Here is a 54905-nt window from a genome sequence, read left to right on the forward strand (position 1 = left end):
GCCGCGCGCTGCGCCGAGGCCGCGTCGGTAAAGAACACCTTGACCCGCGAGGTCGCCACCACCGGTGCGCCGTCGCTGGAGACAGCCGCAGCGAACTTGCTGGCACCGGCATCCACGCGTGCCGCCGCACCGGCACTGCCGGCATCGGTGGAACGCTTGCTGCGCGTGCTGGTGGCCGCCGCACCGGCATCAGCCGCGGGAGTGATCTTGAACTGGCCGCCGCTGGCCGGCTGCACGGTCGCTGACGGTGCCAGCTGGAAGCGCGAACCGCCTACATCGAACGAACGGCCGGTAGCCGCCGCCTTCAACGCCTGTGCATCCACAGTCGACAGGGTCCTCGTGGCAGGGGCCTGGCCGGAACTCTGGGCCCAGGCGGTGGTGGTCATCGCCGCAAGGGCGAGGGTGCTCAACAGAATGGTCTTCTTCATCATCAGTGCCCCAGAACGCGGATCTTGAAGGATTCGAGGTTGCCACGCGATGCAGCATTCGCGGCCTGCCCCAGGTCGGTCACTTCCAGCGTCCAGGTGCCCGTGGCGTTCTCATCCAGGAAGGCATTGCTGGACAGCAGGTCCCAGTTGGTGAAGTTGCGCTGCACGCCGCCGGTGCCCGAACCGATCGCGGTGAACGCCGGCTGCACTACGCTGCGGGTGCCACTGGGCGAGACCAGCACGAACTGCAGCTGGCGGGTGTTGCTGTGGTTGACCCGGAAACCCAGCTGCACGCTCTCGATGTTGCGTGCACCGTTGGCCACCTGGAAGGTCAGGCGTGCTGCGGCCGTTGGCGTGTTGCCGATGGCCACGGTGCGCGTGGTGGTACGCCAGCCGCTGTCGACCAGCGCGCCCAGCGACTGGAAGTTCTCCGCCACCTGCACGGCGCGTGCGGCATTGACCACACCGAAGCCGTACCAGTTGCTGTACGCGCGGCCGGCGGCGTTCACCGTCCAGCCCGGTACCAGCACGCGGCCGTCAGCCAGTGTCACCGCCGCACGGTTCGGGTCGTTGCGGGTGGCGGTGGTGGCCAGGATGTACTTCACATCGCGGTAGGACAGGTTCGGATTGGCTTCCAGCACCAGCGCCGCGACACCCGAGACCATCGGCGTGGCGGCCGAGGTGCCGTTCATCTTGCCGGTGTAGTTGCAGGTGCTGTCGATGGCGGACTGCGCGCCGTCCAGCGTGTTGCGCAGGCTGGCGTTCTTGTTGCTGCCCTGCAGGCAGCCGGTGACGTCGGTGGTGAGGATGGCCGGATCGTAGCGGATCGCCAGCTGCCCGGGCACGACCTGCCGCTGCCAGCCGTTCTCGCCGCCGAAGCCGGACACCCACAGTGCCGAGCCGGTGGACGAGTACGAGGAGCGCACACCATCGGCACGCACCGCGCCCACGGTGATCACGGTGAACAGGTTGTTGCGCGGGTCACGGCCGGCCGGAACGCAACCGGTGTTGCGGTTCTTGGTGTCAGCCGAGCAGATATCGCTGCCGTCCGGTCGGTAGCCGTTGTCGTGGTTGTTGCCGGCCGCTTTCACATAGATGCCGCCGCGACCGCCGCGGGTGCCGGACATCGCCTGCTCATAGGCGGCGATTTCGTTCTGGCTGTAGGCCGGCGGCAGGTTCGGATTGCCGGGAATGGAGCCCCAGCTGTTGTTGAACACCTGCACGTCGGCCACTTCGGCACCGTCCCACCAGGAGTACTCGATGTTGGACGTTGAATTGCCCTGCGCGTTGGACGCCAGGAAGTTGAAGCCCTTGAGGGTGGCCGCCGAGGCCACGCCGCGTACGCCCAGATTGTTGGCGCCCACCGCACCGGCGATGCCGCCGACCATCGTGCCGTGGTTGTCGACGTCGGGATTGGACGGCGTGGGATTGTTGGAGCCGTTGGCGAAGTTCTTGCCCGCCACCGCCGCCACATTGGCCGCCAGGTCCGGGTGGGCGATCTGCAGGCCATCATCGACGATGGCGATGGTGACGCCCTGGCCACGGATGCCATTGCGGAACAGGCCATCCACGTTGAGATCGTTGCCGGCCACCGGCAGGGTATCGCCCAGTACGGCCTGCCCGGTATTGAGCAGGTGCCACTGCCGCCCGGCCAACGGATCGGCCTGCTGGGCCTGGGCGGTGGCCGTCAGGCTGCCCAGCACCAGGGCAGTGGCAAGGGCCAGGCGCGCGGAGCGCGGTGGTGCGGAGCGTTGCGTGTGTCGCTTCATACACGAATCCTTCTGTTGTGAATCGGCATGGCAGACGGCGGGGCGGGACTGCCCCATCGCAACGAGCCAAACGCGACACAACGAAGAACCCCCTACCTCTTCACAGCAGCAATCTGCGGATGTGCCAATTCCGTCACAAACACTTATGCCGTGGGGTAATGACGACGGCGTTGGCTCGCATCTGGGGGATGCCAACCTTGGCCGGCACCCGCATCCACGCATGGCGTGGATCTACTGCCCGCATCCGGCAGATGCCAACCTTGGTTGGATCCTGCGTCATCGCGCGCCCTCACATCCGCCTGTGCTACTACGGCCCTCGCACACTTCCGTACCGGAGCACCCAGATGGTCAACCCCCTGGCCCAGGCCCATCGCGGCCCAGGCACTACGCTGTTCAGCCTGTTGAACCCGATACCGTTCGGCTTCTTCGTCGGCGCGCTGATCTTCGACGCGATCTACCTCAACAGCGCCGAGGTGATGTGGGGCAAGGCCGCGGCCTGGCTGATCACCTTCGGCCTGCTGATCGCCATCATTCCGCGCCTGATCAACCTGTTCGCGGTCTGGCGCCGCAACGGCACAGCCACCCGCATCGACCGCATCGACTTCTTCCTCAACCTGGTGGCCGTGCTGCTGGCCATCTGGAACGCCTTCGTGCACAGCCGTGATGCCTATGCCGTTGCGGTGCCGGGCACGATCCTGTCGGCGCTGACCGTGGCCCTGATCGCACTGGGCCTGATCCTGCTGTCATTGCAGCCGCCGGTGCTGCAGGGAGGCCGTCATGGCTAAGCACATCCTGCCCACCATGGCTGCCCTGGCGCTGGCGGTGACCCTGTCGGCCTGTGCGGGCAAGGCCGAGTACCACCCCGCCGACCAGTCCGGCGCGAAGCCGCCGCTGCCGGCGCCGAAGAACTTCCTGATGCCGCCGATGCAGGTGCCCAAGGGCGTCGGCTGGGCTGACGGCCAGACACCGACGGTGGCCGACGGCCTGAAGATCGAGCGCATCGCCGCCAACCTGATGCACCCGCGGCGCCTGTTGACCCTGCCCAATGGCGACGTGCTGGTGGTGGAAGGCAACGGCCCCGGCGAAGAGCCGGTCACTACGCCCAAGCAGTGGATCGCCGGCAAGGTGAAGGCCCGTTCGGGCAAGGCCGGCAAGGGCGGCAACCGGGTCACCCTGCTGCGGCGCACGCCGGGAACGAATACCTGGACCCAGCATGTCTACATCGAGGGCCTGCACTCGCCGTTCGGCATCCAGCTGATCGGTGACACGCTGTACGTGGCCAACACCGGCAACATCATGCAGTACCACTACGTGCCGGGCGAAACCCGCATGTCCGACAAGGGCCGCGAGTTCACCGACCTGCCCAGCACCATCAACCACCACTGGACCAAGGAACTGCTGGCCAGCCGCGATGGCAGCAAGCTGTACGTGGGCGTGGGCTCCAACAGCAACATCACCGAAAATGGCCTGGCCGTCGAATACCGCCGCGCCGTGGTGCTGGAAGTGGACGTGGCCACCCGTGGCAGCCGCATCTTTGCATCGGGCATCCGCAATCCGACCGGCCTGGACTGGGAGCCGAGCACCGGCAAGCTGTGGGCGGTGGCCAACGAGCGCGACGAGATCGGTGCCGACCTGGTGCCCGATTACCTGACCTCGGTGAAGGAAGATGGCTTCTACGGCTGGCCCTACAGCTACTACGGCCAGCATGTGGATGAGCGCGTGCAACCGCAGCGGCCGGACCTGGTGGCGAAGGCGATCGTGCCCGACTACGCCATCGGCTCGCACGTGGCACCGCTGGGGTTGCTGTTCTACACCGGGCAGGCGCTGCCGGCGCAGTACCACGGTGGCGCCTTCATCGGCGAGCACGGCAGCTGGGATCGTTCACCACTGAGCGGCTATGAAGTGGTGTACGTGCCGTTCAAGGACGGCAAGCCGACCGGGCGGCCGCAGACCGTGGTCAGCGGTTTCGCCTCGAAGGACGAGAAGACCTTGATGGGCGCACCGGTAGGCATGGCGATGGACGCCGAGGGTGCGCTGCTGGTGGCCGACGACGTGGGCGACGTGGTGTGGCGGGTGTCGGCCAAGTAGCCTTGTAGAGTCGAGCTTGCTCGACTGCTTTGGATCTGGCCTTTGTAGAGTCGAGCCATGCTCGACTGCTTTTGCCAGGAGCAGTCGAGCATGGCTCGACTCTACAAAAAGCCGGAATCAGCCGAGCATCGCCTCGGCGCTACACATCCGACGGCGCCGCACGCAACCCACTAAACACCGACTCGGCGGCAAACCCCACGCCGCCCAGCAGCACACCGAAGTACACCACCGTGACCACCACGAAGCCGTAGCCCGCCGCCACCGCAGCGCCATCACGCTGGATGAAGCCGATCGCAAAGGACATCAGCGCCAGCGCCGGCAGCGTGTTGCTGAAGGGAATCGGCCCGGCCGGCGCCATCAGCAGCAGGGTCGCGAACACCAGCATCAGGTTGTTCAGGCGCATCATCTTCTTCGAGCGCACCATCACCGCCAGCCGCATCGGCCGCGACAACCGCTCCATGCGGTGCACCCACTTCAGCGCACGGCCCAGGTTGGCCTTCAGCTTGTCGGTGGCGATCTCGCGGCGCGCCAGCTTCTGCGGCACCCACAACGGGCGGTTGCGCACCCGGCTCAGGCCGATCAGCAGGATCGAGGCGCCGAACACCGTACTCAGCCCGGGAATCGACACCGGAATGATGAAGATGGCCGAGAGCAGGATCACGATCAGCAGCAGGCCCTCATCGCCCAGCGCGCTGAGCAGGGTGCCGACGCTGACCTGTTCGCCGGGCAGCTCGTCGATCATCTGCTCGATCTGCTGGGCCAGGGGGGCGCTGTCGTTGGTTTCGGGGGCACGGTAGGTCATGCGTCGCAAGGTTCTCCAAGGAAGGGCGGTCAGCGGGCCGTCCTGCGGTGGGGGACGCACAGGCTCCCGCAGTATCCCGGCCAACGCCGGCAAAGAGGTGAACCGGGCATGAGGGGGTAAAATGGAGGGCCCGCATGAAGGTAAGACGCTGATGGACATGGGCCGCAGGCAATCGACCATCGAACTGGTCGCCATCGACATGGATGGCACCCTGCTGGACCCCACCCACTCGCTTACCGCGCGGGCCAGGCAGGCCATCGCGCAGGCGCGCGCGCTGGGCGTGCACATCGTGCTGACCAGCGGCCGCCCGGTGCCCGGCCTGGCGCCGTTCCTGCACGAACTGGGCATCAACGGTGACGACGACTACTGCATCGCCTGCAACGGTGGCCTGGTGCAGCGCATCGGCACCCGCGAAACGGTGGTCGAGTACCCGCTCAGCTTCGATGACTTCCTGTTCTGCGAGCAGGTGGCCCGCGACCTGGGCGTGCACTTCCAGGCGCTGGATGCGCAGCGCATGTACACGCCCAACCAGGACATCAGCTACTACACCGTGGCCGACTCGCATCTTTCGCGGATGCCGCTGTCGTATCGCCGCGTGGCCGACATGGACCCGTCGATGTCCTTCATCAAGCTGATGATGATCGACGCGCCCGAGGTGCTGGATGCCGCCATCGCGCGCCTGCCCGCCGAACTGACCGAGCGCTTCGCGGTGCTGAAGAGCGCACCGTTCTTCCTGGAGGTGTTCGACCACCGCGCCGGCAAGGGGCCAAGCCTGCAGAAGCTGGCCGAGCACCTGGGCATCGACCGCGCCAACGTGATGGCCATCGGTGACCAGGAAAACGACCTGACCATGCTGCAGTACGCCGGCACCAGCGTCGCGATGGGCAACGCCATCGATGCGGTGAAGGCGGTGGCGCGGTTTGAAACCACCAGCAATGCCGATGACGGCGTGGCGCGCGCGATCGAGCGCTTCGTGCTGCAGTAACCGCACGGCCATCGGCCCTGGTAGGTGCCAACCTTGGTTGGCACGCGCAGACAGCAGGCGCCGACCAAGGTCGGCCTCCACCAAGTCCCATCCGCCCTGGTGGGTGCCAACCTTGGTTGGCACACGCAGACGGCAAGTGCCGACCAAGGTCGCCTCCACCAAGTTCTATCCGCCCTGGTGGGTGCCAACCTTGGTTGGCACACGCAGGCGGCAAGCGCCGACCCAGGTCGGCCTCCACCAGGTCTCATCCAGGTGCCAACCTTGGTTGGCACACGCAATCGGCACGCGCCGGCCTATACCCACGTATAACCCACCCATCCCCATCGCCATTGCCGCTGTACCACGGTGCAATGGCGGATGCGGCAGTGCGATGCAAGAATTTCGCACGTCGAAATCACCCCACCGAATCCCACGGCAGATGATCGCTTTCGTCTGCTGACCGGCGCGCACCGCGCGGTCATCCCCTCAACGCAATCGCATCGCCAGCCAGAGCGCCGACACCGGTGCTGCGTCGCGCTGGGCGTGCGCCTGCGCCGCTCTCTCCCTGCACCTGGATCTGCCCATGAACACCCCACCCACGACGCGCCTCGCCCTGGCCATCATCACCGCCATCGCCGCACCTGCGTATGCCGCCGAGACCCACGACACCGCGCACGACACGCCCACCACCTTGAACGCCTTGCAGGTCATCGCCACGCCGCGCGGCGCGGCCGTCGCACCCACCCAGGTGGTCGGCCCGAACCGCTACATCATCAAGGCCGAAGACCTCGACGCCATGGTGACCGGCAACAACGGCCTGGCCATGCTGAAGCAGGTGCCCGGCGCCAGCTACACCGCCACCGACGGCCTGGGCCTGGATATCTCGGCCACCAGCCTGTTCGTGCGCGGCTTCCGCATGAATGAAATGGGCATCACCTTCGAAGGCGTGCCGCTGAACGACAACGGCTTCCTCTCGCTCACCGGCAGCAGCGTGGTGAATGTGGGCGTGCCCGATGGCATCGGCGCGATCACGGTCAGCCCTGGTGGTGCGCCGGTCAGCGTGTTCTCCAGCAGCGTCAACGGCGGCAGCCTGGAATACCGCCTGCGCGAGCTGCAGGACACGCCCAGCCTGCGTGTGAAGCAGGGCGTGGGCAGCAACAGCACGCTGGTCACCACCGTGTCCGGGCAGAGCGGCCAGCTCGGCGAGCACGGCCCGAAGGTGCTGGTCGACCTGCAGCGCGTGTCGGCCGACAAGTACCAGGGCGAGGGCACCCAGAACTTCCTGCGCGGCGATCTGAAGCTGCAGCAGGACGTGGCCTGGGGTGACTTCACCGTGTTCCTGTCCGACAGCAAGGCCAAGGTCTGGGGCTACAACAACATCTCCTTCGACATGATCCGCAAGCTGGGCTGGAAGGCCGACATCTTCTATCCGGACTACGCGTGGGCCTGGTACGTGGCCTCGCCGGAAAACGCGGACAAATCTTGTGGCGCCTACACCTGCGGTGAGCTGTCCGAACTGATTCCGTACGACACCGGCCAGACCACCCGCGATCGCGTGTCCTCGATCAACCACCGCTTCCAGATCAGCCCGGCGCTGAGCGGCAACGTGCAGCTGTACAACGCCAACAGCCACACCCAGGCCACGCTCACCGACCCGACCGTGCCATCGCCCAACGGTGCACCGTTCTCCGAACAGGTGCAGACGCCGCGCGTGAACCGGCTGGGTGGCATGTTCAACCTGCAGTTCGAGACCGGCGCGCACACCTTCACCGCCGGCGTCTGGCAGGAGAAGAGCAAGGCCGCGGCGAAGACCGAGTGGTACCAGCAGCCGCTGCTGGGCGAGGGCCCGCCGCTGAAGGCCACCGGTCCGTTCGACGTGTACGGCCCCGCGTTCAAGACCGACAATGCATCGAGCTGGGTGACCCGCTCGCGCCAGTTCTACCTGCAGGACGACATCGTGTTGAACGACACGCTGAAGCTGGGTGTCGGCTTCAAGGCCGTGGACTTCCGCACCAGCGGTGGCGGGCTGGGTGATGCCAAGGACCGGCCGGTGAACGGCACGCTGCGCGCGAAGAGCAACTTCCTGCCGCACGTCTCGCTGTTCTGGAGCCCTACTGAATCCACCGATGCCTTCATCGATCTGGCCAACACCATGAACGGCTACCGCGTGGCCCAGCGCGGCAACATCGGCTACACCGCCTCGGCGTGGACCATCACCGACCAGGAAGAGTTCGACCGCGTGGCCGGCACGCTGCGCCCGGAGAAGAACTGGAACCTGACCCTCGGTGCCTCGCATCGTTTCGACCGGCTGACGATTACCGGCGATGTGTTCTACAACGACATCCGCAATCGACTGCTGTCGGCCGCCATCGGTACCCAGTTCGCGCAGATCAATACGGTGCGGCTGATGCCGAAGATGCACGTGATCGGCGCTGACCTCGGCATCACCGCCGACCTGACCGACCACCTGCAGTTCTACCAGGGCGTGGCCGTGGCGCGTTCGTACTACGACAGCGATTTCGTGGTGGGCGACACGGTGTACCCGATCAAGGGCAATGCGCAACCGGGCTATCCGCAGATTTCGCTGGTGAGTGATCTTTCCGCGCACTTCGGCGACTGGCGCTTCGGTGCCACCAGCACTTCGTACCTGCGCCAGCCCTTCACCTACGAGAACGACATCCGCGTGCCGACCTTCTGGCAGGTCAACACCTATGCCGCCTACCGCTTCGGTGCGGACAGCGCGTTGCCGGGGCTGGAGCTGCGGCTGGACGTGAGCAACCTGTTCAACCGCCACAACATCGGCACCGCCACCATCGCCGGCTCGTCGTTCTCGGGGGATTACCAGACCCTGCAGCGCAGCGCGCCCCGGCAGCTGATGTTCAGTACCTCGATGACGTTCTGAGGCAACCAGGAGTTTCGGGGTCAGATCCCTTTGCACCGCAAAGGGCTCTGACCCCCCAAACCCGCCGGACTGTCATGCCCCTCTGGCGCCATCGGGCCTTTCGCTGCATGACCCGCTCTGGCATTGACCTTTCCGCTGCCATGACCTGCTCTTGGTAGAGTCGACTGCTAGTCGACTGCTCTGCGCATTCACCTGACAGAAAACCGCGGGTCGACTAACAGTCGACTCTACCAATGCCCGATCCCAACGGAGTTTCTAGGGCTTTCCCCGATCCAACTGCCGGTACCCGATCGCTTCAGACAGATGCGCGGTCTGGATCGTTTCACAACCCGCCAGGTCGGCAATCGTGCGCGCCACCCGCAGGATTCGATGCATCGCCCGTGCCGAAAGCTGCAGGCGCTCGATAGCCTGCTCCAGCAGATCCTGATCAATCTCGCTCAGTTTCGTGCAGGCGCGCAGCGCCGCCGGTGGCAGATGGGCATTCAGCCCGCCACGCGCCTGTTGCCGGGCATGCGCAGCTTCCACCCGCTCACGCACCGATGCACTGGGCTCCCCCAGCGGCGTACTCTCCCGCAACTCCACTGCATCCATCCTGGCCACGCTGATATGCAGGTCGATGCGGTCCAGCAGCGGCCCTGACACCCGCGCGCGATAGCGGGTGATGCGCTCATCCGTGCACAGGCAGCGGTTGCTGCGGTCACCGGCCCAGCCGCACGGGCAGGGGTTCATCGCGGCCACCAGTTGAAAGCGCGCCGGATACTGCACGCTACGCGCCGCGCGCGCGATACGGATATGCCCGGATTCCAACGGCTCACGCAGAGTCTCCAGTGCGCTGCGGTTCCATTCCGGCAGCTCGTCCAGGAACAGCACCCCGTGGTGCGCCAGTGAAATCTCGCCGGGGCAGGGTGGGTTACCGCCACCCACCAGCGCCGCTGCACTCGCACTGTGGTGCGGCGCCCGAAACGGCCGCTGCCGCCAGCGACGCGGGTCCAGCCCTTCACCGCTTACCGAGGCAATCGCGGCCAGCTGCAGCGCTTCAGTCTCTTCGGTGTCCGGCAACAGACTGGGCAGGCGCGAGGCCAACAGCGTCTTGCCGCAGCCCGGACTGCCAATCAGCAGCAGATGATGCCCACCTGCTGCGGCCACCTCCAACGCACGCCGCGCATGCGCCTGCCCGCGCACGTCGCCCAGATCGGGTAGCGGCAGGGGTGTGGTGTCCACGCGCTCCACAGCGGGCAACAGGCGTGGATTGCCCAGCCCGGCGCAGCATTCCAACAGCGTGCGGGCCACCCGCACATCGGCATGCTCGGCCAACGCAGCCTCGGCGGCATTGCCCGGCGGCACCACCAGGATGCGTCCGGCTTCGGCGGCCGCAATCGCCGCGGGCAGCGCACCGGCCACCGGCCGCAGCTCGCCGGTCAGCCCCAGCTCGCCCAGGAACTCGTACTGAAGCAGCGACTGCGGATCGACCTGGCCGCTGGCCGCAAGAATGCCCAGCGCAATCGCCAGATCGTAGCGGCCACCCTCCTTGGGCAGATCGGCAGGCGCAAGGTTCAAGGTGATGCGCCGTTGTGGAAAATCGAAGCGCGCACAGAGCAGGGCGGCACGCACGCGCTCGCGTGATTCGCGCACGCTGGTTTCGGCCAGGCCGACAATCTGGGTGGCGGGCAGGCCACCAGAGAGATGCACTTCCACCCGCACCAGCGGGGCGTCGACCCCGGCGCGGGCGCGGCTGTAGACCAGCGCCAGGCTCATGTGTGGTTTCCTGCGGAGGGGACGTTCGATGGTGCGGCAGGCACTTCGCAGGCAGCTATCGGGGAATGCTGGCGAAGCGGCTAGGAGGATTCCGGAGCAACTATCAGCGCATGCGCCCACCCACAGCCATGGCACAATCGGCAACGGTGACACCCCAGCGCCTCCAGCGCCCTCGGGCAGACTCACCACGCGATGCATTGCCTCCACCGCCAGTGCCAGGGGATCCCGTGCGATATTCGATACGATTCATTGCGGCGTGCATCATTGCCGCAATGGTCTCTGCTCACGCGGGCGCCAGCGATGCAGCCGCACAGGAACCCTACTGGCCGACGCAGGGATGGCGCCATTCCTCCCCGGAGGCCCAAGGGATGGATTCGGAAGTGCTGGCCAATGCGTTCGACTACGTGCGCGAGCATCAGACACCGATCCATAGCCTGACCATCATTCGCAATGGTTATGTCGTGGTGGACGCCTATTTCTGGCCATTCCAGAGAGGGCAGTACCACGATGTCGCGTCGGTGACGAAGAGTGTCACAACCACCCTGGCAGGCATCGCCATCGGCAAGCACGCGCTGAAACTGCACCAGCCCCTGACGTCGGTCTTTGCCGCTCAGGACATCGCGAATCTGGACGAGCGAAAGAAGCGCTTGACCGTCGAGCATCTGATGACGATGACCTCCGGGCTGGACTGCGACGCCAGCCAGGGCGAAATCACTCTCTCGCGGATGAGGCAGAGCAGTGATTGGGGCCGCTTCATGCTGGATCTGCCGATGCGCGATGAACCCGGGAGCCGCTTCGAGTACTGCTCCGGCGGCATGCACCTGCTGTCTGCAGCGATCACGAAGGCGACGGGCCAGAGTGCGTTCGACTTCGCCCGTCGCGAGCTGTTTGGCCCGCTTGGCATCAATCATGCGGCCTGGCCGATGGACAACCATGGGGTTTCGTATGGTTGGGGCGATCTGCACCTTGAACCCCTGGACATGGCGAAGCTGGGCTACCTGTGGTTGAACGATGGCCGATGGGAAGACCGGCAACTCGTGCCGACCGCCTGGATGCGTGCTGCCGTTCGGCCGCAGGCGCGGCCGGAAGGTGGCGACGAAAAGTACGGGTATGGCCTGTGGCTGCAGCCGGACAGAAAGCCGTCGCTGTTCGAGGCGAATGGTCGCGGTGGCCAACGCATCAGCGTGAGCCCGGAGAAGAATGTCGTGGTCGTGTTTACCGGCGGAGAGTTTGAACCCGGCGACATCGGCACCTTCATTCTTGCTGCGCTCAAGTCGGATCGGCCCTTGCCGGAGAATCCGGCGGCCGCGGCCGCACTGTCTGCTGCGGTGAACGATGCGGCACGCCCATTACCGTCGCTGTCATTGATGCCGCCGCTGGCGAAAGCGGTCTCGGGCAAGCGGTACGCGCTCGCGGAAAATCCGCTTGGCTTGAATGCGCTCACGCTTACGTTCTCGGGAGCCGAAGCTGCACAGCTCCAGTTCGAACTGAAGAGCCGCAACGAACCCTCCAGGCCGATCGGGTTGGATGGAACACCGCGCGTGTCGCCCGATGGCAATTTTGGTTTGCCGGTAGCAGTAAGCGGCCGCTGGGAGAGCAACAGCACCTTTGTCTTCGACTACAACGAGATCGGAAACATCAACGCGTACCGGTTCCGGCTGACGTTCTCGGGCGATGACGTTGATGTGGGCGTGAGCGAGCGATCGCGGGTGATACAAGGTGTGCGAATCCACGGAACCACGGCGGGCCGGGCAGTCTCTGGACAGGTGCACTGACACCCGGCTCGCCGGCAGCGCGGTGATGCGCGCCGGGAACTGTTGGCGAGGCGATCAGGAAGAGCCCGGCCAGCGGTGGCGTGGGCTCTCGAACGCACACCGTTGCTCATCAGGCACCACCCCACCCAAGCGCCCAAAGCGCGCCTCTACCCACGGCGGCCCAGCACGCTCCATCAGCAACCGCCCTTCGATCTGCTGGACAAGCAGCCAGCGCTCGAAGCTCATGCGTAGCCGCTCGATATCCGGCGCCCGCAACTGTGCATCGCCGGGCATGCGGATCAACACGCGCGTCGGTGCGTTCTCAACGTCCATCACCAGCACGCCCTTGCATCGGATCTCGAACGAGGTCGCGCTGGCAGGGCGCGCGTGCAGCTCGAAGCCCTCATCCGCTTTCGCGGTCACGAAGCCGAGCGCGTCGCTGTACAGCAGCCGGTAGTCAGCCGGCCGCAGCTTCTGGTAAGCCCAGACCTGATCGCCCGCAGGCTCAGGCCAGCCGGCCCATACCGCGCCGATCACCGCGATGCACATCGTTGCAGCGGCAAGGCCGTGCTTCTTCATGGGTCACCCCGCACACAAGCAGGAAGTAGGCGCCACGCGCGCGCGGTCAGCCCTGTGGTCGCATCCGCTCGTGGATGAAGGCCGTGAGTGCCATATCAGCCATCACCAGCCCCTCCATCACCCGGTCGCCCACGTACTGCTCGGGCTCGCCGTTCTGGCGCGTGCGTTCGGCCGCCAACAGGATCTCCTGCACGATGCGTTGGCCGGTCGCCGCGCAGTCGGCGTCGGACAGCGCGATCTGCCGGCTGCGCAGCTGGTGGCGCTCGGGCCAGGGCTGGCCGTCGGCCGCAGCGCCCGCGCCAATGGCGTGCAGGACGGCGATGAGGCTGGTGGGGTCCAGGGCCGGGCCGGGTGATGGCGGCTGCTGGATGGGGCGAGGGGGAGGGGAGTGCGGCTTGGTCATGGCAGGCTCCGTGCAGACAGACAGAAGCCGCCACCGATAAAGGTGGCGGACAGGGCGTGGCTCGAAAACCGGTGTGTGATGATCGCCGGCGGGCACAAGGCCCCCACGCCCCGCCCGCCATAGCCGGCAGACGGATTGCCAGCCGGCACCACGCAGGGTGATGCCGGCTGGCAAGCGCAAACTTCATCACAACGACGGGTTTTCGAGTCCCGACCACCGATGCACGGTGGCGGGGTAACGATTACCTGCTGTTGTGAGGATTGCCAAGGGGTGGGGGGCAATGCCGCCAAAACCCGAGACGTTTTTGGCATTGTCGCATAGGGGCGGTGCTTCCACAGGCCTTGGGGCGAAAGGCTTCCGGTGCCTACACCGTCGCGTCACCCGTTTCTCCGGAAGGAGGATTCAGGGCGTGGCATATGCGACATGACTGGTCTGGTTGCGGGTTGGCTTGTTGGCCGAACCCGGCCGTCCTAGTATCGCGCTGTATCAACCGGGCAGGCCCGCGATGCGGTGCCGTTCAGAGAGGCGTAGGGTCATTCCATCAGGGAGGTTTCATGAGAAGCATCTCAATGCTCCTGCTCGCGCTTGCGCTTGCCAGCCCGACGGCAGTGGCCGCGGATGGAGCCTCGGCACAGGCTCTGCTCAAGCGCATCGCCAGCGATGGGGGACGCAAGGTTCTCTGGGACCTCTGGGAGCACCAGCGGCAGTTTGATCAGGTCGTCTCTGGCATCGAGTCAGGCGATCCCTCGTGGCTCAAGGTTGCGGCTGCATTGAAGCCGTTCTCCGATGCGGGTGCCTCGCTCTCCATCAACTACGCGGTTGCCCGTGCACTGCCCAACGCGCCTGAGCGGGTTCTGGCACTGACCACGCATGGATTCAATGTCGAAGAGGTCTGCACATCGCCCTTCATCGAGCCGGACCCGGGCGTTGCCGAGGCTTACGAGCGACGTGCTCTAGCAGCGCTTGCAAGGATGAAGGGGACCGCGCTCGCGCCGGTCGCGGCAGCGTGCGCGGTGCAGGTCCGACTTCCGGATGGCGCCTGATCATCTAAACGGAGGGTGTGATTTGGGGCCATGCAGGGAATGAAGATTCTCCGCCGTCAGTTGATCTACGTCCAAGTGCATCGGGACCACTTCGTTGCACGAGTCGTCGGTGGGGACAGAACCCTTCGACGTCAGTGTCACGCCCTTGGGAATGGCACAGGGCCGGTCAGGGACTACTCGACCCTCCAGCCGCAGCTCAAGGCGATCTTCTCGGAACTCACGCCCGGGTTCTCATTTATCAGACCGTGGGCGCTTCTGCACTTTGATCCGGTCGAGTATCCGGTCACCAAGGAGGAACTGGCTGGGTTCCAGAAGGCCGCCATGCAAAGCGGCGTGAGCTTCTGCATTCTCTCCACGTGGGAACAGCGGCATGAAGACAAGGATTTGCTCGCGATGTTCAGATAGGATCCGGATAACGGATCGCTTCAATCGCTATTGGGATTCGGATTGAATGGAAGCCATCGCAAAAGCACGAGGAGACTGGATGAAGGACAACGCGCGATGAAAATGCCGGCCCGTTTCTGGTTGAGTATTTTCTGCAATCTCGGCGTCGTGGCGATCCTGGCCGGAATGCTGGCGAGTTGGGTTGGGCCATTCTTCGAAGCCCTTGCCAGTCATTCTGATACCGCAATCAACGCTGCCCGGGTGGGCGACGTTGGAATGGTATTTGGCTTCTGCATGCTTGCTCTGCTGCTGCTGGGAGCGCTGGCCGTCCCCTGCGAGCTGTTCGGGCTGAACAGGCCCTATAGCCGCAACGTGGCCTACTGGCGGGAGGCGCAGGCAATGCACCGGAAGGTGTTGCTGATGGTCATGGCAGGACTGTCCTGGGCGGCCCTGGCGTCGGCGGTTGTCATCGGCTCGATGATGCGCTCCGGTTAGGCAGCGGTTCGGTTGCTCCTGGACGTGACGCGTTTCATGAAAAGGCACTTTGATCGGAAGACGCCGCCGTGTTCCGTCGGCGTCTTCCTCCATCAATTGATGATCTCCCCACTCCCCGACGCAACAAACGCCTTCAGCTGCCGAACGAACTCCGCGTCGTAGAGCTCCCATTCCGTAATCTCCCCAACAATCCGCAATGGCTGTGCACTCCGATACGACCGCGTCGGATTCCCGGGAAACTTCTTGTTGGTCACGTTCGGGTCGTCCTCGAACGGCCCGGTCGGCTCCACCACATATACGCGCGGTCGCCCTTCACCCTTGCCCATCTCCGCAGCCAGCCCGGCGCCCTTGGCGACCGTAGTGAAGTAGATGTGGTTCATCACCACACTGTCGCGATAGTTGGAGCGGAAGCCCGCACTCAGCAACTCGCCCACCGCCAGATCAGCGCGGGTGCCGTGATAGAACGGCCCGGCGACCTGGCCGCAGGTGTCATGCGAAACGGGTGTCCATTCGGTGTCCTGTGCCATCAGCACTGCCCCTGCGTGTCCTGCCGGATCGACAGGCCGGCGAGTCTAGGGCGCCCGGTGGGCCTTGCTGCAAGGCCCCATCCGCGAAATACTCTGTAGTGGGAGGCGCGGTGCGCCTCCTTTTTTCATTCTGCGGTGCCGCGCCCTTCCAGTTCGCGCACGGCCGTTTCCAGCGCGTCCAGTTTCTCGCGGGTCTTCAGGAGCACGGCGCGCTGCACTTCGAACTCCTCGCGGGTGACCAGGTCGAGCTTGGCCAGGCCGGCCTGCAGCGCGCTCTTGAAGGTGGCCTGCAGTTCCTCGCGCGATTCGCGCAGGCCCGGCGGCACCAGGTCGCTGAGGCGACGGGCGAGGTCATCGATGTGGTTCAGGTCGATCATGGGGTGCTCCGTGGGGGTGGGCCCGTGCATCCGGCGCGGGCAGGCCAATCGGCACAAGGATACTGCCGGCACCCACTGCCCGGACAGGCCGCAGCGGCTTCGCACGGGCCACGTTCAGGCGCTATCCTCCACGCCGGAAGACAGGAGATAGACGATGAAGATGGTCATGGCGGTGATCAAGCCGTTCAAGCTCGACGACGTGCGCGAAGCGCTGGCCGAGCGTGGGGTTACCGGGATCACGGTGACGGAAGTGAAGGGCTTTGGGCGCCAGAAGGGCCATACCGAGCTGTACCGTGGTGCGGAGTACGTGGTCGATTTCCTGCCGAAGGTGAAGCTGGAAGTGGCGGTGACCGATGACCAGGTGGAAGCGGTGGTTGAGGCCATCGTGAAAGCTGCGGGCACCGGCAAGATTGGTGACGGCAAGGTGTTTGTGTACGACCTGGGCAGCGTGGTGCGTATTCGTACCGGTGAGTTGGACGCGGACGCGTTGTAACCTGGTTTTGTGCGTATTCGGGCTGTAAAGCGGCTTTTGTAGAGTCGAGCTTGCTCGACTGAAGCGCAGAGCAGTCGAGCAAGCTCGACTCTACAAAGAGCGGCAGAGCAGTCGAGCAAGCTCGACTCTACAAAGAGCGGCAGAGCAGTCGAGCAAGCTCGACTCTACAAAGAGCGGCAAAGCGGTCGAGCAAGCTCGACCCCTACCAAAACAAAGCATTTACCGGTGCTTTGCCCACCTGTAGAACCGCTTCCAGCCCTGGCGCACCGCCGCTACCCAGCCCGGGTCGGCCACCAGCGCGGCCTGCGCGGCACTCGGCGCCTGCCCGGTCACGCGCTGGCGGATCTTCAGCAGGTTCTTCATGTCGCTGCGGCGCATCTGCCGGCTCAGCGGGCCGCGGCGCAGCCAGCGGGGTACGCGCCAGGCCGAGGTGAAGTCCAGCAGCACGGGCACGCCGCCGCTGACCACCACGTTGGTGCCATGCAGGTCGTTGTGGGTGATGCCGGCCGCATGCAGGCGGCTGAGCGCGTGCTGCAACTGCTCGAACACGTCGTTGCCGACGGCCTGCGCGGTGCTGAGGGTCTGGCCGGGAATGAACTCCATGCCCAGTGCCAGGCCACCGAGGGTGCCAAGCAGGGCCGGGGCGTGTTTCCAGCCGCCGAGGCGCTGCAGCATGCGCGCTTCACGGCGCACCATCAGCCTGGCGATCAGTGAAACCGGGGTGCCGCGGTAGCGGGAGTAGTCCTTGATGACCGCTTCGCGCCCGTCCAGGCAGGTGCGGTAGACGTCGGGGGCGAGGAGGCGTTTGCCGCGCTTGAGCAGCAGCGGCGCCGCGGCGTCATCGCCGCAGGAGGAGGGGGGCAGTGCAGGGAGATACATGTCGGGGTCTCGGTCGACCCGGTGGGTGGCGCAAAGCGTCAAGCGAACCGGTGTTACAGGGAGTTACTAAGCTTTCGTTAATTTTAGTACTCGCCAGTTCGCTAATCGACGATTTGTCGGAGAAATGTCGGGGTCGTGGCTGGAACAGTTCGTTACATCAAATCGGACATTTCTGTCTCACTTTGTGTGATGTTCTTTATGCATCAACAGGTTGGGCGCTCTTTCGGCCCCTTCCACCGCGTTCAGCTGAACGCGGCGCACGCCCGGCTTGACCCCGACGCACGCGCTGCCGACCATAAGCTGTTAACCCGCGACATCGGCGGCCGCCCCCTCCGGCACGTCCCCGTCCCCTGCCGCGCTCCCCACCGGTGCTGGCCGCCAGGCCGTGCATCGCCCCGTTTCCCGTTCCGGCCGCGGCTGGAGGAAAGTGCTTTGATCATCAAAATCGTCATTGCAGCGCTGTTCGTGGCCTGCGTGCTGTACATCCACTTCCGTGGCAAGGTCCGCGCGCGCTGGTCGCGCCAGCTGCTGGACCACTCCAGTTTCATGGCCCCGATCAACGTGGTCATGTACATGTTCTCGAAGGTGCCGACCACGCCATTCCTGGACCCGGCCAAGGAGTTCCCGCAGCTGGAGCCGCTGCGCCAGAACTGGCAGATGATCCGCGATGAGGCACTGGCGCTGCGCGATGCGCAGAAGATCGCTGCCTCCAGCACGTTCAACGACGCCGGCTTCAACTCGTTCTTCCGTCGTGGCTGGAAGCGCTTCTACCTGAAGTGGTACGGCCCGTCGCACCCGTCGGCGAAGGCGATGTGCCCGAAGACCACCGCGCTGCTGGAATCGCTGCCGGACGTGCGCGCGGCAATGTTCGCGCAGCTGCCGTCGGGCAGTGAACTGCGCCCGCACCGCGACCCGTTCGCCGGTTCGCTGCGCCTGCACCTGGGCCTGGCTACGCCCAACAACGATGGCTGCTATATCGAAGTGGACGGCATCAAGAAGAGCTGGCGCGATGGCGAGTGGATGATGTTCGACGAGACCTACATCCACCATGCGCACAACGAGACGCCGGATGACCGCGTGATCCTGTTCTGCGATATCGCCCGCCCGTTGCACTTCGGCCTGCCCGGCCTGTTCAACCGTGCGGTGGCAGCCACGCTGCTGGCCGGTGGCGCTTCGCCGAACCTGCCGGGTGACCCGACCGGCGGCGTCAACAAGGCGTTCGGCAGCGTGTACAAGGTTCGCCTGAAGGCCAAGGCGCTGCGCGAGCGCAGCGTGGTGGCCTACCAGCTGATCAAGTGGGGCCTGGTGGTGGCGGTGATTGCCGGTATCTGGGCGCTTTGATCGTTACATGCGGTTGCCGGCCAGCGGCCGGCACTACCGGAACATGAAAAAACCCGCGCTGTCGCCAGCGCGGGTTTTTTGTTGGATCAACCCTTCAATGCCGCCTGCACGAACGGCGGGGTCACCAGCACGCCGGTGTGCAGCGCGGCGGTGTAGTACAGGGTGTTGAAGGTCTTGGCGGCCGAGTCGGCCTGGCGGAAGTCGAAGCTGCTGTCGCCCTTGCGCGCCATGGTCACGCTCCACCAGCCGGTGGGGTAGCACGGCTGCGGGAACGGCAGGGTCTTGAACGAGCCGAAGCCCGCCTTGCCCATCTCGGTGCGCATTTCGTTGATCAGGTCCAGCTGCATCAGCGGCGATTCGGACTGCTGCACCAGGATGCCGTCGTCCTTCAGCGCCTTGAAGCAGCTTTCGTAGAAGGCCTTGTTGAACAGGCCTTCGCCCGGGCCGACCGGGTCGGTCGAGTCCACGATCACCACGTCCACGCTGCCGGCCGGGCAATTGGCCATGTAGGCCACGCCATCGTCGAACAGCAGCTCGGCGCGGGCGTCGTCGTTGGAATCGCACAGTTCCGGGAAGTGCTTGCGCGCCATCACCGTCACCTGCTCATCGATATCGCACTGGGTCACGCTCTCCACGCCCTTGTGCTTGAGCACTTCGCGCAGGGTGCCGCAGTCGCCGCCACCGATGATCACCACGCGCTTGGGCGCGGCGTGGGTGAACAGCACCGGGTGGCTGATCATCTCGTGGTAGAAGAAGTTGTCCTTGCTGGTCAGCATGATGGCCCCGTCGATGGTCATCAGGTTGCCCCAGTCGGTGGTCTGGAAGATCTCGATCTTCTGGAACGGCGACTGCACCTCGTCCAGCTTGCCGGTGATGCGGTAGCCGATGGCCGAGCCGGTGCGCTCGAAGTGTTCGATGTACCAGTTGTTGCTGTCAGTCATTGAAAACAGTCCTGTTCGGAGGGGTGAAGCCGGGCTGGCGGGCGGGGCCGCGTGGCACAGATGCCACATCCGGACGGATCGGCCCGTTCAGGTTGAAACCTGTCACGGGCGCGGGCGCGCATGATAACGAACCTGTGGGCATATAGGCGTTATCATGCCCCCCCTTTTATTGCCAACAAGGCCGACTGAAATGACCGATTGGTCCCTCGACCAAGCCCGCAAGACCTACTCGATCCCGCATTGGGCGGATGGTTACTTCGACGTGGATCAGGCCGGGCACATGGTGGTGAGACCGACCGGGGCGGACGGCCCGGTGGTGTCGCTGCCCAAGGTGGTCGATGCGGCGCGTGCCGCCGGTGCGAAGCTGCCGCTGCTGGTGCGCTTCCCGGACATCCTCGGCCAGCGCCTGGGCAAGCTGCAGGCGGCGTTCGCCCAGGCCCAGCAGGACTGGGACTACACCGGCGGCTACACCGCCGTGTACCCGATCAAGGTCAACCAGCACCGCGGCGTGGCCGGCACCCTGGCCAGCCACCACGGTGAAGGCTTCGGCCTGGAAGCGGGCAGCAAGCCCGAGCTGATGGCCGTGCTGGCGCTGTCGCGCCCGGGTGGCTTGATCGTCTGCAACGGTTACAAGGACCGCGAGTACATCCGCCTGGCGCTGATCGGGCGCAAGCTGGGCCTGCAGACCTTCATCGTCATCGAGAAGCCGTCCGAGCTGAAGCTGGTGCTGGAGGAGTCCAAGGCGCTGGACGTGAAGCCGGGCCTGGGCGTGCGCATGCGCCTGGCCTCGCTGGGCGCGGGCAAGTGGCAGAACAGTGGTGGCGACAAGGCCAAGTTCGGCCTGTCCCCGCGCCAGCTGCTGGACCTGTGGAAGTCGCTGCGCGATACCGAATATGCCGACTGCCTGAGCCTGCTGCATTTCCACATGGGCTCGCAGATCTCCAACGTGCGCGACATCGCCAACGGCATGCGCGAAGCCACCCGCTATTTCGTCGAGCTGTCACAGCTGGGCGCGAAGATCACCCACGTCGACGTGGGCGGTGGCCTGGGCGTGGACTACGAAGGCACCCGTTCGCGCAGCTTCTGCTCGATCAACTACGGCCTGAATTCGTATGCCAGCAACATCGTGCAGCCGTTGGCCAACGCCTGCGAAGAGCACGGCCTGACTCCGCCGCGCATCGTGACCGAGTGTGGCCGCGCAATGACCGCGCACCACGCGGTGCTGATCGCCAACGTGTCTGAGGTGGAACAGGCGCAGGAAGGCCGCGTGCCGGACCAGCACGACGACGAGCCGGCGGCGATCCGCCACCTGCGCGAGATCCACGAGGAGCTGGACACGCGCCCGGCCGTGGAACTGTTCCAGGAAGCGCAGCACTTCCACGCCGAAGGCCTGGCCAGCTACGCGCTGGGCCAGATCGACCTGCCGCAGCGTGCGCGCATCGATGACCTGTTCTACGCCATCGCCCACGGCGTGCGTGCGCGCCTGAGCTATGACGAAAAGAGCCATCGCCCGGCGCTGGATGAGCTGAACGAGCGCCTGGTCGACAAGTACTTCGTCAACTTCAGCGTGTTCGAGTCAATTCCCGATGCGTGGGCGATCGACCAGGTGTTCCCGATCGTGCCGATCGAGCGCCTGGACGAAACGCCGGACCGTCGCGGCATCATCGCCGACATGACCTGCGATTCGGATGGCATGGTCAAGACCTACGTCGAGAACGAGAGCCTGGACAGCTCGCTGCCGCTGCACGCGATCAAGCACGGCGAAAGCTACCGCATCGGTTTCTTCATGGTCGGTGCCTACCAGGAAATCCTCGGCGACATCCATAACCTGTTCGGTGATACCGATGCGGTGGAAGTGCTGGCCGATGCCGATGGCTACGCGATCACCCAGCAGCGCCGCGGTGACACCACCGACGTGATGCTGGACTACGTGGGCTACCGGCTGGACGACCTGCGTGCGGCGTATGCCCAGCGCGTGGCGGCGGCCGAGTTGTCGCCGGAACGTGCGCAGGAACTGTCGGACGCGCTGGAAGCCGGCCTGACCGGCTACACCTACCTGTCCGACGAACCGCTGGTCTGACGTTGAAGGAAGCGCCGGGCAGGGTCCGGCGCTACCGGCCCTGATGAGCGCACGCGCGATCTTCCACCTGTTCCTGCATGCCGCCGTGCCAGCCCTGCTGGCATGGCTGTTCTGGCGCAAGCGTTTCGCTTCGGCGTGGTTGCTGATGTTGCTGGGCTGGATCATCGATCTGGACCACCTGCTGGCCGATCCGATCTATGCGCCGAACCGCTGCAGCATCGGCTTCCATCCGCTGCACACCGCGCCGGCCATCGCGGTCTATGCCGGCCTGTGCGTGCCGAAGAAGACGCGGCTGTTTGGCATCGGGTTGATGATCCACATCGTGCTGGACGCAATCGACTGCTGGTGGATGCATCACCGTTGATGGGTGACGCGCTGGGCCGGGCCCACGCTCGGCTGCGCCTGGGGCCGTCCGGCCCCGACCTAGTCATTCGGCGCCAGCGGCAGTTCCAGCCGCGCGCGCAATCCGGGGTTCTCGTTCGACAGGCGCAGTGAGCCGCCGTGGCTGGCGGCGATGTCTGCTGCGATGGCCAGCCCCAGGCCGCTGCCTTCCACCCGTTCGTCCAGGCGTACGCCACGCTGCAACACACTCTCCAGCTTGGCCTCGTCCAGGCCGGGGCCGTCGTCGCGCACTTCAATGTGCAGCCGGTCCTGCTGGGCCAGGGCGCGCAGCCGCACCTCGTGGCGCGCCCACTTGCCGGCGTTGTCCAGCAGGTTGCCCAGCATTTCTTCCAGATCGGTCACGGCGCCGGCGAAGGCCAGCCCGGGGGCCACGTCGACCCGGAAGTGGATGCCGCGGCTGGCGTGCACGCGGGTCATCAGCCGGCACAGCGCTTCGGCGGCGGGGGCCACCTCGCTGCGCTGCCGGTGGTCCACCGCCAGGCCGGCGGCCAGATAGCGGTCGATGCTGGCGCGCATGCGCGCACCCTGTTCGTGCAGCGTACGCCGCCAGTCGCGGCCGTCGCCCTGTGTCTCGGCGGCCAGCACGCTCAGCGGCGTCTTCAGTGCATGGGCGAGATCTTCCGCACTGCTGCGCGCACGCGCCACCATGCGCTGGTGGTGGTCGAGCAGGGCGTCCAGTTCATCGGCCAGCGGTGCGATTTCCAGATCGAGCTGGCGGCGGTCGATACGTTCGGCTTCGCCACGCCGGATGCGCTCAAGCTGCTGGCGCAGTCCGCGCAGCGGGCGCAGCCCGAAATGGACCTGGCTGGCCAGCACCGCCAGCCACGCGGCCACCAGCACCGCCAACGCAATCGCGGTGCGTTGGCGGAACGCGGCAACGTCGGCATCCAGTGCGCTGCGGTCGCTGGCCACCACGGCAACATAGGCCTGCGCCGCACGGGGCAGGCGCACCTGCTGTACGCGGGCACGCAGTGATTGCTGCATCGGCCCGGCCAGGTTGCGCTGGGTCGGGCCGTCGGCGGTGGCGGCCAGGGTCTGGTCCCACAGCGAGCGCGACTGCAGCAGCACCTTGCCCTGCTGGTCCGCGATCTGCCAGTAGGCACCGGAGAACACCCGCTGGAAGCGGGCATCGTTCGGTTCCTGGCGCAGGCGCAGCTGTCCTTCCGGGTCCACTTCGGCCTGCGCCAGCAGGGTCAGCATGTCCTGCTGCAGTTCGTGGTCGAGGCGGTCACGCGCGCTGCGCTTGAACAGCTCGCCCAGCAGGACGCTGGCCAGTACCGAGACCAGCACCAGGCCGATGCCGGCGACCAGCAGCAGCCGCCGCCGCAGCGAAGGCTGGCGCGCGCTCATGCCTCGGCCAGCCGCCAACCCTGGCCACGCACGGTATGGATGAGGTCGGTGCCCAGCTTGCGGCGCACCCGCCCGAGCAGGACGTCCAGCGCGTTGGAATCGGGATCGTAGCCGCCTTCGAAGACCTGCTCGCCGAGGCGGTCGCGGCTGATCACGCTGCCGCTGTGGTGGATGAAGTAGCTCAACACGCGGAACTCCTGCGGACTCAGCGCCAGCGCCTGCCCATCCAGCTCGAAGCGCCCAGCATTGACGTCCAGCTGCAACGGGCCGCACTGCAGGCGCGGGCTGGCATGGCCATGGCTGCGGCGGATCAGCGCCCGCAGGCGCAGCACCAGTTCGTCGGCCTGGAAGGGCTTGGTGAGGTAGTCGTCGGCGCCGGCATCGAAGCCGGCCAGTTTGTCGTGCCAGCGCCCGCGTGCGGTCAGCACCAGCACTGGGAAGCTGCGGCCATTGCCACGCCAGCGCTCGATCACGCTCAGCCCGTCCAGGCCGGGCAGGCCCAGATCGACGATCGCGGCCTGCAGGTCCTCGACCTGGCCGATCTCCTCGGCGTGGCGCCCGTCGGCCACCGTGTGCACGACGTAGCCGGCCTGTTCCAGCAACGGCACCAGCCGTTGAACCAGCGCCGCATCGTCTTCGGCCAGCAGGATACGCATCAGTCGTCCAGCTCCGTCTTCAACAGCTTTCCATTGCGCGCATCATAATCCAGCTCCACCACCACGCCGTCGGTGCGCAGGATCTCCACTTCGTAGACGCCGTCGTCCAGCTCCACTTCCAGCAGCTGGCCCGGATAGCGCCGGAGCGCATCACGCACCACGCCTTCCAGCGGCACATAGCGGCCCTGCTGCACGGCACGGCGCGCAACCTGCTGCGCCGGGTCCTGCGTCGGAGCGGCAGCGTTCGGGGCGCCGGCCAGGGCCAGCAGCAGGGCGAGGGTGGGGAGCATCATGACTGCGCCAGGAAGGGGAACCGGCGCGAGTATGCCGATGGCGACTAACCGTTGCCTAACAGCCGCGGCTAAGGCGCTGTTAACCGGGGCATGCATCGTGGCGGTGCCGGGATGGTCCGGCCACGAACACGAACAGGAGAATCCCCATGTTGAAGTCGCTCACTCTCGCCACCGTCGCTGCGCTGGCCATCGCACCGGCCGCGCAGGCCGCGCCGCTGGGCATGGCCCAGGTCGAACAGACCCTGCGCAAGGCCGGCTACAGCCAGATCCACGAGATCGAGCGCGATGACGGCCTGTGGGAAGCTGACGTGAGCCGTGCCGATGGCCGCTTCAGCGAGGTCTATGTGGATCCGAAGACCGGCGAGATCTTTGATGAACACAGCCGCCGCGCGATGTTGACCACCGAGGAGGTGCTGGCACGCGCGCACGCGCATGGCCTGCGCGAGATCCATTCGCTGGAACGCGATGGTGCGACCTGGTCGCTGGAAGCGCGCAATGCCCGCAACCAGAAGGTGGAGGTGCGCCTGAGCGGTTACGACGGGCGCATCCTGCACAGCGAGCGCGATGGCTGGCTGGATTGATCTGCTGGTAGTGCCGGCCGCTGGCCGGCAACCCATGATCGTTTCCAACCCCGCGAGTCGCCGGCCAGCGGCCGGCGCTACCGTGCGACTACCAGCCGAGCATGGGCTCGGCTCTACAGGGTCGGCGTTACCAGCCGTACGGCGGCGGGTAATCCCAGCCCGGGCCGCGGCCGTAGTAGCCGCCGTACGGGCCGAAGAAGCCCGGGCCCTTGCCTTCGCTCACGTGGATGTTGAGGTTGAGCCCGTGGGTCTTGCCTTCATCGGTGGTGTAGTTCTTGCTGAGGTTCAGCGTGGCGGCGTTGTAGTGGCTGTTGCCACCGTTCTTGGAATAACCGATGCCGGTGGTGAAGCTGCCGGACACCTTGACCTTGTCGTCGGTGACATCGGCGATCCTGGCGTCGTCGTGCACGCGCGGGCCGCTCTTGTCGCCGTAGTAGGTGCCGGGCGGGTCCTGCTGCAGGGCCGGGTCATTGAGGTAGCGCATCGGCGCCTGCGGCAGCGACAGGTCCAGGCCGGCCGCCTGCGGCGCGGTGGCGCCGGCAGCGGACTGGGCCAGCACGGTTCCCGGCAGGGCCAGGCACAGCAGCAGGGTCAGGGGGCGGATCATGACGGCGCTCCAGCGGACAGGTGGCCACGCAACACGCGGCGGTACAGGCCGACGCTAGCAGGGGTTGCTTGAATGATGCCTGTCGGCGGCCGCCTGCGGTAGATCCGGGCCTGCTCGATTGCGGCCTTTGTAGAGTCGAGCCATGCTCGACTGCTCCTGCCGACAGCAGTCGAGCATGGCTCGACTCTACAAAAGGCGGGCGCTACGGCAACCGTTCAAAGCTGAACAGCCCTTCCAGCGCATGCTTCCGCCGCTCGATCCGGGCCCGCAGCAGCTGCGCGCCAATCATCGAGTAGGTGATGCCGTTGCCGCCGTAGGCCATGGCGAAATGAACCCGGGGCCCCCACTGCGCATGCGGGCCGAAGAACGGCAGGCCATCGGCCGTTTCGGCGAAGGTGCCGGCCCAGGAGAAGGCCGGCACCGGATCCAGTCGTGGGAACCAGTGCCGCAGCTGTTTCATCAGTTTGTCGGCCTTGCGCTCTACGCGCCGGTCGCGGCGGGCGGGGATGTCGATGGCATCATCCAGCCCGCCCACCAGCAGGCGGCGGTCGCCGGTGGCGCGCAGGTACAGGTAGGGGCGGGCGCTCTCCCACACCATGGTGTTGCGCAGCCGGCCCAGCACGTCGGCATCGATCGGATCGGTGATGAAGGCGTAGCTGCTGCGGTTGCGTGCGACCCGCTGTTCGAGCCAGCGCTGGTTGGCATAGCCCATGGCCAGCACCACGTGGCGGGCGTGGACGGTGGCGCCGGCCTCGGTCAGCGCCCGCACGCCTCGCGGGCCCGGCGTGAGCGTGTGCAGCACGGTACGGTCATGCACGTGGCCGCCACGCCGGCGCACGCGCTGCAGCAGCGCATAGGCCAGCCGGTAAGGGTCGACCCGTGCCGCCTGGCGGGTCAGCAGCGCACCACCGGCGTCCACGTCGAAGCGTTCCCGCAGCGCCTCCGAGCCCAGCCAGCGCGCATCCAGGCCGATGCCGCGCCGCGCGGCGCCCTCGGCCATCAGGCGTGGCACGTCGCGATGGCGGCTGGCCAGGTACAGGCTGTCCATGCGCTGGAAGTCCACGTCCTTCAACCCGCGCGCCACGTCGCTCAGCGCCGGGATTGCCTCCGCGCAGGCCCGGTAAGCCAGTGCAGCGGCGTCCTGCCCGTAGCGCTGGGCCAGCTCCAGCAGATGTGTGTCGATCTCGTACTGCAGCAGCGCGGTACTGGCGGCGGTGCTGCCCCAGCCGATGTCGCGCTGTTCGATCACTGCAACGTCATGTCCGTGATGGGACAGCTCGTCGGCGATCAGCGCACCGGTGATGCCGCCGCCGACCACCAGCACGTCGCAGCGCAGGTCCTTTTCCAGCGGTGGGAAGGCGTGGATCAGGCCGTTGCGCACCGCCCACCACGGGTAGCCACTCTTCAGGTCCATGTGCGGCGAAGTTCAGGCCGTGAGGTGGCCGGTGTGCGGGGTCTGGATCAGTTCGGACAGATCGAAGCCCTGCAATCGGGCCGCCGCCAGATAATGGTCCTGCACGGTCGCGTCCAGCCGCGGCTCGCGCGCCAGCAGCCACAGGTACTTGCGATCCGGGCTGCCGACCAGCGACACGCTGTAGTCCGGGGCGATCTGGATCACCCAGTAGTCACCCTTGGCGAACGGCAGCCAGCGCAGGCCCTTGGGCAGGAAGCTCACCTCCAGGCGCGCGCTGTCGTTGTCGACGGCGCAGGCCTCGCCACTGGCCTCTTCGATCTCGCCGTCCATGCGGCAGCGGTTGGTGACGCCGACGTTGCCGTTGTCGAGCAGGGTGTAGTGCGCCGACACGTCGGTGCAGCCCTCCGGCTCGTGGCGCATCGGCAGGCGCGCGATCTCGTACCAAGTGCCCAGGTAGCGGGGCAGCTTGAGGTCGGCGACGGTCTTCAGCGGTGGGTGGTCGGTCATCGGCGTGGAGGCAGGGGTGGGCCTCCACGATGCCGATGGCCTTGCCATGGGCGGGTGAAGCCGAGGCGAGGGCCGTGTCCAGAACGTTCCGTCGCCCCGGCGGAGTGCGCGTTGTCATCGGCGTGGCGGTATCCTGCCGCCAGCGCCGGGTTTTCCTGATCCAACCGAGGTGGAGGTGCCGATGTACCAGGTGATCCTGTTGAAGAGTGAATCCGCGTTCGCACGCGAGCAGTGGCCGCAGGTCGATGACCTGGTCGACTACGAAGGCGTGAGCTACAGCCTGCGCGCTGGCCCGCGCCAGCCGTTGCCGACCGACCACGACTGGCACCCGGTGGCGGTGTATGCGCCCGACGAGATTACCGAGGAAGAGTTCCAGGACTGGTACGCGCTGCAGCAGCCCACGGTGGAAGAGTTGCGCCTGAAGTACTGATGCTCGACGCTGCCGGGGCTGCCCACCCGCCCTTTATCGGCGGTGCCGTATAGTCGCGCGCAGGCGCGGTGGTCCGCGCGAACCGGTGTGGCTGGCGTGTCTTCTTTCCTGCGATCGATCCGTGCACGGGGCCCGTGGCTGGCCCTGCTGCTGTGCAGCGTCTTCCTGCTGTCCGCGCCGGTGCTGGCGCAGGACGAGGACCCCACGCCGAAGCAGCAGCTGGCGGATATCGACTCCAGCCTGAAGGAGATCGACCGCAAGCGTGGCGATGCGGAAGCCATCGAGACGCTGGCGATGCTGTCCGAGAATGCCTCGCAGGCACGGCGCGATGCCGAGGCACTGGAGAAGTCGCTGCAGCCGCAGCTGGACCGCCTCAACGAACAGCTGGCGCAGCTGGGCACGCCGGCCGAGGGCGCCACCGAGCCGCCCGAACTGGCGGCGCAACGGCGCACCCTCAACAAGCAGCGCGACGGCTTGGCCGCATCGGTGGCCCAGGCCAAGGCCAGTGCCGTGCGCGCCCAGCAGCTGGCGACCGACATCGACCAGCAACGCGCCGCACAACGCACCGAGGAGCTGGGGAAGAAGGTCGCCTCGCCGCTGTCGCCTGCGCTGTGGAGCAAGGTGGCCGAGCGCCTGCCAATCGATATCGCACGGGTTGCGCCATTGGCCGAGCAGGGACGCGATGCGTTCGTCGCGGGTATCCGCGCCAATGGCTGGGGCACGCCATTGCTGGGCCTGGTGGCCGCGCTGGTGATGATGTTCCCGCTGCGGTTGTGGCTACGCCGCCTGGGGCGGCAGTTCGCAGCGTCCGACCGTGCGCCCGATGGCCGCCTGCGCCGTTCCGGTCTGGCCATGTGGCTGTTGCTGGTGGGCACGCTGCTGCCCGGCTATGCGGTGGTGGTATTCATCGCCTCGCTCAACGCCATCGGTGCGATTGCGCCGCGCCTGCAGAACGTGGCCGACGGCGTGCAGCAGGCCACCTTCGCCGCCGCGTTCATCGCTGCGCTCAGTGCCTGCCTGCTGGTGCCGTCGCGGCCCTCGTGGCGGCTGCTGAACCTGGATGACACCGCCGCGCTGAAGCTGCGCAAGTACGCCTGGGGCGCGGCGGCGCTGGCCTGGCTGAGCACGGTGCTGGTGGCCATCGACCAGGCCACGCGCACCAGCGATGTCACCACGGTGGCGCTGGACGGTGTGATCGCGCTGACCTACCTGGGCCTGATCATGGCCATGCTGGTGACGCTGGCACGCCTGCATCGGCGGCAGACCGCCGAGGCCGAAGCCAAACTGGAAGCGCAGGCCGAAGGTGTGGGCGCGAGCACGCCGGTGCGGCGCAGCAGCTGGCTGGTGCTGGCACGCGTGGCAGGCAACATCGCGGTGGTGGCGGCCATTGTCGCGACGCTGCTGGGCTACGTGAATTTCGCCAAGTTCGTGAACCAGCAGTTGATCGGTGGCAGCATCGTGGTGCTGGCGGCAACCCTGCTGTTCAAGTTCGTTGATGACCTGAGCACGTGGATGCTCAACGCCGACAGCAAGGTCGGCCAGACCATCCTGCTCAGCACCGGGCTGAGCGTGTCGCGGCTGGAGCAGGCCGGCGTGCTGCTGTCGGCCATGTTGCGGAGCCTGGTGGTGCTGGTTGCGCTGCTGGCCCTTGCCGCGCCGTTCGGCAACGTTGGGACGATCGTCGAACGTATCGCCTCGCTGTCCAATGGCATTGAGATCAACAAGGACCTGACGCTGCAGCCCGGCCGCATCGTCACCGGCGTGCTGGTGCTGCTGGTGGGCATGGGGCTGACCCAGCTGCTGCAGCGCTGGCTGACCGATACCTATCTGCCCAAGACCGAACTGGATCTGGGCGCGCGCAACTCGATCAGCACCATCGCCGGTTACGTCGGCATCATCCTGGTGGGCCTGTGGGCGCTGACCGCGATGGGCTTGAACCTGAAGAACCTGGCGTTGCTGGTCAGCGCGCTGTCGGTGGGTATCGGTTTCGGCCTGCAGGCGATCATCCAGAACTTCGTCTCGGGCCTGATTCTGCTGGCCGAGCGCCCGGTGAAGATCGGCGACTGGGTGAAGCTGGGTGATCAGGAAGGCGACATCCGCCGCATCAACGTGCGTTCGACTGAGATCCAGGTGGGCGACCGGTCGACGCTGATCGTGCCGAACTCGGAGCTGATCACCAAGACGATCCGCAACATGACGATGGGCAACAACCAGGGCCGCATCCAGATCCAGTTCGCGGTGCCGCCCAGCACCGATGTCGGCAACCTGCGCCAGGCGCTGCTGGATGCGTACACCGCGCATACTAACGTGCTGAAGCAGCCGGCGCCGACGGTCTATATCGACAGCATTGCCGGTGGCCAGATCACGATGAACAGTTTCGCCTATGTGGCGAGCCCGCGGCAGGTGTATGCCACCCGCAGCGATCTGTACTTCAGTCTTCTGCAGATCCTGGCGGAGCGGAACATTCCGCTGTCGACCCCGACCGATATCCACATCACCCGCGATCCGCAGGAGTAGGGGGTTCTTCTGCAGGGCTGCGCCCTGCACCCGCTACGAGCCGGAGCAAAGGCAAGAGCAACGGCAACGGCAACGGCAACAGCGTGCATTCCATGGGATGGCGGGGTGGGTCCGGTTGCGGGGGACGCCGTAAATACGTCCATGTAGGCTCGGTCGCCGCATCCATGCGGCTCACGCCCCCGCAACCGGACCCACCCCGCCTTCGACAGTTTGCTGCGGTCTGTTGGAACGGCGTTCTGCTCTGGTGGGTGTCGACCTTGGTCGACACGGTAGATCTGATCCGAATTTGATTATCGATATCTGACAGAAGTGTCGACCAAGGTCGACACCCACCGACAGCACACGGAATCTGTCAGAGGTGGGGCGGTGTCGGAGTGCGGGGTGTCAGCCGCATGGATGCGGCTGCCAAGCCTACAAGGACGTACTTGCGGCGTCCCCGCACTCCGACACCGCCCCGCCAACCCACGGAATGCCCGCTGTTGCTGTTGCTCGTGCTTCGGCTGTTGCTTCGGCGGGTGCAGGGCGCAGCCCTGCAAAGAACCCTACCCCCGCGGCCGGCTGCGCGAGGGCACCAGCGCGAAGGTATCCACCGCCAGCTTCTCGGCATGGTTCAACCACGCACGGATCTCCAGGTCATCCACTTCGTGGTCCAGCCCGAAAGACACGTTGATCTTGCCGTTGGCGTCAGGCTGAACCCACTGCTGGGCCAGTACCACCTTGCGTTGCGAGGACACCGCCTCGATCCAGAAACCGCGATCCGGGCGCGTGCTTGCCACCAGCTGCAGCATGTACTGGCCGGCGCGGGTACGGCGGCCCTTCTGGGTGATCATGTGCGCCTGGCGCACGCTCGGGCGCGGGCCCTGGAAGGCGTCCAGTGGTGCATCCACCGCGATGCCGCCGCGCAGGTCATTGTCACGGTAGAGCTTGATGCCGTTGTCGCGGTTGACCAGCAGGGCGCACCAGTCGCCGTCGGCCGAGCCGTCCTCGAACGCGGTGCAGCGATCCACGTAGGCCAGGGTGTTGTCCGGGTTCGCGTCATCGAACTGGCGCGAGGTGTTTTCCAGGTACACCGACTTCAGGCCCCAGTCCTTGTCGTACTCCAGCAGCACCGGCGGCTGCACGTGCTGCAGGCCGACCAACACCTGGTCATCGCCATCGATCTTCAGTTCGCGGGTCGGTTCGCCCAGCCACAGTGAACGCGCGAAGGCGAGGTACTGCGGATAGTCCCGGCCTCCCTCGCGGCGTGCGGCCACGCTGGCACTCGGTGCACGCTTTTCATCCAGCAGCGAACGGCCGAAGCCCATGGTCTGCAACTTCGGGTCGAGCAGGCTGAGCAGGGTCGCGCCGGAATCGAGCGTCGAACCGTCCTCCACCGCCAGCTGGCGCGGTGCCACGCCATCGCCGAGGAACAGCAGCAGGTTTTCGCGCTTCTGCCGGGTCAGGATATGGGTCAGATCGTTGGGCATCGCCAGGTGGTCGGAGGCGATCACGATCAGCGTGTCCTTGCCGTACGGGCTGGCCTGGATGCGCTGCACCAGCTGCGAGATCAGCCGGTCGCTGCACTTGAGCGCGTTGAGCATGTTGATGTTGCCGTACTGGCTCTGGTAGCGCTCGCCCTTGCACGACACCGGCAGGTGGCCCGCCGGATGGTGGGTGTCCATGGTCAGCGTGGTCAGCATGAACGGTGAGCCCGCACGCGAGAGCTGTTCGAAGCGCTGGTAGGCGGTGTCCAGCAGCACGTCGTCGTGCACGCCCCAGGCCGAGTAATGGATGCGGCCGATCTTCTTCTGCTGCTTGAACCACGCCAGGTCGTGCACTTCATCGAAACCGTGGCTGGCCAGGAACTGGCCCTTGCCGGCGAACTGGCCGTTGGCGCCGCCGAGGTAGTGATTGGTGTAGCCCTGCTGCTTCAGGTAGTCGCCCAGGCACACCGCCTTGGGCAGGAAGCTGCCCATGCGGTCCATGCTGTTCTCGTCGCCCTGCGAGGTGGTCAGCGGCACGCCGCACATCGACGACACCAGGCCGGCGATGGTCCAGCCGCTGCCCTCGGCCGAGGCCAGCCCACGCACGTCCAGCGACTCGGACGCCAGGCGGTTGAGGTTGGGCATCAGGCCCGGGAACACGTTCTCGTCCAGGTAGGTGCGCTCCAGGCTTTCGCCGTAGATCCAGACGATGTTGCGCGGGCGCTGCAATGGCTGCGTCGGCACCTGGTATTCGGGTGCGATACGGGCGAAATCGACCGGGCGCAGCTGCTGGTACAGGCGCTGGCCGTCGCGCGCCAGCGGACTGATCATGATCGTGGCCACCCACACCGCCGCGAAGCCGGCAAACCAGGCAGCACCGTGGCCGGGCCGGCGCCAGCGCTTCACCCGCGTGGCAAACAGCGGCAGCAGCGAGACCAGCGCCAGCACGATGAAACCGGCGATATAGCCCTTGAAGTCGGCGACGCCGGCGCCTTCCATGTCGGCGCCCAGGTGGTACAGGGTGGCGGCATTGAGCCCATCACCGGACAGCTTGTCGATCAGCCACCACGCACTGAGTGCAAGCAGCAGCAGCGAGAACGCACCGGCCTTCCACCACACCCACCTGTCGGACGCGAGGAACAACCAGCACAGCAGCAACAACGACAGCAGCAGTATCCAGAGCATAGGCAGCTTCGGCAGTGACGGGGTGGTGGTGATGGACGTCGTACCGACGCGTGTCCATCCGACCGGCGCTGCCGCAAGCACATTCACATGACAGGCCGATGACCCGATAGTGCATGCACGAACCTGACTGAAATGTTTGTTGAAACGACGCGCGCGTAAACACGCCCGCAAGGTAAAGCAGGCGTGAAAGGCTTCGTTGGATTGCATTAAAAACCGCATGAATACGGCGGTTCAAATGCACACGCTAGCGGTGGCCGCGTTCCTCGCGCGCCCGCGCGCGACGATCAAACAACAGTGCGCTGGTCACGATGCCCAGTCCGAGCACCACGCCGATGAACAACAGGATCAGCGCGATGAGCGGGTAGCCGAACAGGTGCCAGCCGGTGTCGATCTTCATCATCATCGCAGCGGCCATGATCAATGCGGCGCTGATGATGCCGGCCGCCACGCGGTTGGCGATCTTCTGCAGGTTCTCCATCAACCGTGATTCTTCCAGGCCGGTCACCTTCATCTGCAGGCGGTTCTCGGCCAGCAGCGCCATGATGTCCGACAGCTTGCGCGGCCCGTCGCGCAGCAGCTGCTGCAGCTCCATTGCTTCGCTGGCGATGTTGGCGGCCGACAGCGATTTCTTCAGGCGCGCGCGCATCACGTGCTGCAGCTGGCGCTCGACGATGCGGCGGGTTTCCAGCTCGGGTGCCAGCAGCCGGCACACGGTTTCCAGGTTGAGCAGCGCCTTGCCCAGCAGGCTCAGTTCCGGCGGCGTGCGCAGGCCGCAGGCGGTGGCGATGCGCACCATGTCCAGCACCACGCGGCCCTCGGAGAAACTGCCGCTGGCGGCATAGCGCGCAATCAACTGGCCGGTCTCGCGCAGGTAGCGCTCTTCGTCGAACGCCTCCAGCCGGGTGCTGATGCTGATCAGGTCGTCGGCCACTTCTTCGCCGCGGCCATCGACGGCGGCGAACAGGATCTTCAGCAGCCGCTCGCGCAGGCGCGGCGGCATATGCGCGACCATGCCCAGGTCGAAGATCGCCAGCCGGCCATCGGGCATCACCCGCAGGTTGCCGGGGTGGGGATCGGCATGGATCTCGCCGTGCACGAAGATCTGGTCCAGGTAGCCACGGATCAGCGCCGCGGCCAGCGGGTCCATCGATTGCTCGGTGCGGCGCACATCGGGAATCGCATCCACGCGCACGCCGGTAGCCAGTTCCATGGTCAGCACGCGCTGGCTGCTGTAATCCCACAACGGCTGCGGAATCCACAGCCGGCGGAACGGCTTCAGGTGCCGGCCGAAGCGGGCCAGGTTCTCGGCCTCGGCGTGGTAGTCCAACTCCTGCATCAGGGTCTTGGCGAACTCATTGAGCCAGTCGCGCAGGCGCACGCGGCGGCCCACCTGGGTCAGATGGTCGGCGGCCAGCGCGAAGCTGCGCAACGCCTCCAGGTCCGAGCGCAGCTGCGCGGCCACCTCGGGCTTCTGTACCTTCACCGCCACCTGCCGGCCATCGTGCAGCACCGCGCGGTGCACCTGCGCGATCGATGCGCAGCCCAGCGGCTCGGGATCGAACGAAGCGAACAGCTTGTTCACCGGCGCACCCAGTTCCTGCTCGACGATGGCATGGATGCGCTCGACCGGGATCTCGGCCACCTTTTCCTGCATGCGCTCCAGTGCTGTGGCGAATTCCACCGGCACCATGTCCGGTCGCGTGGACAGCATCTGGCCCAGTTTGACGAAGGTCGGCCCCAACGCCTCCAGGTCGCTGACGAACTGTTCCGGGTTGCCATCGGCGGGCACGTCGGCCTGGCTGCTGGCAGCATCCAGGTTCATGCCGGAGAACACCCCCGAATGGCGGTAGCGCATCAGCAGGCGCAGGATCTGGCTGCGCCGGTTCATGCCCTTGACCAGCGGGGGATTGCCATTGACGGTGGGCGGATTGCTCAAGCGACACTCCCATGCGACAAAGTTGGTAGTGCCGGCCACTGGCCGGCAATGTCCAGATTCCGCAGTGTCGCCGGGGGGCGGTAGGCACGCGGTGAATCCGGCCGCTTCCGCAGCTGCCCCGGTATCGGTCAGAATCCGCTCATTCCCTTACTTGGATGCCCCATGGCCGGTGCCAGCCTGTTCGCCCTGCTCGACGATATCGCCTCGCTGCTTGACGATGTCTCGGTGCTGACCAAGGTCGCGGCGAAGAAGACCGCTGGTGTGCTGGGCGACGACCTGGCGCTGAACGCGCAGCAGGTGACCGGGGTCAACGCCAACCGCGAGCTGCCGGTGGTGTGGGCGGTGGCCAAGGGATCGCTGGTCAACAAGGTGATCCTGGTGCCGGCCGCGCTGGCGATCAGTGCACTGGAGGCGTGGTTGCACAGCCGTGGCTGGAATGTGCCGCTGATCGTGCCGTTGATGATGATCGGCGGTGCCTTCCTGTGCTTTGAAGGCGTGGAGAAACTGGCACACCGCTTCCTGCACGCCTCCGATGACGACGCCGAGCGCCAGGCCGAGCGGCGCAAGGCACTGGCCGATGCACAGGTGGACATGGTGGCGTGGGAGAAGGACAAGGTGAAGGGGGCGATCCGCACCGACTTCATCCTCTCGGCCGAGATCATCGTGTTGACCCTGGGCGTGGTGGCCACCGCGACCTTCACCAACCAGCTGTTGACGCTGGCGGTGGTCGCGCTGGCAATGACGATCTTCGTCTACGGACTGGTGGCGGGCATCGTCAAGCTCGACGATGTGGGCCTGTACCTGTCGCGCAAGGGCGGCGCGATTGCGGCGTTCGGTCGCGGCCTGGTCGCCTCTGCACCGTGGCTGATGAAGTTCCTGTCGGTGGCCGGCACCATCGCCATGTTCCTGGTCGGTGGAGGCATCCTGGTGCACAACGTGCCGGCGCTGCATCACGCGGTGCAGGCACTGGGCGGCGAGGGCCAGTGGGGCTGGCTGGTCAGCGCGGTCGGCAACATGGTGGTCGGCATCATCGCCGGTGCCATCGTGCTGGCTGCGGTCACCGGCTTCCAGAAGCTGCGCGGGAAGTAAGCGGCGACGGGTTCCCCGGCAGGGGCCGACCTTGGTCGGCGCTTTGTCTTTCGCGTGTGCCAACCAAGGTTGGCACCTACCGAAGCGGTTCACGGGGGCCGGGCGCTATCCCGCCTGCACCCGGTTCTTGCCCTGCCGCTTGGCCGCGTACAGCGCATCATCCGCGCGCCGCAGCAGCGCTTCGGCGTCGTCGCCGGGCTGCCACTGCGCCAGTCCGGCGCTGAAATGCACCGGCACGCGCCGGTCTTGCACCGTCAGCACGCGGTGCGCCAGCGAGCGCTGCAGGCGCTGCACGGTGGCCATGCTGTCAGCGCCCTGGGTTTCGGGCAGCACCAGCACGAACTCGTCGCCGCCCAGCCGCGCGATGCCATCGGTGGCGCGCAGCAGCAGCTTGCATACGGCCACCAGGTGCTGCAGCAGCGCATCGCCACCGGCATGGCCGTGTGCATCGTTGGTCTGGTGGAAATCGTCCAGATCGATCATCGCCACGCCCAGCGGCGACTGGTTGCGCGCAGCACGCGCCAGCTCGCGTTGCAGCAGCTCTTCCAGGCCACGGCGGTTCAGTGCCTGGGTGAGCGGATCGATGCGTGCCAGGTCACCGGCAGCACGCAGTTCCTGCTCCAACTCGGCGATGCGTTGCTCGGCAAGCTCCACTTCCTGACGCGCGTTGGCCAGGTGGTCGCGCGCCTGCGCCGCTTGCTGCTGCACCTTGCCGGTGTCGCGCATCACGTCCTGCAGCAGCTGGTTGAGGTCGGCGATGCTGCGCGCTTCGCGCAGCTGCAACGCATAGCTGCCGATGCGGTCGTGGTACTCGCCGGTGCTGGCGGCCATGCCATCCATGCGCTCGATGAACTCGCCCATCAGCCCGCGCATCGCTGCCTTTGAATCGTCGATGCCCTGGCGCAGCAGGCCCTGCTTGTAGATCACTTCGCGCAGCTCGGCGCGGGTGCGCTCGACGGCTTCGGCCTCCAGCGGCCCGTCCAGCAGCTGGCGAACCGCGGCGATCTGGCCCTGCAGCCAGCTGCGGTCGTCCAGCAGTTCGCTCACGTTCTCCAGCAGCAGCGCGAACAGCTCCAGCAGCAGCGCTTGTTGCTCCTGCCAGCTCTCGGCGCGCACGCCGACCTGGTGGCCGAGTTCGCGCACGCCTTGTTCGATCGGTTCCAGGGCCGTGCCGGGCTGCCACTGCCGTAGGCGCGTGGCCAGCGCCTGCGCCTGTTCGCGCAGGTCCGGGTCGTGCTGCAGCAGCGCGACCACCGCGCCGCCCAGCAGCAGCCGCAGCTGCTCGGACAGGCGCAGGCTTTCCGGCTGCCCGTCCGGCGAATGCTGCTCGATGGTGCGGATGTATTTGTCGATCAGCTGCCGCATCGCCCGCCCATAGCGCGGCCAGTCCGCGCTGGCCTGCGCGGACTGCAGGCGGTCGCCCATGTCACCGAGTTCGCCAGGCAGGGTGGCCATGCCATTGGCGAACGCGGCCAGCAGCGGCTCCGGCGCATCCGCCCCGGCGAACAACTGCTGCAGGGCCACGCCACCGCCGCCCTGCAGCACCACGCGGTCGCCCAGCCCGTCATCCACCACCGCGCGCACGCGTGCCGGCGGCCCAAGGGCAGTACCGGGGGCGGGGCGGTGGTCGGGCTGGTCCGTCATGGAGCAAATCCTGGGGCTGGCAGGGGCTGGTTCCAGCATATCGGCGCGGCCGCCGACGGCTTGAACGGCTAGGATGGGCGACAGGATGCCGCAGTGGAGGTGGTGATGCGCGTGATGCTGCTGGGGGCAACCGGCCTGGTCGGTGGGCTGGCCCTGCCGATGCTGCTGGACGACCCGCGCTGCCGTGCCGTGGTGGCCCCGACCCGGCGGGCGCTGACCCTGGCCCACCCGAAGCTGTACGCCCCGCTGCTGCAGTTCGACGCCCTGCCGGAGGCGCCCGACTGGGCGCAGGTGGATGCGGTGATCTGCGCGCTGGGCAGCACGATGGCCCAGGCGGGGAGCCGTGAAGCCTTCCATCGCATCGACCATGACTACCCGCTGGCGTTTGCGCAGCTGGCCCGCGGCCAGGGCGCGCGTGCTTTCGTACTGAATTCGGCAGCGGGGGCCAATGCAGGCTCCGCGATTTTCTACAACCGGGTGAAGGGTGAGCTGGAGCGCGACCTGCGCGCGCTCGAGTTTGCTTCGCTCACCCTGGTGCGGCCCGGCCTGATTGGCGGGCAGCGGCAGCAGGTGCGCCGTGGCGAACACTTCGCCCTGCAGGTGCTGGGCGTGTTGGGACCGGTGCTGCCGCGGGCGTGGCGGATCAATCCTGCCGAACGGATTGCCAGAGCGCTGGTAGATGCCGCGCTGGCTCCGCCCCCCGGCGAGCACGTGGTGCCATCCAGCGCTCTGGTCGGCTGATGTCGCGTGCGCTGCGCCTGACCCAGCTGCTGCAGCTGCTGCGCCGCCATCGGCGGCCGGTAGCCGGACAGGTGCTGGCCGAAGCGCTGGGCATCAGCCTGCGCACGCTGTACCGCGATATCGAGACCCTGCGCGAGCAGGGTGCCGACCTGCGCGGAGAAGCCGGCATCGGCTACCAGCTGGCGCCGAGCGACACCCTGCCGCCGATGACCCTGCCACCGGCCGAGATCGATGCATTGGTGCTGGGCCTGCGCTGGGTTGCGGCCCGCACCGAACCCGTGTTGGCCGAGGCCGCACGCGACGCGTTGGCGCGAATCGCGCATGTGTTGCCTGCAGCGCGGCGCGAGGCATTGCGTGACAGTGGCCTGCGGGTGGGCCCTTCGCGAGCGGCGGCCAAGGTGCCGGCGGCGCGCCTGCAGTCCGTGCGCGAGGCAGTGAGTACGCAGCAGCGCCTTACGTTCGGTTACGAGGATGCACACGGTCAGCACAGCGAACGCATCGTCTGGCCGTTCGCGCTGGCCTACTTCGATGAAGTACCGATGTTGGCGGCCTGGTGCGAGAGCCGCGAGGACTTCCGCCATTTCCGCCTGGACCGCATCCGCCGGGTGCGCGCGCTGGAAGATCACTACCTCGTGCCGCGTGCAACCCTGCTGCGGCGCTGGCAGAAGGCACAGGGTATTACCCCTGACTGGCTGGACCGCTCGTAGCGTCGAGCTTGCTCGACGGCTTTTGGGCTTTGTTTCCGGCTCCTGATGGGATGGGGTGGCGGCCTTTGCTCTCTGCTTCTGGTGGAGGTCGAGCTTGCTCGACCGCCTTTGATCTTCGCAAACAGCCGTCGAGCAAGCTCGACATCTACCAGAGCAAGAACAACGGCCGTCGAGCAAGCTCGACGCTACTGACAGAATCTGTCAGCAGGCCGGTACCACCATGAAGCCTCCCAACAACGGAGCTTCCCCATGTTCACGCCCACCACCCTGCTGCAGTACGTGCGCGACGTCGCCACCAGCGCCACTTTCTACAGCGGCATTCTCGGCAAAGCGCCGGTCGAGCAGTCGCCCGGCTTCGCCCTGTTCCTGCTCGGCGATGGCGCCGCCCTGGGCCTGTGGCAGCGCGACGACGTGCAACCGCCGGTGTCCGCGCAGGCCGGTGCCGCCGAACTGGCGATGGTGGTGGACAACCCGCAGGCGGTGCAGCGAATGCACGATGCATGGGGTGCGCTCGGCGTGCAGATCCTGCAGGCGCCGGTGACCTTGGAATTCGGCCACACCTTCGTCGGCGCCGATCCTGATGGCCACCGCCTGCGTGTCTACAGCCGTGCCGAGGGGGTGGTGGCGCGCGATTGATCGCCCGCATTGTGTAGATCCACGCCATGCGTGGATGCGAATAAAAAACGCCGGGCACCGCCCGGCGTTTTTTCCAATTCATGTGCCAACCAACGGTTGGCACCCACCGGTCAGGTGGCCGGTCAGCTGGCCAGCGCCAGGTCGTCCATCATCGCGCGCAGGAAGCGGGCGGCTTCGCCACCGGTGGCCGCGCGGTGGTCGAAGGTGACCGACAGCGGGATCACCTTGTGCGCTTCCACGCCGCCCATCACCGGGGTCATCTGGTGGCGGGCACGGCCGGCACCGACGATGGCCACGCACGGCGGCACCACGACCGGGGTCGCGTAGCGGCCGGCGAACATGCCGAAGTTGGACAGCGAGATGGTGTAGCCGCTCAGTTCCGAGGCGGCGATCGAACGCGATTCCACCTGCTCGCGCAGGCGGTTGACGCCTTCGCGGATGCCGCGTGCATCGAGCATGTCGGCATTGCGCAGCGCCGGTACGAACAGGCCGTCGTCGGTGTCCACGGCAATGCCGATATCCACCTGCGCGTGCAGGGTGCGGGTCAGCGCTTCACCGTCGAACCAGGCATTCATCGCCGGCACCTTCTGCGCGGCGACCACGATCGAGCGCACCAGGCGCGCGGTGACGTCGTTGCCCGGCAGCCAGGCGTGGATATCGGCGTCGTCGTTCAGCGTGGTCGGCACGACCTTGCTGTGCGCATCGGCCATCACGCGGGCCATGTTGCGGCGCACGCCCTTCAGCGGTTCCGGCTGGCCCTTGGCCACCACGCCCGGTGGCTGGGTGCGCATCGGCTTGCCGGCGGCAGACAGCGGGGTGCGCGCTTCGCTCTGCACCGGGGCCGACACCTGTGCCGGGGCCGGCGCGGCATAGGCAGCCGCGGCAACCGGTGCCGGGGCGGCGCCGAGCTTGGCGCTGCCGTTGGCGGCGGCCTGCTTGACGTCGGCCATGGTCACCGCGCCATCGGTGCCGGTGGCAGGCACGCGGCTCAGATCGACGCCCAGCTTGCGCGCCATCGCACGCACGGCGGGTACGGCCTTGACGCCACCCACCGCCAGCGCCTGTTCGGCGTGCACGGCATTGGAGCTCTGCATCGCGCCGACCACGGTACCGGCGTCATCGCGCTCGGCAGCGGCGGGCTTGGCGGCTTCGGCAGCCACCGGTGCGGCGGCGGCCGGCAGCGGCGGCGGGGTCGGTGCTGCGGCCGGTGCGGCATGGCCGTGGCTGTGGCCGGTGTCCTGGCCATCGGCACGCTGCGGCAGGTTCGGGTCCAGCTCGAAGCTGGCCAGCACCGAACCGGTCGGGATGATGTCGCCGGCGGCACCGGACAGCTTCAGCACCTTGCCGGAGAACGGCGAGGGCACTTCGACGACGGCCTTGGCGGTCTCCATCGAGACCAGCGGCTCGTCCAGCTTGATCACATCGCCTTCCTTGACGAACCACTCGACGATGGTTGCGTCCGGGAGGCCTTCGCCCAGGTCGGGCAGGTTGAAGTTCTTGGTCTGGCTCATTTGCAGTTCTCTTCCAGCAGTTCCAGTTCGCGGGCCGGCAGCCAGCCCGTCGCGCCATTGGCGCGCTCGGACCACCACCACCCACCGTGTTCGTGATGAAGCTTCACCATCTCGCCGCTTTCCACATCCAGCTCGCGGGCGTCGTAGTCGCACAGCGCTTCGGCGCGACCCTCGTCCAGCAGCTGCAGCCACGCGACGGGCGCCCATCCAGCGCGCCCATCGTTGGTGCGTACCCAGGCAAACGCCGGCCATTCCTCGTCACGAACACCTACTTCGACGATCTGGCCGGTGTGGAACCGGAGCGGGTTGGGATACTGGCTGCGGTAAGCCCCCAGAAGGCGGGCCCGCATGTCAGCCGGCCGCCACCGCGCGCTTGGCCGCAGCCACGATCCGCTCAACGCTCGGCAGGTACTTCATTTCCAGGCGGAACAGCGGAATGTGGGTGTCGTAGCCAGTGACGCGCTCGACCGGAGCCAGCAGGTCGTAGATCGATTCCTCGGCCAGGCGCGCGGCGATCTCGGCGCCGAAGCCCGCGGTCTTCGGGGCCTCCTGCACGATCACGCAGCGGCCGGTCTTGGCCACCGACTCGGCAATGGTGGCGAAGTCCAGCGGACGCAGCGTGGCCACGTCGATGACTTCGGCGCTGATGCCTTCGCCGGCCAGCTTGTCGGCCGCTTCCAGCGCTTCCTTCACCTGTGCGCCCCAGGTCACCAGGGTCACGTCGGTGCCGTCGCGCAGCACGAAGCAGACATCCAGCGGCAAGGCCTCGCCGTCGTTGACGACCACTTCCTTGTACTGGCGGTAGATGCGCTTGGGCTCCATGTAGATCACCGGATCCGGCTCGCGGATCGCGGCCAGCAGCATGCCGTAGGCGCGCTGAGGGCTGGACGGCAGCACCACGCGCAGGCCCGGCACATTGGTGAAGATCGCCTCATTGGCTTCGCTGTGGTGTTCCGGCGCACGGATGCCGCCGCCCCACGGCACGCGCAGCACCATCGGGCAGTGCAGGCGGCCACGGGTGCGGTAACGCAGGCGCGCGGCGTGGCAGACGATATGGTCGACCATCGGATACATGAAACCGTCGAACTGGGCCTCGGCCACCGGCTTCATGCCCTGCGCGGCCAGGCCGATGGTCAGGCCGGCGATGGTGGTTTCATCCAGCGGGGTGTCGAGGATGCGTTCGGAGCCGAAGCGCTGCTGCAGGCCGGCGGTGGCACGGAACACGCCGCCGTTGACGCCCACGTCTTCGCCCAGCACCAGCACCGACGGGTCGTGCTCCAGCTCCCAGGCCAGTGCCTGGGTGATGGCTTCGATGAGGGTGATCGGCGTGGTGGTCATGCTCTGTTCTCCGCGCGCGATGGCAGCGCTGTCGGCGGCGTTGGTGTGCGCGCCGGGCGCGCCGTTCTTGATCTCATCCATGGCGCTTCTCCAGGGCGATCGCCTGGGCACGCTGGGCCAGCAGATCCGGCGGCGGATCGGCGTACAGGAAATCGAACATCGCCTCCACCGGCTGCACCGGCGTGTTGAGGTACAGGTTCACTTCCTCGTCCACGCGCGTGCCGCACTCGGCGACCCAGGCGGTTTCCTCGTCCTCGCTCCACACCCCGGCGTTGATCAGGTACTTGCGCAGGCGCAGCATCGGCTCGCGCTGCCAGGCATCCTTCACTTCGGCGTCGTCGCGGTAGCGGCGTGCGTCATCGGCGGTGGTGTGGTCGGACAGGCGATAGGTCATCAGTTCCAGCACGGTGCCACCGTCGCCGGCCAGCGCACGTTCGCGCGCCTGCTCCATGGCCGCCAGCACTGCAATCAGGTCGTTGCCGTCCACCTGCAGGCAATGCAGGCCGCCGGCCAGGCCCTTCTGCGCCAGCGTCTCGGCACCGGTCTGGGCCGAACGCGGGACCGAGATGGCCCAGCCGTTGTTGACGATGCACAGGATCAGCGGCAGCTTGTAGGCGCCGGCCGAATTCAATGCCGCGTAGAAATCGGTCTTCGAGCTGCCGCCGTCGCCGCACACGGCCACCGCGATCTGCGGTTCCTTGTTGAGCTTGAACTTCAGCGCGGCACCGGCAGCGTGCAGGCACTGGGTGGAGATCGGCACGCAGAACGGGAAGTCCTTGGCCGCGTTGCCGCCGTAGTCGTTGCCGCGCTCGTCGCCGCCCCAGTACATCAGCACGTCGTGCGGGCGCACGCCACGCATGAACATCGCGCCATACTCGCGGTACGAAGGCGCGAACACGTCGTCCTTCTGCATCGCGGCACCGATGCCCACGTGCGCGGCTTCATGGCCCAGGCAGGCGGCATAGGTGCCGAGCTTGCCGGTGCGCTGCAGCGCGATGGATTTGCTGTCGAACGTACGTACGAACAGCATCTGCTTGAACAGCGGTACCAGGACCTTGGGGTCGCGCAGCGACGCGGGCAGGTCATCGCGGACGAGCTTGCCGTCCACGTCCAGGTACTGCAGGTATTCGATCTTGAATTCAGCGGCAACCGTCATTGCGTACTGCACCTTCGACAGAGAAGTTACAAATGATATGAATCGCCATGTTAAGGAACGCGTACGGAATAGCCTTCCTGCGCCGCAACACGGCGACTCCCCGTTTTACCCCTGCCGGCGGGTGGGGGGCCAATAACAACAACGTATTCAGTCGTTGCTGCAAAGCATCAGAATACGCCTCTGGCTGACTGCTCGCGCAACGGCGTGATCGGTTCCACGCGCAGCCCCGGCAACGGCCGATGCTCCACGGCCAACCGCACGCCCCGGTATGGACCCAGCGGCTGCCAGCGCGGCGGCAACGCGCTACCCTTGCCGCCCCCGATCTGGTCCCGCCCATGTCCGTCGACAACAACCAACGCGATCTCGAAGCCGGCATCCACACCGACCTGCAGGGGCGGCTGACCTACGGCGGTTACCTGCGGCTGGACCAGCTGCTCAGCGCGCAGCAGCCGCTGTCCAGCCCGCCGCACCACGACGAGATGCTCTTCATCATCCAGCACCAGACCTCGGAGCTGTGGCTGAAGCTGCTCGGCCACGAACTGCGCGCGGCGATCGGCTTCCTGCAGCGCGATGAAGTCTGGCAGTGCCGCAAGGTGCTGGCGCGCAGCAAGCAGGTGCTGCGCCAGCTCACCGAGCAGTGGTCGGTGCTGGAAACGCTGACCCCGTCCGAGTACATGGGCTTCCGCGACGTGCTGGGCCCGTCCTCGGGCTTCCAGTCGCTGCAGTACCGCTACATCGAGTTCCTGCTGGGCAACAAGAACGCGCAGATGCTGCAGGTGTTCGAGCACGACCCGGCCGGGCAGGCGCAGCTGCGCACCGTGCTGGAGGCGCCGAGCCTGTACGAGGAATTCCTGAAGTACCTGGCCCGCTTCGGGCATGCCGTGCCGGCGGTGTACGAGACCCACGACTGGACCCAGCCGCACGTGGCCGACGACGCCCTGCAGCCGGTGTTCGAGCGCATCTACCAGGACACCGACCGTTACTGGCGCGAGTACTCGCTGTGCGAGGACCTGGTGGACCTGGAGACTGCCTTCCAGCTGTGGCGATTCCGTCACATGCGTACGGTGATGCGGGTGATCGGCTTCAAGCGCGGCACCGGCGGCTCGTCCGGGGTGGGCTTCCTGGCCAAGGCGCTGGAGCTGACCTTCTTCCCCGAGCTGTTCCAGGTACGCACCAGCCTGCAGGCGGCGCCCCCGGCCGCATTGGGCTGATCCCCATTCAGCTTGAATCCCGGCCGGCGGCTGGATCGTTTCAGATGCAAGTTCAGCGAGCAGGCGGTGACCTGCCTCAAACGGCGTGTATTTGACGTGAACGCCAGAAGTCGGTGATCCTCGCGCGTTGCTCCACTGCACATCGGACGTGCTCGTCATCCACCGAACCAGGAAACCCGCATGAGCGTAAACGCCACTGCGAACACCCCAGAGCCGGCGCTGCCGGACTTCAAGACCACGCTGGGCCATCCGCGCCCACTGTGGATGCTGTTCATGACCGAGTTCTGGGAACGCTTTGCGTTCTACGGCATCCGCTGGGCCTTGGTGCTGTACATCGTCGCCCAGTTCTACAACGGCAACGCTGCCGGTGAAGGCGACGCCAGCCGCATCTACGGCGCCTACCTGGCCCTGGTGTACGCCGCGGCGATCTTCGGTGGCTACGTGGCCGACCGGGTGCTCGGCTACCAGCGCTCGATCCTGACCGGCGCGATCATCATGGCCGCCGGCCTGTTCATGATCTCGCTGCCGCAGGAGCACATCTTCAAGCTTGGCCTGGCCACGATCATCGTGGGCAACGGCATGTTCAAGCCGAACATCTCGACCATGGTCGGCAAGCTGTACGGCCTGAAGGACGAGCGCCGCGATTCGGGCTTCACCATCTTCTACATGGGTATCAACATCGGCGCGATGATCGCCCCGGTGCTGACCGAGTACCTGGCCCGCAAGGTCTTCGGTACCTCGGAAATGCCGTCGTACAAGGTCGTGTTCATCGCCTCGGGCGTGGGCATGCTGATCTCGCTGGTGTGGTTCTACATCGGTCGCGCCGGCCTGAAGGGCATCGGTGCACCGCCGGCCGGCGCTGAAGGTTTCGGCCGCATCATCATGGTGCTGATCGGTGCCGTGGTCGCGATCCCGGTTGCCTACTTCCTGCTGGCCACCGGCGCCACCGCGCTGGCCTGGATCCTGGGCGCGATGTTCACCGCGCTGGCCGTGCTGCTGCTGGTTGAGGGCATCCGCGAGGGCAAGGTGCAGCGCGACCGCGTGATCGCCATGCTGATCATCTTCGCCTTCAACGTGATGTTCTGGATGTTCTTCGAACAGGCCGGCAGCTCGTTCACCTTCCTGGCCGAGAACATCGTCAACCGCCAGATGGGTGACTGGACCTTCCCGACGGCCTGGTTCCAGTCGGTCAACTCGGTGGCCATCATCACCCTGGCGCCGATCATCGCCTGGATCTGGGTGGCCCTGGGTCGCGCCAATCCGTCGATTCCGCGCAAGTTCGGCCTCGGCCTGCTGTTCAACGGCGCCGCCTTCGCCCTGCTGATGTACGCGCTGTCGCAGATGGTCGTGGACGGCAAGATCCCGTTCTGGACCCTGTTCATGGTCTACGTCATCCAGTCGGTCGGTGAGCTGTGCCTGTCGCCGATCGGCCTGTCGATGGTGACCAAGCTGGCTCCGGTGCGCCTGGTCGGCTTCGGCATGGGCGGCTGGTTCCTGTCCACCGGCATCGGCAACAACCTGTCGGGCATCTTCGCCGGCGTGGTCAGTGGTGAAGGCGGCATGACGGTCGAGTCGGCCCTGAAGGGGTATACCTTCGGGTTCTGGGCCCTGATCGGCTCCGGCGTGGTGCTGTTCCTGATCGCCCCGCTGATCAACAAGCTGATGCACGGCGTCAAGTAAATGATGAGAGGGTAGAAGGCATGCGCATGAAGCTCGGTAGTGCAGTGGTGGTGGTCTGTGCGGCGCTGATCGGCGCCTGTTCCCAACCGCAACCGCCTGCCGCCGCCGAGCCGACGCAGCCGCTGGATACCCGGCCCACCGAGCCACCGGTCGCTGACCCCAGCGAACCGGTGGCCTCGGGCAACACCCCGGTGGCGGCGGACATTGCCGCCATCGCCGGGCTCGGCGCGCAGTTCGACCCGGCCCGCGACCCCGCCGACGACCTGGCCACCGCCAAGGTGGAAGCCCAGCGCGGCAAGAAGCGCATCCTGCTGGAAGTCGGCAACGCCGCCTGCGATCGCTGCCAGGCGCTGGACGAGCTGGTGGAAGGCAACGGCGACCTGCGCCGCTTCCGCGATGCCCACTACGTGTGGGTGAAGGTCAACGCGAGTGACGCGCAGCCCAACAGCGCCTTCTTCGCCCAGTTCCCGGTGATGGACCGCGACTACCCGCGCCTGCTGGTGCTGGACGCCGACGGCAGCCTGCTGGTGTCGCAGGCCACCGCCGAGCTGCGCCGGGGCGAAGCGTTCCAGCCTGTGCGTGTGAGCGCCTTCCTCAAGCAATGGGCGCCTGACCGGTAGTGCCGGCCGCTGGCCGGCAAACGCGATGGGTGCCGGCCTTGAAGGCGTGGACCTACTGTGGGTGCGGTCACATTCCCTGAATCGCTGACTCAATTTCACGGCGTGGCCGCCGTTACCGGCAAGGACCTCAGTCGACGCTCCGTCGACACAACCTACCGGAACGCCCCATGCACAGCGACCACGCCGAACGATTGCCCGAAGCTGCCAGCGACCTGGCCGACGCTGGGGCAGGCGACGGCGTGACCCTGCCGCCGCAGGAGGCGCTGCTGGATGACGCGGGCATCGGCCAGGAAACTGTCGAACTGGCCCCCCCGCGCCACCGCCTGCCGCAGATCGCGCTGCCCGACAACGTGGTGCTGAAGGGTGCGGTGCAGAAGCTGGTCGAGCAGAAATCGCGACTGGACGCGCTGGCCGCCGAGGGCCAGCTGGCCGGGTTGCTGCCGCCGGAATGGCAGGGCCATGGCGTGCGCGCGATCGAGCTGTCCACCTTCATCCAGGGCGTGCTGCCGTTCCTGCAGCCGGGCGAGCGGGGCGAGACCGCCCCGGCGCGGCTGCCGGTGCGCCACGTGCTGGGCGATGACAGCCGTTGGGGGCTGGATGATGTGTCCGAACCGAAGTCACTGGCCTGGTACCTGGCCAGTGACGAGCGCGCCACCGCCGGCAGCAAGGACGTGGCCGAGGCGTACCTGGTGGGTGCGCTGGGCCTGGCGTGGATGCAGGAAGGGCGCAGCCGCCCCGGCTTCCTGCGTGCGATGGGCCAGGACAGCTTGGCCGCACGGGTGACCATGCTCGGTTATCCGCTGGCCAACGAACTGGCGCTGTACAGCGTCACCGCGCACGGCCAGCCGCAGATCTGGTGCGTGCATGGCCGACGCCGCATGCGCCCACTGGTGGCGCCGTGGCTGAGCGTGCCGTTGCTGACCGCCTACGGCGTGCCTGCACCGGCCGCGTGGCCATCCAGCTTCCCGCCGGTGGACGCCGTGGCCGAACTGCTGGCGACCGCTCGCCTCGGCCGCGCGCTGCCGGAATTGGATCTGGGCAAGGTGGTGGCGAAGATCGCCGAAGACGCCGCATCCGAAGCCTGGCAGCCGGTCAGCCTGCTGCAGCTCAACACCTGGTCGCCGCGTTGGCACTTCTTCCTGGGTACCTTCGTCGGCTTGCCGTCACTGCTGCTGGTGGCTGCCGCGCTGGCACTGCCGGGGGCGGTAGAAGCGGCCACCGTCGCCGCCTCGCTCGGCTTCGCCGGCGGCGCCATCGCGGCGCTGGCAGTGCCGTGGATCCACGCGCGGCGCAAGCACCTGAGCTGAAAAAGGGGACGGAGGGGATTAAGCCGCAATCAGCACACGTGTGCCTGAAACGACTTAATCCCCTCCGTCCCCTTTTTGCTTACACCCCTTCGCCCATCCGCTCCAGGCCCTCGCCGGCCAGGCGCAGGATCAGCTTTTCCAGCACCTGCTCCTCCTCCTCGCTCAGCACCGACATCAGCTTGCGGGTGATCTCGATCACCATCGGCGCGATGGTCTCGTACACCTCGAAGCCGGCTGCCGACAGCGCCAGCACCGAACGCCGGCGGTCGTCGCCGTGGGTCTCGCGCTTGATGAAGCCGCGCTCCAGCAGGCGGGCCACGGCACGGCTGACCGCCACCTTGTCCATCGCCGTGCGGTCGGACACCTCGCTGGCCGACGAACCCGGGTACAGCGCCAGAATGGTGATGACCCGCCACTCGGGGATCGCCAGGCCGTAACGATCACCGTATAGCTTGGCGATGTTGCCGCTGACCCGGTTGGACAGCACGCTCAGCCGGTAGGGCAGGAACTGTTCCAGGTCGAGCAGGACGTGCGAGGCACGCAGGCGGGTCGAGGCGGGTTCGGGGCTCATGTTGCGGTGCACCTTGCTGGTGGTTTCAAGTGTAACTATAAGGGGTAGGTCCAGACCCTGCATTCTCGCCGGGTCCCTACCTGCCCGCACCTGGTTTGTACCGATGCGGTACCGATTCGGAGCCACGCCATGAATACCGCAGTCCCGACCGCCTCGCACCCCAACCCCGGCATGCAGGTCACCACCTTCGAGAACCCGATGGGCATCGACGGCTTCGAGTTCGTCGAATTCGCCGCCCCGGCCGGCCGTGGCCAGGAGCTGCACGAGTACTTCCGGAAGATGGGCTTCAGCGCGGTGCTCAAGCACAAGCAGCGTCCGATTACCGTCTATCGCCAGGGCGACGTCAACTTCCTGGTCAATGAAGACCCCGATTCGTTCGCCGCCGACTTCGCCGAAAAGCATGGTCCGTGCGCCTGCGGCTTCGCCATCCGGTTCAAGAAGCCGGGCCAGGAGGTCTACCAGACCGCACTGGGCAACGGCGCCGAAGCCATCGCCTTCAAGCCGGACAGCAAGGCGGTCAACGCGCCGGTCATCAAGGGCATCGGCGACTGCATGCTGTACCTGGTCGACCGCTATGGCAGCGCCGGCAGCATCTTCGACGGTGACTACGAGCAGATCGCCGGCACCGACCTGCACCCGGTCGGCTTCGGCCTGACCTTCATCGACCACCTGACCCACAACCTGTACTTCGGCAACATGCAGCAGTGGTCGGACTACTACGAGCGCCTGTTCAACTTCCGCGAGATCCGCTACTTCGACATCAAGGGCCTGAAGACCGGCCTGGTGTCCAAGGCGATGACCGCGCCGGACGGCATCGTGCGCATCCCGCTGAACGAATCGTCCGACCCGAAGAGCCAGATCAACGAGTACCTGGACGCGTACAAGGGCGAGGGCATCCAGCACATCGCCTGCTTTACCGAGAACATCTACGAAACCGTCGAAGCGATGCGCGCGCAGGGCGTGGACTTCCTCGACACGCCGGAGACCTACTTCGACGTGATCGACCAGCGCGTGCCGAACCACGGTGAAGACGTCGCGCGCCTGGCGAAGAACAAGATCCTGATCGACGCCGATCCGGAAACCCACCAGCGCAAGCTGCTGCAGATCTTCACCCAGAACTGCATCGGCCCGATCTTCTTCGAGATCATCCAGCGCAAGGGCAACGAAGGCTTCGGCGAAGGCAACTTCACCGCGCTGTTCGAGAGCATCGAGCGCGACCAGATCCGCCGCGGCGTGCTGTAAGGTCTGCAGGCAATGTCGGCCTCCCGCCGACATTGCCTGTCCACATGGTAGTGCCGGCCGCTGGCCGGCAATCTCTGGAGTTTCCATGTCCCCCGCCCTCACCGCCCGCGGCTACCAGTCCGGTTTCGGCAACGAATTCGCCACCGAGGCCGTGGCCGGCGCACTGCCGGTCGGGCAGAATTCGCCGCAGAAGGTGGCCCACGGCCTGTATGCCGAACAGCTGACCGGCACCGCTTTCACCGCGCCACGCGGCAGCAACCGCCGCAGCTGGTTGTACCGGATCCGCCCGGCGGTCACCCATGGCGAGTTCACCCCGTTCGCGCAGTCGCAGCTGCAGTGTGATTTCGGCGCACAGCCGGCCTCGCCGAACCAGCTGCGCTGGAGCCCGCTGCCGCTGCCGGAACAGCCGACCGACTTCGTCGAAGGCCTGTACACGATGGGTGGCAACGGCTCGCCCGATGCGCATGCCGGCGTCGGCATCCATCTGTACGCGGCCAACCGCGACATGGCCGGCCGCTACTTCTACGACGCCGATGGCGAGCTGCTGATCGTGCCGCAGCTGGGCGCGCTGCGCCTGCTGACCGAGATGGGCGTGATCGAGATCGAGCCGCAGCAGATCGCGGTGATCCCGCGTGGCGTGCGCTTCCGGGTGGAGCTGCCCGACGGCCCGAGCCGTGGCTACATCTGCGAGAACTACGGCGCGCTGCTGAAGCTGCCCGACCTCGGCCCGATCGGCTCCAACGGCCTGGCCAACCCGCGCGACTTCGAGACGCCGCACGCGGCGTTCGAGGACGTGGACGGTGATTTCGAACTGATCGCAAAGTTCGACGGTCGCCTGTGGCGGGCCCCGATCGACCATTCGCCGCTGGACGTGGTGGCCTGGCATGGCAACTACGCGCCGTACCGCTACGATCTGCGCCGCTTCAACACCATCGGCTCGATCAGCTATGACCACCCGGATCCGTCGATCTTCCTGGTGCTGCATTCGCCCAGCGACACGCCGGGCACCAGCAACATGGACTTCGCGATCTTCCCGCCGCGTTGGCTGGTGGCACAGAACACGTTCCGCCCGCCGTGGTTCCACCGCAACATCGCCAGCGAGTTCATGGGCCTGGTACATGGCGCCTACGACGCCAAGGCCGAAGGCTTCGTGCCGGGTGGCGCATCGCTGCACAACTGCATGAGCGGTCACGGCCCCGATGCACCGACCTTCGACAAGGCCTCCAATGCGGACCTGTCGAAGGCGGACGTGATCAAGGACACCATGGCCTTCATGTTCGAGACCCGTGCGGTGATCCGCCCGACTGCGCAGGCGCTGGCCGCCGGCCATCGCCAGGGCGATTACCAGCAGTGCTGGAACGGCCTGCGCAACAACTTCCGGCCGTCCCGCTAGCTTGGTAGGTGCCGACCTTGGTCGGCACGGATCCTGACCGCATCCACGCACGGCGTGGATCTACCGGTTGCCGCTCTTGGTAGGTGCCGACCTTGGTCGGCACGGACGCTGACCGCATCCACGCATGGCGTGGATCTACCGGTTGCCGCTCTTGGTAGGTGCCGACCTTGGTCGGCATGGATCCTGACCGCATCCACGCACGGCGTGGATCTACCGGTTGCCGCTCTTGGTCGGCACGGACCCTGATCGCATCCACGCATGGCGTGGATCTACCGAAAGGCGGTCGGGATGTGAAGCCGTAGATCCACGCCATGCGTGGATGATTCCCGCCGGAACCTGCGCTTACGCGGCTTCGGCGAAGGCGTCGCAATGCTCCAGCGGCAGTGCCTCCAGCAGGCGCTGCCGCACGCGCTGGCAGTAGCCGTCCGAGGTCAGTCCGGGCAGCATCTGCATCGCCGACTGCAGCCGCTGCAGTACCTCGTCTTCCGCACGCGCCTGCTGCAGGTCGCGGAACAGCGCCGCCGCCTGCGGGTGGCGCTGCATTTCCAGGATGCCCAGTACATAGATGCGCGCGGCCACCAGCGAGCGGCGGCGTTCGACCGGCGCCGTGGGCGCTGGTGCGGGCGCGCTGGCCGTGATGGGCGTCGGGGCCGGTGGCGTAGCGGGCTGTGCGACCGGTACTGCGGGCGCTGGCAGCGGTGCTATGGTCGGCCCGGTGTCCAGGTAACCGCTCTGCACCAGCTGGATCACCATGGCCGGCGCTTCCTGGCCGAGCAGGTCGGTCAGCTCGGCGACAGTGCGCTGGCCGTCGCACAGGATCAGCAGCCGGCGCTGGCGCATGTCCAGCGGCGCGCGGTGGGCCTGCAGCGCGGTTCGGGCGAGATCGGTCTTGCGCGGTTGCATTGGAAGGGACTGGCGAGTCGGTGCAGGCCGAGCCTGAACGAAGGCGATGAAACCGCGATGACAATGCAGCGCCTGCACGCGCATTGCGCTAGCGTGCAGCCACCTTCGTGCCAGGGAACCGCACCGATGAAGCACCTCCCGATTGCTGGTCTGTTGCTGCTTTCGCTCACCGCCTGCAACCGCAGTGCCGAGGCCCCTGCCGCCGCCGGTAGCAGCGTGCCACCCAGCGCAGGTGCCACCGCTGCCCCGGCCCCCGCGCCCGCCCAGCCTGCGCAACAGGGGCCGGCGCGCCTGGACGGCTTCGCCGGTGCGACGCTGGGCGCCACCATCGCCGAGGTCCGCACGGGATTTGGAACGCCGCTGCAGGGGCTCGGCACCGATGCGGCCGGCAAGCCGCTGCCGGCTGACGACAGCAACGATGGCTGCTACTTCCTGCGTCCGCAGGACGCCGAGGATCCGCGCCTGATGATCGAAGGCCGCAAGCTGGTGCGCTATGACGTGCGCAGCGCCGCGATCATCGCACCGGGCGGCGGCAAGGTCGGCATGACCCTGGGCGAGCTGCAGGTGCTGTACCCCGAGCGCGCCGATGTCGGCCCTGACAAATACGACGAGAAGGCCCAGCACCTGCGTGTGCGCCCGGCGCAGGAAGGCGATGCGGTGATCGACTTCGCGCTGGGTGCCGACGGTAAGGTCGGCGCATGGCGGGTCGGAAAGACTCCGCAGGTCGATTACGTGGAAGGCTGTGGCTGATCCTTGATCCACGGCCCAGCCACGCGCGCGGGGCCAGCGTAGAATCGCGCCACGACCGCTGGGGGAGTGCTCGATGATCGCCATTGCCATTGCCTGGTTCCTGCTCGGCCTGCTGCTGCTGGCGCTGGGCGGGGACTCCATCGTCAAGGCCGTGTCCGGCCTGGCCCAGCGCTTCGGGGCCAGCCCGTTCACCGCCGGCCTGCTGCTGCTTGGGGTGACCACCTCGTTGCCGGAATTGGCGGTCAACGCGCGGGCGTTGGCGGTCGGCCAACCCGAGTTGGCATTGGGTAATGCGGTGGGCAGCAGCATCGTCAACCTGGGCTTGACCCTGGCCCTGGCGGCGATCGCCGCACCGTTGCTGCTGCGCGCGCGCCTGCAGACGGTGCTGTGGTGGTCGCTGCTGGCGGCCGCTGCGCTGCTGATCCTGTTCGGCCTCGACGGCCGGCTGGCGCGCTGGGAAGGCGGCGTGCTGGTCGCCGGCTTCATCGTCATGCAGGTCGTGCTGCTGCGCCGTGGCCGCCGCGAGAGCGCCGAGGTGCAGGCGGCCATCGCCGAGTCCGCGCTGAGCCGCACCAGCCTGCCGTTGAACGTCCTGCGCGTGCTGATTGCCGCATTGACCCTGTACTGGGGCGCACGCCTGGTGGTCGGTGCGGCGGCTGATTTCGGAACCGCGCTGGGCTGGACGCCACTGCTGGTCGGCCTGCTGCCGGTGGCCATCGGTACCGCGCTTCCGGAGGTGGCTGCCGCCATCGCCGCCGCGCGTCGCGGTCATGGCGACATGGTGCTGGGGCATGTGCTGGGGTCCAGCGCGGTCAACCTGCTGCTGGTGATCGGTGCGATGGCCATGCTGCAGCCGCTGGCGCTGCCGGCCTCGTTCGTGCGCCTGGAACTGCCGGCGCTGCTGGCGTTCGCCCTGGTGCTGTACCCGATGCTGCGTGGTGACCTGAAGATCAACCGCGGCGAAGGCGCGATCCTGCTGGTCGCGTTCGTGGGCTGGCTGGTGCTGGAAGTGCTGCTGGTGGCCGCACCGTGAGGTAGTGCCGGCCGCTGGCCGGCAACCT

The 54905-nt window shown here is 66.7% G+C and carries 51 protein-coding genes and 1 pseudogene (1 of these 52 cut by a window edge); 27 read left to right on the forward strand and 25 right to left on the reverse strand.

Going from position 1 to position 54905, the window contains the following annotated elements; all coding sequences use genetic code 11:
• Positions 1-431 carry the 5' portion of a hypothetical protein gene (locus tag SSKA14_RS03380; protein ID WP_008267380.1) on the reverse strand. It extends 166 nt beyond the left edge of the window, so the window shows 431 of its 597 coding nt (coding positions 1-431); the start codon lies at positions 429-431; the stop codon falls past the left edge of the window.
• Positions 431-2197: a S8 family serine peptidase gene (locus SSKA14_RS03385; RefSeq protein ID WP_040006958.1), complete on the reverse strand. Its 1767-nt coding sequence runs from the start codon at positions 2195-2197 to the stop codon at positions 431-433. The genes SSKA14_RS03380 and SSKA14_RS03385 overlap by 1 nt, the downstream gene beginning before the upstream one ends.
• A 344-nt stretch (positions 2198-2541) precedes the next feature.
• On the opposite strand from SSKA14_RS03385, the gene SSKA14_RS03390 reads away from it, so the two are divergent.
• Together SSKA14_RS03390 and SSKA14_RS03395 are read left to right on the forward strand one after the other, a co-directional pair.
• Positions 2542-2982: a DUF2231 domain-containing protein gene (locus SSKA14_RS03390; RefSeq protein WP_040006960.1), complete on the forward strand. Its 441-nt coding sequence runs from the start codon at positions 2542-2544 to the stop codon at positions 2980-2982.
• On the forward strand, positions 2975-4285 hold the full coding sequence (locus SSKA14_RS03395) for a sorbosone dehydrogenase family protein (protein WP_008265019.1): 1311 nt from the start codon (positions 2975-2977) through the stop codon (positions 4283-4285). The genes SSKA14_RS03390 and SSKA14_RS03395 overlap by 8 nt, the downstream gene beginning before the upstream one ends.
• Positions 4286-4424: 139 nt before the next feature.
• Here the strand turns inward: SSKA14_RS03395 and SSKA14_RS03400 are convergent, their stop codons facing one another.
• Entirely contained in the window at positions 4425-5087 is a 663-nt protein-coding gene (locus tag SSKA14_RS03400; RefSeq protein ID WP_008268329.1) for an exopolysaccharide biosynthesis protein, read from the reverse strand.
• Between the two features lie 151 nt (positions 5088-5238).
• Between SSKA14_RS03400 and yidA the strand changes: the two genes are divergently transcribed.
• Together yidA and SSKA14_RS03410 are read left to right on the forward strand one after the other, a co-directional pair.
• Positions 5239-6072 carry a sugar-phosphatase gene (gene yidA, locus SSKA14_RS03405; RefSeq protein WP_040009302.1) on the forward strand — a complete coding sequence of 278 codons (834 nt, stop codon included), beginning with the start codon at positions 5239-5241 and terminating at the stop codon, positions 6070-6072.
• A gap of 562 nt (positions 6073-6634) precedes the next feature.
• Positions 6635-8953 carry a TonB-dependent receptor gene (locus SSKA14_RS03410; RefSeq protein WP_008264683.1) on the forward strand — a complete coding sequence of 773 codons (2319 nt, stop codon included), beginning with the start codon at positions 6635-6637 and terminating at the stop codon, positions 8951-8953.
• Between the two features lie 255 nt (positions 8954-9208).
• Here the strand turns inward: SSKA14_RS03410 and SSKA14_RS03415 are convergent, their stop codons facing one another.
• Entirely contained in the window at positions 9209-10708 is a 1500-nt protein-coding gene (locus SSKA14_RS03415; protein ID WP_008265538.1) for a YifB family Mg chelatase-like AAA ATPase, read from the reverse strand.
• Positions 10709-11076: 368 nt separating this feature from the next.
• Between SSKA14_RS03415 and SSKA14_RS03420 the strand changes: the two genes are divergently transcribed.
• The gene (locus SSKA14_RS03420) at positions 11077-12483 is read left to right on the forward strand and encodes a serine hydrolase (protein ID WP_008267323.1); all 1407 of its coding nucleotides are present in this window, start codon (positions 11077-11079) and stop codon (positions 12481-12483) included.
• A gap of 54 nt (positions 12484-12537) precedes the next feature.
• On the opposite strand, the gene SSKA14_RS03425 is transcribed toward SSKA14_RS03420, so the two are convergent.
• Positions 12538-13041 carry a hypothetical protein gene (locus tag SSKA14_RS03425; RefSeq protein WP_008267832.1) on the reverse strand — a complete coding sequence of 168 codons (504 nt, stop codon included), beginning with the start codon at positions 13039-13041 and terminating at the stop codon, positions 12538-12540.
• 46 nt (positions 13042-13087) lie between these two features.
• Positions 13088-13444: a hypothetical protein gene (locus tag SSKA14_RS03430; protein ID WP_008265650.1), complete on the reverse strand. Its 357-nt coding sequence runs from the start codon at positions 13442-13444 to the stop codon at positions 13088-13090.
• Positions 13445-14013: 569 nt separating this feature from the next.
• Here SSKA14_RS03430 and SSKA14_RS03435 point away from each other — a divergent pair.
• From SSKA14_RS03435 to SSKA14_RS03445, 3 genes are all read left to right on the forward strand, one after another.
• Positions 14014-14487, forward strand: a complete 474-nt coding sequence (locus SSKA14_RS03435) for a hypothetical protein (RefSeq protein ID WP_008268724.1) — start codon at positions 14014-14016, stop codon at positions 14485-14487.
• Positions 14488-14526: 39 nt separating this feature from the next.
• A complete protein-coding gene (locus tag SSKA14_RS03440; protein ID WP_040009308.1) occupies positions 14527-14892 on the forward strand; it encodes a hypothetical protein in 366 nt (121 codons plus the stop codon).
• A gap of 96 nt (positions 14893-14988) precedes the next feature.
• On the forward strand, positions 14989-15366 hold the full coding sequence (locus SSKA14_RS03445) for a hypothetical protein (RefSeq protein WP_008266125.1): 378 nt from the start codon (positions 14989-14991) through the stop codon (positions 15364-15366).
• Positions 15367-15458: 92 nt separating this feature from the next.
• Here SSKA14_RS03445 and arr read toward each other — a convergent pair whose 3' ends face one another.
• Positions 15459-15893: an NAD(+)--rifampin ADP-ribosyltransferase gene (gene arr / locus SSKA14_RS03450; protein ID WP_040006963.1), complete on the reverse strand. Its 435-nt coding sequence runs from the start codon at positions 15891-15893 to the stop codon at positions 15459-15461.
• Positions 15894-16018: 125 nt separating this feature from the next.
• The gene (locus tag SSKA14_RS03455; RefSeq protein WP_008268279.1) at positions 16019-16270 is read right to left on the reverse strand and encodes an accessory factor UbiK family protein; all 252 of its coding nucleotides are present in this window, start codon (positions 16268-16270) and stop codon (positions 16019-16021) included.
• A 154-nt stretch (positions 16271-16424) separates the two neighbouring features.
• Here SSKA14_RS03455 and SSKA14_RS03460 point away from each other — a divergent pair, with 154 nt between their 5' ends.
• Positions 16425-16763 (forward strand): P-II family nitrogen regulator, encoded by a 339-nt coding sequence (locus SSKA14_RS03460; protein WP_005411374.1) that lies wholly within the window; start codon positions 16425-16427, stop codon positions 16761-16763.
• A gap of 219 nt (positions 16764-16982) precedes the next feature.
• Here SSKA14_RS03460 and SSKA14_RS03465 read toward each other — a convergent pair whose 3' ends face one another.
• On the reverse strand, positions 16983-17642 hold the full coding sequence (locus tag SSKA14_RS03465; RefSeq protein ID WP_008265720.1) for an RIO1 family regulatory kinase/ATPase: 660 nt from the start codon (positions 17640-17642) through the stop codon (positions 16983-16985).
• A gap of 435 nt (positions 17643-18077) precedes the next feature.
• Between SSKA14_RS03465 and SSKA14_RS03470 the strand changes: the two genes are divergently transcribed.
• A complete protein-coding gene (locus tag SSKA14_RS03470) occupies positions 18078-18983 on the forward strand; it encodes an aspartyl/asparaginyl beta-hydroxylase domain-containing protein (protein ID WP_040009311.1) in 906 nt (301 codons plus the stop codon).
• 86 nt (positions 18984-19069) lie between these two features.
• Here the strand turns inward: SSKA14_RS03470 and speE are convergent, their stop codons facing one another.
• Positions 19070-19924: a polyamine aminopropyltransferase gene (speE, locus tag SSKA14_RS03475; protein WP_008268330.1), complete on the reverse strand. Its 855-nt coding sequence runs from the start codon at positions 19922-19924 to the stop codon at positions 19070-19072.
• Positions 19925-20114: 190 nt separating this feature from the next.
• Between speE and speA the strand changes: the two genes are divergently transcribed.
• Both speA and SSKA14_RS03485 read left to right on the forward strand, forming a co-directional pair.
• Entirely contained in the window at positions 20115-22004 is a 1890-nt protein-coding gene (gene speA / locus SSKA14_RS03480; protein ID WP_008264604.1) for an arginine decarboxylase, read from the forward strand.
• 43 nt (positions 22005-22047) lie between these two features.
• Complete coding sequence (locus SSKA14_RS03485) at positions 22048-22368, forward strand: DUF6122 family protein (protein ID WP_006474656.1); 321 nt, start codon at positions 22048-22050, stop codon at positions 22366-22368.
• Between the two features lie 59 nt (positions 22369-22427).
• Here the strand turns inward: SSKA14_RS03485 and SSKA14_RS03490 are convergent, their stop codons facing one another.
• The 3 genes from SSKA14_RS03490 to SSKA14_RS03500 are packed head-to-tail and all read right to left on the reverse strand — an operon-like array spanning position 22428 to position 24702.
• A complete protein-coding gene (locus SSKA14_RS03490) occupies positions 22428-23756 on the reverse strand; it encodes an ATP-binding protein (RefSeq protein ID WP_008266048.1) in 1329 nt (442 codons plus the stop codon).
• The gene (locus SSKA14_RS03495) at positions 23753-24412 is read right to left on the reverse strand and encodes a response regulator transcription factor (protein ID WP_008268075.1); all 660 of its coding nucleotides are present in this window, start codon (positions 24410-24412) and stop codon (positions 23753-23755) included. The genes SSKA14_RS03490 and SSKA14_RS03495 overlap by 4 nt, the downstream gene beginning before the upstream one ends.
• On the reverse strand, positions 24412-24702 hold the full coding sequence (locus SSKA14_RS03500) for a PepSY domain-containing protein (protein WP_008267113.1): 291 nt from the start codon (positions 24700-24702) through the stop codon (positions 24412-24414). Before SSKA14_RS03500 ends, SSKA14_RS03495 begins: the two co-directional genes overlap by 1 nt.
• Before the next feature lie 149 nt (positions 24703-24851).
• Here SSKA14_RS03500 and SSKA14_RS03505 point away from each other — a divergent pair, with 149 nt between their 5' ends.
• Positions 24852-25286 (forward strand): PepSY domain-containing protein, encoded by a 435-nt coding sequence (locus tag SSKA14_RS03505; protein ID WP_008265638.1) that lies wholly within the window; start codon positions 24852-24854, stop codon positions 25284-25286.
• Positions 25287-25413: 127 nt separating this feature from the next.
• Here SSKA14_RS03505 and SSKA14_RS03510 read toward each other — a convergent pair whose 3' ends face one another.
• The 3 genes from SSKA14_RS03510 to SSKA14_RS03520 form a co-directional block, all read right to left on the reverse strand.
• Positions 25414-25893 carry a hypothetical protein gene (locus SSKA14_RS03510; protein WP_006474647.1) on the reverse strand — a complete coding sequence of 160 codons (480 nt, stop codon included), beginning with the start codon at positions 25891-25893 and terminating at the stop codon, positions 25414-25416.
• A gap of 202 nt (positions 25894-26095) precedes the next feature.
• Positions 26096-27307 carry an FAD-dependent oxidoreductase gene (locus SSKA14_RS03515; protein WP_008266916.1) on the reverse strand — a complete coding sequence of 404 codons (1212 nt, stop codon included), beginning with the start codon at positions 27305-27307 and terminating at the stop codon, positions 26096-26098.
• A 12-nt stretch (positions 27308-27319) separates the two neighbouring features.
• On the reverse strand, positions 27320-27814 hold the full coding sequence (locus tag SSKA14_RS03520; RefSeq protein WP_008266143.1) for a lipocalin family protein: 495 nt from the start codon (positions 27812-27814) through the stop codon (positions 27320-27322).
• A gap of 181 nt (positions 27815-27995) precedes the next feature.
• Here SSKA14_RS03520 and SSKA14_RS03525 point away from each other — a divergent pair, with 181 nt between their 5' ends.
• Entirely contained in the window at positions 27996-28244 is a 249-nt protein-coding gene (locus tag SSKA14_RS03525; protein ID WP_006474562.1) for a hypothetical protein, read from the forward strand.
• 87 nt (positions 28245-28331) lie between these two features.
• The gene (locus tag SSKA14_RS03530; protein WP_008266843.1) at positions 28332-30761 is read left to right on the forward strand and encodes a DUF3772 domain-containing protein; all 2430 of its coding nucleotides are present in this window, start codon (positions 28332-28334) and stop codon (positions 30759-30761) included.
• A 542-nt stretch (positions 30762-31303) separates the two neighbouring features.
• Here SSKA14_RS03530 and SSKA14_RS03535 read toward each other — a convergent pair.
• Both SSKA14_RS03535 and SSKA14_RS03540 read right to left on the reverse strand, forming a co-directional pair.
• A complete protein-coding gene (locus SSKA14_RS03535; protein WP_040006967.1) occupies positions 31304-33409 on the reverse strand; it encodes a phosphoglycerol transferase I in 2106 nt (701 codons plus the stop codon).
• A 244-nt stretch (positions 33410-33653) separates the two neighbouring features.
• Positions 33654-35309: pseudogene (locus tag SSKA14_RS03540) on the reverse strand (AarF/UbiB family protein); the annotation flags it as partial.
• A 198-nt stretch (positions 35310-35507) separates the two neighbouring features.
• Between SSKA14_RS03540 and SSKA14_RS03545 the strand changes: the two are divergent.
• Complete coding sequence (locus SSKA14_RS03545; RefSeq protein WP_008267570.1) at positions 35508-36434, forward strand: DUF808 domain-containing protein; 927 nt, start codon at positions 35508-35510, stop codon at positions 36432-36434.
• 105 nt (positions 36435-36539) lie between these two features.
• Here the strand turns inward: SSKA14_RS03545 and SSKA14_RS03550 are convergent, their stop codons facing one another.
• Positions 36540-38078 (reverse strand): GGDEF domain-containing protein, encoded by a 1539-nt coding sequence (locus SSKA14_RS03550; RefSeq protein ID WP_040006968.1) that lies wholly within the window; start codon positions 38076-38078, stop codon positions 36540-36542.
• A 105-nt stretch (positions 38079-38183) separates the two neighbouring features.
• Between SSKA14_RS03550 and SSKA14_RS03555 the strand changes: the two genes are divergently transcribed.
• The 3 genes from SSKA14_RS03555 (at position 38184) to SSKA14_RS03565 (ending at position 40162) form a co-directional block, all read left to right on the forward strand.
• Positions 38184-38819 (forward strand): NAD-dependent epimerase/dehydratase family protein, encoded by a 636-nt coding sequence (locus SSKA14_RS03555; RefSeq protein WP_040009317.1) that lies wholly within the window; start codon positions 38184-38186, stop codon positions 38817-38819.
• Positions 38819-39526, forward strand: coding sequence for a YafY family protein (locus tag SSKA14_RS03560; protein ID WP_008265241.1), 708 nt, complete (start codon positions 38819-38821; stop codon positions 39524-39526). Before SSKA14_RS03555 ends, SSKA14_RS03560 begins: the two co-directional genes overlap by 1 nt.
• Before the next feature lie 249 nt (positions 39527-39775).
• Positions 39776-40162 (forward strand): VOC family protein, encoded by a 387-nt coding sequence (locus tag SSKA14_RS03565; RefSeq protein WP_008264483.1) that lies wholly within the window; start codon positions 39776-39778, stop codon positions 40160-40162.
• 122 nt (positions 40163-40284) lie between these two features.
• On the opposite strand, the gene SSKA14_RS03570 is transcribed toward SSKA14_RS03565, so the two are convergent.
• Genes SSKA14_RS03570 through pdhA form a run of 4 tightly spaced genes read right to left on the reverse strand, consistent with a single transcriptional unit; the run spans position 40285 to position 44167 of the window.
• Complete coding sequence (locus tag SSKA14_RS03570; protein WP_008264535.1) at positions 40285-41673, reverse strand: dihydrolipoamide acetyltransferase family protein; 1389 nt, start codon at positions 41671-41673, stop codon at positions 40285-40287.
• The gene (locus SSKA14_RS03575) at positions 41670-42023 is read right to left on the reverse strand and encodes an SH3 domain-containing protein (RefSeq protein ID WP_008265756.1); all 354 of its coding nucleotides are present in this window, start codon (positions 42021-42023) and stop codon (positions 41670-41672) included. The genes SSKA14_RS03570 and SSKA14_RS03575 overlap by 4 nt, the downstream gene beginning before the upstream one ends.
• Before the next feature lies 1 nt (position 42024).
• Entirely contained in the window at positions 42025-43092 is a 1068-nt protein-coding gene (locus tag SSKA14_RS03580) for an alpha-ketoacid dehydrogenase subunit beta (protein WP_008267499.1), read from the reverse strand.
• Positions 43085-44167, reverse strand: coding sequence for a pyruvate dehydrogenase (acetyl-transferring) E1 component subunit alpha (pdhA, locus tag SSKA14_RS03585; protein ID WP_008266978.1), 1083 nt, complete (start codon positions 44165-44167; stop codon positions 43085-43087). The genes SSKA14_RS03580 and pdhA overlap by 8 nt, the downstream gene beginning before the upstream one ends.
• Positions 44168-44502: 335 nt before the next feature.
• Between pdhA and SSKA14_RS03590 the strand changes: the two genes are divergently transcribed.
• The 4 genes from SSKA14_RS03590 (at position 44503) to SSKA14_RS03605 (ending at position 48985) form a co-directional block, all read left to right on the forward strand.
• The gene (locus SSKA14_RS03590) at positions 44503-45378 is read left to right on the forward strand and encodes a tryptophan 2,3-dioxygenase family protein (protein ID WP_008265566.1); all 876 of its coding nucleotides are present in this window, start codon (positions 44503-44505) and stop codon (positions 45376-45378) included.
• A 180-nt stretch (positions 45379-45558) separates the two neighbouring features.
• Positions 45559-47058: a peptide MFS transporter gene (locus SSKA14_RS03595; protein WP_008264537.1), complete on the forward strand. Its 1500-nt coding sequence runs from the start codon at positions 45559-45561 to the stop codon at positions 47056-47058.
• A gap of 20 nt (positions 47059-47078) precedes the next feature.
• Positions 47079-47678, forward strand: coding sequence for a thioredoxin family protein (locus SSKA14_RS03600; protein WP_008266543.1), 600 nt, complete (start codon positions 47079-47081; stop codon positions 47676-47678).
• 167 nt (positions 47679-47845) lie between these two features.
• A complete protein-coding gene (locus SSKA14_RS03605; RefSeq protein WP_008267922.1) occupies positions 47846-48985 on the forward strand; it encodes a hypothetical protein in 1140 nt (379 codons plus the stop codon).
• 79 nt (positions 48986-49064) lie between these two features.
• Here SSKA14_RS03605 and SSKA14_RS03610 read toward each other — a convergent pair whose 3' ends face one another.
• Positions 49065-49556, reverse strand: a complete 492-nt coding sequence (locus tag SSKA14_RS03610) for a MarR family winged helix-turn-helix transcriptional regulator (RefSeq protein ID WP_040006969.1) — start codon at positions 49554-49556, stop codon at positions 49065-49067.
• 129 nt (positions 49557-49685) lie between these two features.
• Here SSKA14_RS03610 and hppD point away from each other — a divergent pair, with 129 nt between their 5' ends.
• Positions 49686-50798 carry a 4-hydroxyphenylpyruvate dioxygenase gene (hppD, locus tag SSKA14_RS03615; protein WP_008264994.1) on the forward strand — a complete coding sequence of 371 codons (1113 nt, stop codon included), beginning with the start codon at positions 49686-49688 and terminating at the stop codon, positions 50796-50798.
• Between the two features lie 85 nt (positions 50799-50883).
• Complete coding sequence (gene hmgA / locus SSKA14_RS03620) at positions 50884-52191, forward strand: homogentisate 1,2-dioxygenase (protein ID WP_008264475.1); 1308 nt, start codon at positions 50884-50886, stop codon at positions 52189-52191.
• Positions 52192-52533: 342 nt separating this feature from the next.
• On the opposite strand, the gene SSKA14_RS03625 is transcribed toward hmgA, so the two are convergent.
• On the reverse strand, positions 52534-53094 hold the full coding sequence (locus SSKA14_RS03625) for a hypothetical protein (RefSeq protein ID WP_040006970.1): 561 nt from the start codon (positions 53092-53094) through the stop codon (positions 52534-52536).
• A 126-nt stretch (positions 53095-53220) separates the two neighbouring features.
• Here SSKA14_RS03625 and SSKA14_RS03630 point away from each other — a divergent pair, with 126 nt between their 5' ends.
• Together SSKA14_RS03630 and SSKA14_RS03635 are read left to right on the forward strand one after the other, a co-directional pair.
• Positions 53221-53844 (forward strand): hypothetical protein, encoded by a 624-nt coding sequence (locus SSKA14_RS03630; RefSeq protein ID WP_040006971.1) that lies wholly within the window; start codon positions 53221-53223, stop codon positions 53842-53844.
• A gap of 73 nt (positions 53845-53917) precedes the next feature.
• A complete protein-coding gene (locus SSKA14_RS03635; RefSeq protein WP_008264532.1) occupies positions 53918-54877 on the forward strand; it encodes a sodium:calcium antiporter in 960 nt (319 codons plus the stop codon).
• Positions 54878-54905: the final 28 nt, after the last annotated feature.

The organism is Stenotrophomonas sp. SKA14, assembly GCF_000158575.1.
Lineage (GTDB): Bacteria > Pseudomonadota > Gammaproteobacteria > Xanthomonadales > Xanthomonadaceae > Stenotrophomonas > Stenotrophomonas forensis.

Excerpts from the sequence above, each read along its gene's own strand:
- SSKA14_RS03435 (WP_008268724.1), top strand. The coding sequence starts at position 14,014 with ATGCTCCTGCTCGCGCTTGCGCTTGCCAGCCCGACGGCAGTGGCCGCG.
- pdhA (WP_008266978.1), bottom strand. The coding sequence starts at position 44,167 with ATGACGGTTGCCGCTGAATTCAAGATCGAATACCTGCAGTACCTGGAC.
- SSKA14_RS03575 (WP_008265756.1), bottom strand. The coding sequence starts at position 42,023 with ATGCGGGCCCGCCTTCTGGGGGCTTACCGCAGCCAGTATCCCAACCCG.
- SSKA14_RS03490 (WP_008266048.1), bottom strand. The coding sequence starts at position 23,756 with ATGAGCGCGCGCCAGCCTTCGCTGCGGCGGCGGCTGCTGCTGGTCGCC.
- SSKA14_RS03535 (WP_040006967.1), bottom strand. The coding sequence starts at position 33,409 with ATGCTCTGGATACTGCTGCTGTCGTTGTTGCTGCTGTGCTGGTTGTTC.
- SSKA14_RS03635 (WP_008264532.1), top strand. The coding sequence starts at position 53,918 with ATGATCGCCATTGCCATTGCCTGGTTCCTGCTCGGCCTGCTGCTGCTG.
- hmgA (WP_008264475.1), top strand. The coding sequence starts at position 50,884 with ATGTCCCCCGCCCTCACCGCCCGCGGCTACCAGTCCGGTTTCGGCAAC.
- SSKA14_RS03445 (WP_008266125.1), top strand. The coding sequence starts at position 14,989 with ATGAAAATGCCGGCCCGTTTCTGGTTGAGTATTTTCTGCAATCTCGGC.
- SSKA14_RS03570 (WP_008264535.1), bottom strand. The coding sequence starts at position 41,673 with ATGAGCCAGACCAAGAACTTCAACCTGCCCGACCTGGGCGAAGGCCTC.
- SSKA14_RS03420 (WP_008267323.1), top strand. The coding sequence starts at position 11,077 with ATGGATTCGGAAGTGCTGGCCAATGCGTTCGACTACGTGCGCGAGCAT.
- SSKA14_RS03455 (WP_008268279.1), bottom strand. The coding sequence starts at position 16,270 with ATGATCGACCTGAACCACATCGATGACCTCGCCCGTCGCCTCAGCGAC.
- SSKA14_RS03605 (WP_008267922.1), top strand. The coding sequence starts at position 47,846 with ATGCACAGCGACCACGCCGAACGATTGCCCGAAGCTGCCAGCGACCTG.
- SSKA14_RS03415 (WP_008265538.1), bottom strand. The coding sequence starts at position 10,708 with ATGAGCCTGGCGCTGGTCTACAGCCGCGCCCGCGCCGGGGTCGACGCC.
- SSKA14_RS03630 (WP_040006971.1), top strand. The coding sequence starts at position 53,221 with ATGAAGCACCTCCCGATTGCTGGTCTGTTGCTGCTTTCGCTCACCGCC.
- SSKA14_RS03425 (WP_008267832.1), bottom strand. The coding sequence starts at position 13,041 with ATGAAGAAGCACGGCCTTGCCGCTGCAACGATGTGCATCGCGGTGATC.
- arr (WP_040006963.1), bottom strand. The coding sequence starts at position 15,893 with ATGGCACAGGACACCGAATGGACACCCGTTTCGCATGACACCTGCGGC.
- SSKA14_RS03525 (WP_006474562.1), top strand. The coding sequence starts at position 27,996 with ATGTACCAGGTGATCCTGTTGAAGAGTGAATCCGCGTTCGCACGCGAG.
- speA (WP_008264604.1), top strand. The coding sequence starts at position 20,115 with ATGACCGATTGGTCCCTCGACCAAGCCCGCAAGACCTACTCGATCCCG.
- SSKA14_RS03590 (WP_008265566.1), top strand. The coding sequence starts at position 44,503 with ATGTCCGTCGACAACAACCAACGCGATCTCGAAGCCGGCATCCACACC.
- SSKA14_RS03390 (WP_040006960.1), top strand. The coding sequence starts at position 2,542 with ATGGTCAACCCCCTGGCCCAGGCCCATCGCGGCCCAGGCACTACGCTG.
- SSKA14_RS03400 (WP_008268329.1), bottom strand. The coding sequence starts at position 5,087 with ATGACCTACCGTGCCCCCGAAACCAACGACAGCGCCCCCCTGGCCCAG.
- SSKA14_RS03410 (WP_008264683.1), top strand. The coding sequence starts at position 6,635 with ATGAACACCCCACCCACGACGCGCCTCGCCCTGGCCATCATCACCGCC.
- yidA (WP_040009302.1), top strand. The coding sequence starts at position 5,239 with ATGGACATGGGCCGCAGGCAATCGACCATCGAACTGGTCGCCATCGAC.
- SSKA14_RS03595 (WP_008264537.1), top strand. The coding sequence starts at position 45,559 with ATGAGCGTAAACGCCACTGCGAACACCCCAGAGCCGGCGCTGCCGGAC.
- SSKA14_RS03560 (WP_008265241.1), top strand. The coding sequence starts at position 38,819 with ATGTCGCGTGCGCTGCGCCTGACCCAGCTGCTGCAGCTGCTGCGCCGC.
- SSKA14_RS03500 (WP_008267113.1), bottom strand. The coding sequence starts at position 24,702 with ATGCTCCCCACCCTCGCCCTGCTGCTGGCCCTGGCCGGCGCCCCGAAC.
- SSKA14_RS03460 (WP_005411374.1), top strand. The coding sequence starts at position 16,425 with ATGAAGATGGTCATGGCGGTGATCAAGCCGTTCAAGCTCGACGACGTG.
- SSKA14_RS03555 (WP_040009317.1), top strand. The coding sequence starts at position 38,184 with ATGCGCGTGATGCTGCTGGGGGCAACCGGCCTGGTCGGTGGGCTGGCC.
- SSKA14_RS03550 (WP_040006968.1), bottom strand. The coding sequence starts at position 38,078 with ATGACGGACCAGCCCGACCACCGCCCCGCCCCCGGTACTGCCCTTGGG.
- SSKA14_RS03430 (WP_008265650.1), bottom strand. The coding sequence starts at position 13,444 with ATGACCAAGCCGCACTCCCCTCCCCCTCGCCCCATCCAGCAGCCGCCA.
- SSKA14_RS03505 (WP_008265638.1), top strand. The coding sequence starts at position 24,852 with ATGTTGAAGTCGCTCACTCTCGCCACCGTCGCTGCGCTGGCCATCGCA.
- SSKA14_RS03610 (WP_040006969.1), bottom strand. The coding sequence starts at position 49,556 with ATGAGCCCCGAACCCGCCTCGACCCGCCTGCGTGCCTCGCACGTCCTG.
- SSKA14_RS03520 (WP_008266143.1), bottom strand. The coding sequence starts at position 27,814 with ATGACCGACCACCCACCGCTGAAGACCGTCGCCGACCTCAAGCTGCCC.
- SSKA14_RS03515 (WP_008266916.1), bottom strand. The coding sequence starts at position 27,307 with ATGGACCTGAAGAGTGGCTACCCGTGGTGGGCGGTGCGCAACGGCCTG.
- SSKA14_RS03395 (WP_008265019.1), top strand. The coding sequence starts at position 2,975 with ATGGCTAAGCACATCCTGCCCACCATGGCTGCCCTGGCGCTGGCGGTG.
- SSKA14_RS03485 (WP_006474656.1), top strand. The coding sequence starts at position 22,048 with ATGAGCGCACGCGCGATCTTCCACCTGTTCCTGCATGCCGCCGTGCCA.
- SSKA14_RS03600 (WP_008266543.1), top strand. The coding sequence starts at position 47,079 with ATGCGCATGAAGCTCGGTAGTGCAGTGGTGGTGGTCTGTGCGGCGCTG.
- SSKA14_RS03440 (WP_040009308.1), top strand. The coding sequence starts at position 14,527 with ATGAAGATTCTCCGCCGTCAGTTGATCTACGTCCAAGTGCATCGGGAC.
- SSKA14_RS03510 (WP_006474647.1), bottom strand. The coding sequence starts at position 25,893 with ATGATCCGCCCCCTGACCCTGCTGCTGTGCCTGGCCCTGCCGGGAACC.
- speE (WP_008268330.1), bottom strand. The coding sequence starts at position 19,924 with ATGACTGACAGCAACAACTGGTACATCGAACACTTCGAGCGCACCGGC.
- SSKA14_RS03385 (WP_040006958.1), bottom strand. The coding sequence starts at position 2,197 with ATGAAGCGACACACGCAACGCTCCGCACCACCGCGCTCCGCGCGCCTG.
- hppD (WP_008264994.1), top strand. The coding sequence starts at position 49,686 with ATGAATACCGCAGTCCCGACCGCCTCGCACCCCAACCCCGGCATGCAG.
- SSKA14_RS03580 (WP_008267499.1), bottom strand. The coding sequence starts at position 43,092 with ATGGATGAGATCAAGAACGGCGCGCCCGGCGCGCACACCAACGCCGCC.
- SSKA14_RS03565 (WP_008264483.1), top strand. The coding sequence starts at position 39,776 with ATGTTCACGCCCACCACCCTGCTGCAGTACGTGCGCGACGTCGCCACC.
- SSKA14_RS03495 (WP_008268075.1), bottom strand. The coding sequence starts at position 24,412 with ATGCGTATCCTGCTGGCCGAAGACGATGCGGCGCTGGTTCAACGGCTG.
- SSKA14_RS03465 (WP_008265720.1), bottom strand. The coding sequence starts at position 17,642 with ATGTATCTCCCTGCACTGCCCCCCTCCTCCTGCGGCGATGACGCCGCG.
- SSKA14_RS03545 (WP_008267570.1), top strand. The coding sequence starts at position 35,508 with ATGGCCGGTGCCAGCCTGTTCGCCCTGCTCGACGATATCGCCTCGCTG.
- SSKA14_RS03625 (WP_040006970.1), bottom strand. The coding sequence starts at position 53,094 with ATGCAACCGCGCAAGACCGATCTCGCCCGAACCGCGCTGCAGGCCCAC.